Genomic DNA, 57,671 nt, shown 5'->3' on the forward strand with positions numbered 1-57,671 from the left:
GCCGACGAGTGAGGTGTGACGGCGGACCGAAGGCGACCGCCATCACCGGGCTAGGGGAACTCGGCGTGCAGTACGCGCTGCTGTGGGGCTCCGAGTGATTCGGCCCGCGTCGGCGGCTCTGTGGGACAGCGAATCGGCCTCGGCGCGAAGGACGCGAAGGGTCGGCCGTCGACCATCCGCCGCCCAGTCACCACGGGAGGATCAGGCCGCCGCGGGCGCGGGCCGACCGCGATGCAGACCCTTGTAGTCGTAGTAGCGGGTGATGACCGCCCCGAGAACGAGCCCGATGACGAGCCCGGCCAGCGTCATCCAGAAGCCTCGCGTCAGCCCGGCCGGTCCGCTGGAGTCGAAATACAGGATGGACCGGACGGCGAGGAACACCTGGTGCATCGGCTCGAAATGGGCCAGCCAGCCGAAGTATTTGGGCGTCGCCTCGATCGGCACCGTGCCGCCCGAGGAGGGCAGGCCGAGCACGATGAACAGGATCAGGTTCACCAGCAGTCCCGCCGAGCCGATGGCCGCGAGGATGGACAGGCCGGTGATGCCGACCGCGATGATCGCGAACGCGCTGTAGAGGAACAGCGTCAGCGGATCGTCGATCGGCATGCCGAGCGCCCTGGCCACCAGCATGTAGATCAACGAGACGACGCTGCCCATGAGAATCATCACGCCCCACTTGATCAGCAGTGTCTTGAACCGGGAGATCGGAGTGGGCGGGAAGTGCACGTACCACGGCCCGTACTCGGTGGGCACGAAGCCGAGGTTGGCGTCCACCATGGTGTGGATCGTCATCGAACCGATCACGCCCGCGAGCAGCAGCAACAGCGCGTAGAAGAACGCGGTGAGACCCTGACCGGTGTTGCTCGGCAGCGGACGGTACTCCTCGACGATCAGTTGCAGCGGGCTGGCCAGCGCGATGCGGGTGGCGCCGCTGAGCTCGGGCGCCTGCCCGCCTTCCGGCGCGGTGAGCTGGGCCTGCACCTGCCGGGTCAGCTCCTCGCCGACCTGCTTGTTCACCTCGGGGAACGCTCTGTCGCCGACGCGGACGACGATCGAGGAGGCGTAGGTGCCGGCGCGCGGGTTGGTCTGGAGCGTGATGATGGGCTGCTCGATATCGCCGGGCACCACGCTGCCGACGCCGAGAATGCCGAGCCGCTTGCTGAAGTCGCTGGGAATTATGATCGCGCCGTAGACCTTGCCGGACTGCATCTGCCGCTCGGCCTCGCTGATCCCGACGACCCGCAGATCGATCTGGTCGGCGGGTACGGATTTACGCAGCCCGTCGGCCACTTGATCGCCGAAATTCACTCGGCGCTCCTGGCCCGGTGGGCCGAACGTCTCGCCGACATCCTGGTTGACCAGGGCGATCGGGAAGTCGTGCAGGTTCTCCTCTGGATCGACCACATAGGCCAGGTACATGATCCCGAGCAGGGTGGTCAGCAAGGTGAGCACGATCATGGGCGCGCCGACCATGCGCAGTAGCGAACGGCGGTCGAGCCGTCTAGCGTTCGGATCCGTCCCGCCGGTGCTGTCCGTAGTCGCCACGAAGGGACGGTACCGCCGCGGCCGTGGGATTTCGGGTGATCGACACGGTGATTGCTACCGGGATGCGGTGGCCGTGATCGCGATCGAATTTTCACCCGTAGAATGACTGGTGCCCCCAGCCCGCCCGAACAGGGAGCAAACGGTGACCAACGCCGAAGTGCCGGTGCAGAACCTCGCAGCCACCCCCGATGAGGACGAGAACGAGCCACGCGAGGAGTGTGGTGTCTTCGGTGTCTGGGCGCCGAGCGAGGACGTGGCCAAGCTCACGTATTACGGCCTCTATGCGCTGCAACACCGCGGTCAGGAGGCGGCGGGCATCGCGGTCTCGGACGGTCAGCAGATCTTGGTCTTCAAGGATCTCGGGCTGGTCTCGCAGGTGTTCGACGAGCAGACGCTGGCCGCCATGCCCGGCCACATCGCCGTCGGCCACTGTCGTTACTCCACCACCGGCGGTGTGACGTGGGAGAACGCGCAGCCGATCTTCCGCACCACCGCGGTCGGCTCCGGACTCGCGCTGGGACACAACGGCAACCTGGTCAACACCGCCGAATTGGCAAGCCGGGCACGGGAACTCGGACTGATCGGCAACCCGGTCTCCGGCGGCCGCCCGCAGCCGGTCGGCGCGACCTCGGACTCGGACGTGATGACCGCGCTGCTGGCGCACGCCGCCGCGGACTCCAGCATCGAGCAGGCGGCCATGAAGCTGCTTCCGACGCTGAAGGGCGCGTTCTGCCTGACCTTCATGGACGAACACACCTTGTACGCGGCGCGCGACCCGCACGGCGTGCGTCCGCTGTGCCTCGGCAGGCTCGAGCGTGGCTGGGTCGTTGCCAGTGAGACGGCGGCCCTGGACATCGTCGGCGCGGCCTTCGTGCGCGAGATCGAACCGGGCGAACTGCTGGCGATCGACGCCGAGGGCGTTCGCTCCATGCGCTTCGCCAACCCCGAGCCCAAGGGCTGCGTCTTCGAGTACGTGTACCTGGCCAGGCCCGACTCCACCATCGCGGGCCGCTCGGTGCACGCCACCCGTGTCGAGATCGGCCGCAGGCTGGCCAAGGAGCATCCGGTCGAGGCCGACCTGGTGATCCCGGTGCCGGAATCGGGCACCCCGGCCGCCGTCGGTTACGCGCAGGGCTCCGGCGTGCCCTACGGGCAGGGCCTGATGAAGAACGCCTACGTCGGCCGTACCTTCATCCAGCCGAGCCAGACGATTCGTCAGCTCGGCATCCGGCTGAAGCTGAACCCGCTGCGCGAGGTGATCCGCGGCAAGCGGCTCATCGTGGTGGACGACTCGATCGTGCGCGGCAACACCCAGCGCGCCCTGGTGCGGATGCTGCGCGAGGCGGGCGCGGTGGAGATCCACGTCCGGATCGCCTCGCCGCCGGTGAAGTGGCCCTGCTTCTACGGCATCGACTTCGCCTCGCGCGCGGAGCTGATCGCCAACGGCGCGGGCGCCGACGACAGCTACGACGACATGGTCGAGAACGTGCGCCGCTCGATCGGCGCCGACACTCTCGGCTACATCTCCACCGAAGGCATGATCGCCGCCACCGAGCAGCCGCGCACCCGCCTGTGCGCCGCCTGCTTCGACGGCGACTACCCGATCCCGCTGCCCCAGGAAGCCTCGATCGGCAAGAACCTGCTCGAGGGGATGCTGACTGGTCAGCCGGAATCGGTGCTGCTGGGTGAGAACGCCAACGCGAGCGCCCTGAGCAGGCCCTGACACCCCGCCTGCGACGGGCTCGACTTCGCAGACCTTTCGTACGGTTCGCAGCGGTTGCGACCTCTGCGAGGCGTGCGAAACCTCTGCGGGGAACGCCCGGTTCGATTGCGCAGTGACGGTAGGCGAGCCCGCGCGGTCTGTCGTGAATCCCAACGCCGGGCCTCGCAGGCCTTCCGCACGGTTCGCAGCGCCTGCAACCGCGGTGAAGCGTCGGAAGACTCTGCGAGGACTGTGGCGGTTGCTGATTTCAGCGCGTGGTTTGGTGAACAGCCGAAATGGGTACCGGCACAACGGTGTCCGTGGGTGTGACGTGGCCTGCTCGAGACGCTGCGATCTCGATCTTTCCGCGCACCTGGACATATGACCGGGCGATGCCGGTGCGGCCGTGCATGGTTCGCAACGGGCGATGACAGCCCGGTGATTTTTCTTTGAAAACGCAATGTGCCGGAAATGGTTCGTGGGTACGGTCGCCAGCTATATCGAAAGTTCACCGCGTCCGGACCGGGCCTGTGATCCAGGTATCGCGGTGCGGCGCGCTCGAAGAAGTGGGGCCGGATGATGAGGGTTTCGAGGACGCCGGGCGGGCGTAGGCGAGCGAAAGGCATTGCGGCGGTTGGGCTCGTTGCGCTGGTCGCGTCGGTGCTCGCGGGTTGCGGATCCGGACGGACGGGCGAGGGCGGTGACGGCGACGGGTTGATCGTCGGCACCACCGACAAGATCTTCTCGCTGGATCCGGCCGCCGCCTACGACAACGGATCGCTGGTCGCGGAGACGCAGATCTACCAGTACCTGCTGAATTTCGCGCCCGGCGACCCCACCCCGAAACCGGACGCCGCCGAGAAGTGCGAGTTCACCACGCCGACGGTCTACACCTGCACCTTGCAGGCGGGATTGAAGTTCGCCAACGGAAATCCGTTGACCGCCAACAGCGTCAAGTTCTCCTTCGACCGCATGCTCGGCATCAACGACCCGAACGGTCCCGCCTCGCTGCTCGGCAATCTGGAGAAGACCGATGTGGTCGACGAGCGCACCGTCGCCTTCACGCTGAAGGTCGCCAACGACCAGACCTTCCCGGCCATCCTGCCCACGCAGGCCGGGCCGATCGTGGACGAGCGCGTGTTCCCCGCCGACAAGGTGATGGCCGACGAGGACGTTGTTCGCGCCAAGGGCTACTCCGGCCCGTACACGATCACCAGCTACGACAAGAACAAACTCGTCGAGTACCAGGCGTATCCGGAGTACCGCGGCATCCTCGGCACCCCGAAAACGCCGCGCATCTCGGCGAAGTACTACGCGACCACCGACAACCTGAAGCTCGACCTGCAGAGCGGCGCGATCGACGCGGGCTACCGCTCGCTGACGCCGACCGACATCGAGGGGCTGCGCGCCAGCGACAAGGTCAAGGTGCTCGACGGTCCCGGCGGTGAGTTGCGCTACATCGTCTTCAACATGAACACCATGCCCGGCGGTACGCCGGAGCAGAAGCTGGCGGTGCGCAAGTCGATCGCGTCGTCGCTGGACCGGGTCGCGCTCGCTCGCGACGTATACAAGGACACCTACGTGCCCGCGTATTCGTCCGTCCCGCAGGGCATTCCGGGCGCGGCGGAACCGTTCAAGGAGATCTACGGCGCCGGTCCGAACAAGGACGCTGCCGCGAAATTCCTCGCCGACGCGGGCGTCGCGACGCCGGTGGAGCTCAACCTCCAGTACAACCCCGACCACTACGGCTCCAGCAGCGCGGAGGAATACAAGGCGATCAAGACGCAGCTGGAGGCCACGGGCCTGTTCCGGGTGAACCTGCAATCCACGGAATGGGTTAGCTACCAAAGGGAACGGGCGCGCGACGCCTACCCGCTGTACCAGTTCGGTTGGTTCCCCGACTTCCCGGACCCGGACAACTACCTCTCGCCGTTCTTCGGCCCCAACAACTTCCTCCAGTCCCACTTCGAAGACCCCGGCATCACCGCGCAATTGGTCGGTGAGGCGACCCAGCCGGACAAGGACCGCAGGCTCCAGCAGATCCAGCAGGTGCAGCGCGACCTGGCGCAGAACTTCCTGCCGATCGTTCCGCTGTTGTCCGGCAAGCAGATCGGCGTGGCGGGCAAGGACGTCCAGGGCATGGAGCAGACGCTGGACCTGTCGTTCAAGTTCCGCTACACGGTCCTGAGCAAGTGAAGTCGGAGGGGACCGGGCCCGCGGCGATCGCGCCGCGGGCCCGGCGATTCGCGCTGCCCCGGCGGGCGGCGGGCGGGGATTCGCGCGGGCTCGCCCTCGCCAGATACCTGGGCGTACGGCTGCTGCTCATCCCGGTGACGGCCTGGATCCTGGTGACCGCCGTGTTCTTCATGATGCGGGTGATCGGCGATCCGATCGAAGCCGCGCTCGGCGGGCGGCTGCCACCGGACCAGATCGAACAGCGGCGCGAGGCGGCCGGGCTGAACCGGCCGATCCTGGTGCAGTACTGGGAATACCTGTCCGGCCTCGCGCGCGGCGACTTCGGGCAGACCCAGGACCACCGGATGGTCGCCGACATCATCGCCACCCGCGGTGCGGCAACCTTGGAACTGGTGTGCTGGGCGCTGCTTGTCGCCTTCGCCATCGGCGTCCCGCTCGGCAGATACGCTGCAACTCACCGGGATTCGGCGAGCGACGCCGCGCTGCGGCTGTTCGCCATCCTGGCCTACGCCGCGCCGGTGTTCTTTGTCGGACTGTTGCTCAAGCTGTTGTTCGCGGTGCGGCTCGGCTGGTTGCCGGTCTCCGGGCGGGCCAGCGCCGACGTCGAATTGCGGCTACAGCACGTTTCGCCGAAGACCAACATCATGGTGGTCGACGCGATCCTCTACGGCGACAACGCCTATCTGCTCGATGTGCTGAAACACGCTGTGCTGCCTGCTATCGCGCTCGGCCTGCTGACGGCGGGGGTGTTCCTGCGGCTGGTCCGGATCAACCTCATCCAGACCTTGCGCAGCGACTACGTCGACGCGGCACGGGCGCGCGGGCTGTCCGCGCGGGTGGTGACCGGCCGACATGCCGTGCGCAACGCCATGATTCCGATCGTCACCGTGATGGGCATGTACATCGCCATGATGCTGGGCGGCGCGGTGCTCACCGAGATGACCTTCGAGTGGAAGGGTCTCGGCTTCGAGCTCGCGGAATACCTCAAGGCTCGCGACTTCATGGCGGTGCAGGGCATCGTCGCGTTCATCGCGCTCGTCGTCGCGGTGATGAGTTTCGTGGTGGATGCCCTTGTCGCACTGATCGATCCGAGGGTGAGGTTCTGATGACCGCACCGGAATTGGTGACCGAACCCAGCGCGGCGCTCGCACCGAATCGCCGGGGCCGGTTCGGCCTGCGGCTGTTCTCGATGACCGCGGGCATGCAGCGCGTCACGCTGATCCTCGGCCTGCTGTTGATCGCCGGGTTCCTCTTCGTCGCGCTGTTCGCACCGCTGCTCGCGCCCTACGGGCTGGCCCAGACCACCGAGAACGGTGTGGGTTTCGGCCAGTACCAACCGCCTTCGGCGCAGCACTGGTTCGGCACCACCGTCGCGCAGGAGGACGTGTTCTCCCGGGTGCTCTACGGTGCGCGGACGGCGCTGTGGGTGATCGTGGTGTCGCTGGTGCTCTCGCTCTTCGTCGGTGTGCCGCTCGGGCTGGTCTCCGGGTATGTGGGGCGTTGGCCGGACCGGGTGCTGGTGACCGTCATGGACGCGCTGTACGCGTTTCCGACCCTGCTGCTGGCGATCGTGGTGTCCATCGTGGTCTCCGGCGGCGAGTCCAGCGGGTTCGGTGGCGTGCTCTCCGCGGCCGTGGCGATCACGACCATCTTCGTGCCGCAGTACTTCCGGGTGGTGCGCAACGCCACCGTCGCGGTGAAGCAGGAGCCGTACGTGGACGCCGCGCGGGTCACCGGCGCGTCCACGGCGCGAATCCTGTTCCGGCACATACTCGCCAACGTCACCCAGTCGCTGCCGGTGATCGTCACGCTCAACGGCGCCGAGGCGATCCTGACCCTGGCCGGGCTCGGCTTCCTCGGCTTCGGCATCGAGTCCACCCAGGCGGCGGAATGGGGATTCGACCTGAACAAGTCGCTGGCGGCGGTGTCCAACGGAATCTGGTGGACAGCGGTCTTTCCCGGCACCGCCATCGTGCTCGTCGTGCTCGGGATGACGCTGGTCGGCGAGAGCTTGAACGAGGTGCTCAACCCGCTGCTACGCACCCGGCGCACCGCGGCGCCGGTCGCGGTGGGGAGTGATGTGGTGGTCGGCGCGACCGGAGAGCCGGAGATGCCGGTCGCAGAGGTCGAACCGGACGTCGACCTGTCCGGAACCGGAGCCGAATCATCGCCGGACGGCGAGCCTCCGGAAACGAACGACGGTGGCGGGTCTGCGTTGGAGGGTGTTTCGGCGGTGCCGGGCGGCGGTGCTGGATCTGCACCGGACAGCGATCCGATGGCGGCGGATGAGGATGCCGGATTTGCGCGGGAGGGTGTTTCGGCGGTGCGGCGCGGTGGTGCCGGACACGCGCCGGACGGTGCTCCGGTGGCGGCGGATAAGGGTGCCGGGTTTGCGCGAGAGGGTGTTTCGGCGGTGCCGGGCGGCGGTGCTGGATCCGCGCCAGACAGCGATTCGGTGGAGTCGGATGGCGGTGCCGGACACGCGCTGGACGGTGCTCCGGTGGCGGCGGATGAGGGTGCCGGGTTTGCGGGGGAGGGTGTTTCGGCGGTGCCGGGCGGCGGTGCTGGATCCGCGCCGGACAGCGATTCGGTGGAGTCGGAGGGCGGCGCCGGACACGCGCCGGACGGCGATCCGCTGGAGTCGGATGAGGGTGCCGGAGCTGCCCCGGGCGGCTATCCGGTGAAGCCGAAGGGCGGCGCCGAACCGGATGTGGGAGACAACGTTTCGAGTAGACGGGAGGGCGGTCATGCCTGACGTAGCCGAGGAGCGGCGGCCCGCGCTGGCGATCGAGGCACTGTCGGTCACTTTCGCCACCGATGCGGGCCCGGTGCACGCGGTGACCGACGTGTCCTACGAGGTCTTCCCCGGCGAGGTGCTCGCCATCGTGGGGGAGTCCGGCTCGGGCAAGTCGGTGAGTTCGCGGACGGCGATGGGGCTGCTTCCGTCCACCGCGCGGGTCAGGGGCATGGTGACGCTCGGCACGCGGCAGGTCACCGGGATGTCCGAACGGCAGCTCACCGCGCTGCGCGGCGGCGCGATCTCCATGGTGTTCCAGGAACCGGGGCTGGCGCTGGATCCGCTGTTCACCGTCGGTTTCCAGATCGCCGAGGCGCTGCGGGCGCACAACGACCTGTCGCGCAAGGCGGCCAAGGAGCGCGCCGTGGAACTGCTGCGGCTGGTGGGTCTGCCCGATCCCGAGCACCGCGTCGACTACTACCCGCACCAACTATCGGGCGGCCAGAAACAGCGCGTGGTGATCGCCATCGCGATCGCCTGCGAGCCCAAGGTCATCATCGCCGACGAGCCGACCACCGCGCTCGACGTCACCGTGCAGGCCGAGATCCTGAACCTGCTGCGCGACCTGCGCGATCGCATCGGCAGTGCGATCGTCCTCATCACCCACAACATGGGCGTGGTGGCGGACCTCGCCGACCGCGTCGTCGTGATGCGCGACGGCCGGGTCGTCGAACAGGCCCCCGTCGAGGACCTGTTCGCCCGCCCCAAGGCGGACTACACCCGCGCCCTCCTCGCGGCGGTCCCGCACCTGGGCGCACGGCGCGCGAAAAGCGCTGAGCCGCAGGTCGGCACGGAGTCGCACCCTGCGGCAACGGCCACAGCCACTGGCCACGCCGCACCCCCTGAAACCGGCACGCCCGCCCTCGAGGCCGCCGCCGCCGGGGTGGCCGCTGGCGCCGGAACTGCTGCGGATGTCGGTACCGCTGTGGATGCCGGGGCGGTCGCAGGGGCCGTGGACACCTCGGCTCCCGGGGACGCCCGCACCGCCGAGGGTGCCGGACCCGCGGGGCCTGCTGGAACCGCCGAGCCCGCTGGGCCCGATGCGGCGGATGCCGGGGATGTTCTCGGCGTCGGAGGTGCCAGGACTGCCGCAGTCGCCGAGACCGCACGTGTCACTGCGGCCGCTGAGACCGTCGGGGGTATCGCTGCCGGGACTGATGTGGGTACCGGGACCGGTGCGTACGGCGCCCGTGGGGTGAGTGGTGCGGGCGGTGCGGCCCGCGGGGTCGGAGGTGCGGCCGCCGCGGATCGGGCCGCCGGCGTCGGCGAGCGGGTGCCGGTGCTGGAGGTGTGCGATCTAGTCGTGGAGTTCCCCGGGCCGTTCGGGCGCCCACGGTTCCGGGCGGTGGACGGGGTGAGCCTGAGCATCGCGGCGGGCGAGACGGTGGGGCTCGTGGGGGAGTCGGGGTCGGGGAAGTCGACCATCGGGCGATGCGTCGCGGCGTTGCAGCGGCCGACCTCGGGTGCGGTGCGGGTGCGTGGTCAGGACATCGCGGGTCTCTCGCAGCGGCGGTTGCGGCCGATTCGGCGGCGGTTCGGGTTCGTGTTCCAGGATCCGGCCAGCTCGCTGAATCCCCGGATGACCGTGGGCGATTGCGTCGCGGAACCGATGATCGTGCACAAGGTCGGCAAGTCCGAGGCGATCCGCGCCAAGGTGCGCTCGCTGCTCGACGACGTCCGCCTGCCCGCGGGCGCGGAACGTCGCTATCCGCACGAACTGTCCGGTGGCCAACGCCAGCGGGCCAGCCTCGCCCGTGCGCTCGCGCTGGATCCAGACCTGCTCGTCGCCGATGAACCGACCAGTGCGCTGGACGTCTCGGTGCAGGCCGCCGTCCTGGAGCTGTTCGCCCAACTCCAGCGCGAATGCGGCTGGGCATGCCTGTTCATCAGCCACGACCTCGCCGTCGTCGACCAACTGGCCGACCGCATCGTGGTGCTGCGCGACGGCGCGGTGGTCGAACAGGGCGACCGGGACGCGATCCTGCGCGACCCCCGCGAGGAGTACACCCGCCGCTTGGTGGCCGCGGTCCCGGTACCGGACCCGGTCGAACAACGCCGACGTCGCGCAGAGGCCGCGACCCTGTTCGCCCAAGAGCCCAAGACGTGAGCGAACGGTCACCGAAGCCGCACCGCGCGCAACCGCTCGCCCGAGCCCTGGCGGTTTCGACCTTGTTGCCGGTCCGTTCGATGATCGGCAGGCAGGTGCGCAGCGTGAGTTGTGCGTTGTCGAGGTCGCGGTGAGCACGCGCGGGCCGCGGTGCGCCGCGCGCTCTCGATTCGATCCGAACGCTCGCCCGTTTTCCCGCGAACCGGGCAGAATGATCAGCAGTGAACAGGATCGAGACGTGACAACTGATTTCGCGAGAATCCGGGTAACTCGTCGGGTACGCCCAGAACTCGACCCCCCACCCAACCGCCGGCCCGGCATCACAACCACCCCGGCACCGACGACCGGCAATAAACGCGGAGAGGCGGATGAGCTAGCGTGAGCAGGCATCTATCCGCCGATTCGGTTTGGAGCTTTCCCCGAAAATGACTGAACAGACCCCCACTGGTGGTGCCTCGTACGCCGCGGCAGGCGTGGACATCGAGGCAGGTGACCGCGCAGTCGAGTTGTTCGGGCCATTGGCGAAGAAGGCCACCCGTCCCGAGGTGCAGGGTGGGCTGGGCGGCTTCGCCGGATTGTTCGCGCTCAAGGGCGGCTACCGTGAGCCGCTGCTTGCCGCCTCCACCGACGGCGTAGGCACCAAGATCGCGGTCGCGCAGGCGATGGACAAGCACGACACCGTCGGCCTCGACCTGGTCGCGATGGTCGTCGACGACCTGGTCGTCTGCGGCGCCGAGCCCCTGTTTCTGCAGGACTACATCGCGATCGGCAAGGTCGTCCCGGAGAAGGTCGCCGAGCTGGTCTCCGGCATCGCCGAGGGCTGCGTGCGCGCGGGCTGCGCGCTGCTCGGCGGCGAGACCGCGGAACACCCGGGTCTGATGGATCCCGACGACTACGACCTGTCCGCGACCGGCGTCGGCGTTGTCGAGGCCGACGCGGTGCTCGGCCCGGATCGGGTGCGTCCCGGCGACGTGGTGATCGCGATGGGTTCGTCGGGTCTGCACTCCAACGGCTACAGCCTGGCGCGCAAGGTGCTGCTCGACATCGACCGGATGTCGCTGACCGGACACGTGGAGGAGTTCGGCCGCACTCTCGGCGAGGAGCTGCTCGAGCCGACCCGCATCTACGCCAAGGACTGCCTCGCGCTGGTCGCCGAGACCGATGTGCGCACCTTCTCGCACGTGACCGGTGGTGGACTCGCGGCGAACCTGGCGCGCGTCATCCCGGCGGGCATGGTGGCCGAGCTGGACCGCGGCACCTGGAATCCGGCGCCGGTGTTCAAGATGATCGCCCAGCGCGGCCGCGTCGAACGTGCCGAGATGGAGAAGACGTTCAACATGGGCGTCGGCATGGTCGCCGTCGTCGCTCCGGAAGACGTCGACCGCGCGCTCGCGGTGCTCACCGCCCGGCACATCGAGTGCTGGACCCTCGGCACCGTGAAGAAGGCCAAGGAATCCGACGCCGCCCGCGCCGTGTTGCTCGGCGAGCACCCGCGCTTCTGATCACTTCGTCGGCGGCCGATCACTTCGGAGATCGGCCGCCGAAGCACTTCCGCGTGCTGGTTCGCACCTGCAATCCGCGGAGCTGAGACGTGGTGGCAGCGGGTGTCCGCTCCCTGCGGCAGGCCTGGCACAGCCCTCGCAACCGGCGCGAGTCTCATCGGTCGGCGAAGAGCCCGCTCACACGACATCAGCGTCCCGCATCCGTGGATGCGGGACGCTGATCTCGTTGTACGGCAAGCCTCTAAGGCGATGTCCCTGTCTCGGTGGCAACGTTCGAAGGGGGAGGCCCGGTCGGCCTCCCCCTTCGTCACGCATGATCCGAGTCAGCGGCGCCAGTCGTCGTAGTCGTCGTCCTCGTCCCACCGGGACGAGGGCACGTCCGCGTCGTGCTCATCGGACAGCACACCACCACTGCGTTGGCTGGTAGGGCTTCCCGAGAGCTCACGCTGAAGGCTCGCGAAGTCGGTCGGCGCTGAGCTGTACTTCAGCTCGCGTGCGACCTTGGTCTGCTTTGCCTTAGCCCGGCCACGGCCCATGGCTGACCCCCTCGCGTCACTGCGGGGCGGCCTGGGGTTTGTTGGCGGCCCCGTTCGAATTAATACTCTTCCTGACAGACACTTTAGCGTGTGTCCGGCGGTCGCGCTTCCAGGAGTGGGGGAAGAACTCCCGAACGGACCCCGTTTGCCCGGTTGTCGCCGTGTGTCCTGGCTCTTAGAGTACGCCGGGAATTGTCCGGATCACCCCGACTCGAGCACCGCCGCCGAGCACCGGTTGGGCCGCCAATTCGGTGTGCGCCTCGGTCCAGTCGACGCCCATCCGTTGCAGAATCGCCAGCGTCAGGGGCATCCGCGCGCGGTCGTGCCCGTCGTCGATCTTGTACGCGAAAGCCCTGCCGTCGGGCAACGCGCCCGCGTGCACACCGTCGGCCCCGATCTTGCAGACCAGCCCCGGGGTAGCCGCCATGGCCAGCAAATCGGGCGCGTTCGTGCCCGAAATCACTCGGGGGTGGGCGCGGATGGCGTCGGCGACTCGGCGCGGCGGGGTGCCGGGCTCGGCGGTGGCCATGGTCGCGAAGGCGCGGGCCAGGTTCATCAGCGAGACCGGGATGATGGGCAGGCCGCAGCCGTCGATGCCGAGATCGGTCTCCGGTTCGCCGGTGAGCTCGGTGACGTTCGCGATGACCGCCCGCTGCAACGGGTGCGTCTCGTCGAGGTAGCCCTCGGTCGGCCAGCCGTTGATGGCGCAGGTCGCCAGCATCGCGGCGTGCTTGCCGGAGCAGTTCATGTAGATCCGGCGCGGTTCGTCGCCGGTCAGCGCGGCGGCGCGGGCCCGCTCCTCGAACGGCAGGTCGGGCGGGCACTCCAGCGCCTTCTCGGGAAAGCCGAACCGGTCGAGCAGCCGCTGGACAAGGGCGACGTGGTCGGGCTCACCGAAGTGCGACGCGGTGGCGATGGCCAGCTCGGCCTCGTCGACCGGCTCGAAACCGTTGCGCAGCAGCGTGATCGCCTGCATCGGCTTGTTGGTCGAGCGCGGGAAGATCGGCACGTGCACCTCGCCGAGCTGGTGCGTCGGCTCGCCGTGGGCATCGAGGATCACCACGGATCCCCGGTGCACGCATTCGCGGAATCCGGAGCGGACGACCTCGACGAGTTCGATACTCATGCCCGCGCCTCGCTCACGCTCGTCTCCGGCAGGTCCGCTGCGCGCCGACACATGACTCGCTCGCTCATCGCGCCCCCTCCGTCGACAGTTCGCCGCGGCGTTCGGCGGCGCGGGCGGCGTTGGCGTAGCGGCGGGCGTGCCGATCGATCTGCATCCGAATGTCGTCGGAGATGGAGGACTCGTGCTCGAGCAGCATGGCGAGCCGGTCCATGTCGTCGCCGGTGAACACGTCGCGCACCGTGATGCCGTGCTCGGGAACGTGCACCACCTCGACCGGATCACCGCCGCCGATCGTGCCCTCGGTGAGAACGCGCAGGTAGGCGCCGGTGTCGCTGCGCAGCGTGAAGCGCTTCACCCACTGCGCCTCGCCGGACCAGTGCTGGAAGGTGGCGCATGGGACGCGCGGCGCGCTCACCTCGAGCAGGGTGTCGCCGATCGCCCAGCGGGCGCCGATCACCGCGTCGCTCACCGCCAAACCGCTGATGCGCAGGTTCTCGCCGAACCAGCCCGCGGGCAGCTCCCTGCCGAGTTCGTCGCCCCAGCGCCGCGCGTCGTGCTCGGCGTAGGCGTAGACCGCCTGGTGCACGCCGCCGTGATGCTTGGTGTCGCAGACGTGATCGCCGTCCAAGCCGAGGGCCCGCACGCCGACGCGACCGGTGACGGGTCGCTTGTCGATGGCGGTGCGACCGACCCTGGTCGGCACCTCCAGATCGGCATGCACCACGCAGACCGCGAGCACGCGGGCGGAGTCATCGCTGCGCATCGGCGCCGCTCCCTTCGTCGAGTGGGTGGGGATCGCGAGGCTCGGCGTCGAGCGAGTTCGGGCGGATCACCGTCCGCGCAGCCGGTCGACGGCGAGACGGCCGGCCTGCGGCGCGTCCTCGGCGGGGACCGAATCGGGATCGATGGAGGCGGCGGACGGCCCCGCGACCAGCGCGGTGTCGACCGGGATCGCGCGCTTGATCAAGGCGAGCGCGATCGGTCCCAGCTCGTAGTGGTCGACGACGGTGCCGAGCCTGCCGACGGCGCGACCACCCGCGGTGACGTCCGTGCCGGGCGTCGGCCGCTCGTCGGCGGAGCCGTCCAGGTGCAGCAGCACCAGGTGGCGCGGCGGTTTGCCCAGGTTGTGCACTCGCGCAACGGTTTCCTGGCCGCGGTAGCAGCCCTTGTCCAGGTGCACGGCGCCGTGTTCGTCGGGACCGCCGATCCAGCGGGCCTCGTGCGGGATGGTGCGTTCGTCGGTGTCGAGGCCGATGCGCGGACGCAGCGCGGTCACCCGCAGCGCCTCGAAGGCCCACATGCCCGCCGGTTCGGCGCCCGCTTCGGTGAGCTTGCCCCACCATTCGGTCAGCCGCTCGCGGGGAATCACCAGGTCGAAGGAGTCGGCGGTCGGCCACGGCATGCGGCGCAGGAAACCGCCGCCGGGCAGCGGGACGGCCGCGTAGATGTCGGGCAGTTCGGCAACGCCGAGGGCGGCGGTCAGGTCGCGCGCACGCGGACCGAGCAGGCTCAGCACCGCGTGATCGGTGGCCTCGCGCGGCTGGGCGTCGGCCCAGAACACCATCTTGCGCAGGAAGTCGAGCAGGGCGGGGCCGTGGTCGGCCTCGGTGTCGATCCAGACCGTGCCGTCCAAATCGGTGAGCACGAAGTGGTGCTGCACTCGACCGTTGAGATCGAGATCCAGATTCTCCGCGGAGTGCCCGTCGGCCAGGTTCGCCACGTGCTGGCTGGAGATGGTGTGCAGCCAGGTCAGGCGCTCGGCGCCGGTGATGGACAGGACGAAGCGGTGCGAGCGATCGATGATCGCGACGCGTTCGGCGGCGGCCCGCTGCTCCCCGAACGGATTGCCGTAGTGCCACGCCACGGCGGCATCCTGGGTGCCGGGCGGACCCGCGACGGCGCCCGTAACGGAAAGGACAGGGCTGGGTGCATCGACCACGGACACGTCTTCCACTGTAGTGGCACAGCCGGACGGCGGTCCGCGCGCGGCCGAAGCGCGCACCGGCGGCATGGCCACAACGTGGGTCCGCGACGCGCGAGCCCTCGGGTTTCGCGGCGTGGCAAACATAGGCAAGGGCAGCACATACCGCCTACGCTCGTCGCATGGTAGATCGGGTTCTTGTCACTCTCGACGGCGTCGTCCAGGACGCGGACGCGCCGTTGCTGTACGCCGACGACATCGGGGTGCTGCGCGGCGACGGTGTCTTCGAAACGGTGCTCGTGCGCGGTGGAAGCACGTGTGCGCTCGAATTCCACCTCGGCAGGCTACGCCGCTCGGCGCAGGCGCTGGAACTACCGGAACCCGAACTCAGCCGTTGGCGCGAGGCCGTCGAGACCGCGGCGAAGGAGTGGGGCACCGAGGACGAGGGGATCATGCGGCTGGTGCTGACCCGCGGTCGCGACAGCGAGCTGTCCGGCGCGCGCTCCAGCGTCAAGTCGGGCGATCTCGCCGCGGCGGTTCCGGTGCCGACCTCCTACGTGCTGGTGATGCCGGTGCCCGAGCGGGTGACGAAGGCGCGCACCGAGGGCGTCTCGGTGGTGACGCTGCCGCGCGGTATCTCCATCGATCTGGCCCAGGCCGCGCCGTGGCAGCTGCTCGGCGCGAAAACCCTGTCCTACGCGACGAATATGGCCGCGCTGCGGTTCGCGCACCGGATGGGCGCCGACGACGTGATCTTCACGAGCACCGAGAACCGGGTGCTGGAGGGGCCGCGCTCCACGGTGGTGATCGCGCGCGACAAGAAGCTGATCACGCCGCCCGCGAAGAACGGTGTGCTGCCCGGCGTCACCCAGCGCGCGCTGTTCGCCGAGGCGGAGAAGGCGGGCTGGACGTGCAGCTACGAGTTGCTCTTCACCGCGGATTTGCTGACCTGCGACAGCATCTGGATGCTCTCCAGCATCAGCCTTGCGGCGCGGGTGAATTCGCTGGACGGTTTGCGAATGTCCGCGCCGGACAACGCGCAGGAGGTCATCGACCTGGTCGATCGCGGCATCGATCGGGCGGGAGCCATCGGCGATTGGTGAGGTGACGTCCGCCTCTTCGGGGCGGACAACCTTCGCCTACCGAGGCGCCGTGTCCTAACGCACGTTGATTGCCGGACCCCGGCACGTAGCATTTACTACGACATGTCGTAGACATTGCTGGAGGGTCGGATGAGTGTGCTGGACATCTCGCGTTGGCAGTTCGGTATCACGACCGTCTACCACTTCGTGTTCGTCCCGCTGACCATCGGGCTCGCCCCGCTCGTCGCGGGCATGCAGACCGCGTGGGTGATCACCGGCAAGGATCACTGGTACCGGCTGACGAAGTTCTTCGGCAAGCTGTTCCTGATCAACTTCGCGCTCGGCGTCGCCACCGGCATCGTGCAGGAATTCCAGTTCGGCATGAACTGGAGCGAATACTCCCGCTTCGTCGGCGACGTGTTCGGCGCGCCGCTCGCGCTGGAAGCCCTCGTCGCCTTCTTCCTCGAATCGACCTTCATCGGTCTGTGGATCTTCGGCTGGACGCGGCTGCCGAAACTCTTGCACCTCGGCGCGATCTGGATGGTCGCGATCGGCGTGAACGCCTCGGCCTATTTCATCGTCGCCGCCAACTCGTTCATGCAGCACCCGGTCGGTGCGAGGTACAACCCGGAACGCGGGCGCGCGGAGCTCACCAGCATCTGGGAGGTGCTCACCAACAACACGACGCTGGCGGCCTTCCCGCACGTGGTCGCCGGCTCGTTCCTCACCGCGGGCACTTTCGTCGCGGGCATCGCGGGCTGGTGGATGGTGCGCAACGCGCGCAGCGGCGACCCGGCGAAGGCGGCCGAGGCGCGCACCATGTGGCGTTCGGGCGGGCGCGCGGGCATGTGGGTGATCGTGGTCTCGGGTCTCGCGCTGGTGCTCAGCGGCGACATCCAGGGCAAGCTGATGTTCGAGCAGCAGCCGATGAAGATGGCCTCGGCGGAATCGTTGTGCCACACCGCGACCGATCCGGATTTCTCGGTGCTCACCGTCGGCACGCACAACAACTGCGACAGCGTCACCCACGTCATCGAGGTGCCGTACGTGCTGCCGTACCTGGCCAAGGGCGAGTTCAGCGACGTCACCCTCGACGGTGTGCAGGATCTCCAGAAGGCCTACATCGAGAAGTACGGTCCCGGCGACTACCGGCCCAACCTCTTCGTCACCTACTGGTCGTTCCGCGCGATGATCGGCCTCGCCGCGGGCTCGCTGCTGCTCGTGCTCGCCGGACTGTGGCTCACCAGGCGCGGGCGGGTGCCGGACCAGCGGTGGTACTCGTGGCTGAGTCTGCTTGCCATTCCCACGCCGTTCCTCGCCAACAGCGCGGGCTGGGTCTTCACCGAAATGGGCCGCCAGCCTTGGGTCGTTGTGCCGAACCCGACCGGTGACCCCAACTTGCGGATGACGGTGCAGCAGGGCGTCTCGGACCACTCGGCGGGCACCGTGATCACCTCGTTGGTGGTGTTCACCCTGCTCTACGGCGTGCTCGCGGTGGTGTGGTTCTACCTGATGCGGCGGTACGTGATCGCCGGTCCTGAGCAGCCGCACGCGCGGGAACCTGAGGGCCCGGACGACACGGGCGGTCCCGGCGACCGCAAGGGCGCCGAAGAACCTGCCGTCGAACAGCTTTCGTTCGCGTACTGAGGAGACCGACGATGAATTTGCAAGAGTTCTGGTTCGTTCTGATCGGCGTCCTGTTCACCGGCTACTTCGTGCTGGAGGGCTTCGACTTCGGCGTCGGCATGCTGATGCCGATCCTCGGCAAGGGCAGCGACACCCGGCGTCGCGTGGTGCTCAACACCATCGGCCCGGTGTGGGACGGCAACGAGGTGTGGCTGATCACCGCGGCGGGCGCGATGTTCGCGGCCTTCCCCGAGTGGTACGCGAGCCTCTTCTCCGGGTTCTACTTCGTGCTGCTGCTGATCCTGATCGCGCTGATCCTGCGCATCTGCGCCATCGAATACCGCGCGAAGATCGACGATCCGGTCTGGCGGGCCCGCTGCGACATCGGTATCGGCATCGGTTCCTGGGTCCCTGCGCTCGCGTGGGGCTGGGTGTTCGCCAACATCGTGCGCGGGGTGCCGCTGAACGAGAAGAAGCAGATCGTCGGCACGGTGGCGGACCTGTTCAGCCCCTACGCGCTGCTCGGCGCGCTGACCACCGGCCTGCTGTTCCTGCTGCACGGCGCGATCTTCGTCAACCTCAAGACCGGCGGCGAGGTCCGGGCCGACTCGGTGCGTATCGCGCGGCTGCTGCTCGCGCCGACCGCGCTCGTCGTCGGCGGTTTCGGACTCTGGACGCAGCTGGCCTACGGTGCCGACTGGACCTGGATCGCGTTGGGCGTGGCGGCTTTCGGGCTCCTGGTCGCGGCGGTGGCGGTATTCGCCGAACGCGACGGATGGGCGTTCACCGGAACCACCTTCGCCATCGCGGCCGCCACGGTGCTGCTGTTCGGCTCGCTGTTCCCGAACGTGTTGCCCTCCACCATCGATGACGCCTTCCACCTCACCATCGACAACGCGTCGTCCACGCCGTACACGCTGAAGGTGATGAGCTGGGCGGCGGTGATCGTCACGCCGGTGGTGCTCGGCTACCAAGCGTGGACCTACTGGGTCTTCCGCAAACGCCTGACGGTGGACCACATTCCGGCGCACATCGGTCTGCCGCCGAGGCAGGGCAAGGACTGATCGGCCATGGCACGTCCGCCCGTCGACCCGCGCCTGTGGCGGTACGCCCGCTCGGCACGCCGGTATCTGGTGCTGAGTGTCGGGTTGTCCGTGGTGATCACGGTGTCGATCGTGGTCACCGCGGTGACATTGGCTCGGGTGCTCGCCGGGGTCATCACAGATCCCGGTGCGCGCGGGTTCGGCTCGTGGACAACCGAACTCGCGGTGCTGGTCGTATCCGTCGGTGCGCGGGTGGCGGCGAGTTGGGTGCAGGCCAGGGTGGCGCATCGGGCCGGTGCCGGGGTGGTCGCGGAGCTCGAGACGGCGGTGTTGGCGGCCGGCGCGCGACTATCGCCGCGCGAATTGGAGAGTCGGAGAACAGAGCTCGCTGTTGTGGTCGGGACCGGTCTCTCGGGGCTGCGCGGCTATCTCAGCGGGTACCTGCCCGCGCTGTTGCTCGCGGTGCTGGTGCCGCCGATCGTGTTGGCGGTCATCGCGATACACGATCCGGTGTCCGGTGGGATCGCGGTGGTCACGTTGCCGCTCATTCCGATCTTCATGGTGCTGATCGGGTTGCTGACGCAGGGGCGGGCGGCGGCGACGCTGGAGGCGACGACTCGACTTTCGGACCAGTTGCTGGATTTGTTCGCCGGGATGCCGACGTTGCGCGCGTTGGGGAGGGAAGGCGGCGCGGCACAGTCGGACGCGGGTTCGCCCCCGGAGCCGGGCGCGGATGCGGCGGCTCGCAGTTCGGCGCGTGCGCGGCAGGACGAGAGATCGGCGCGGCGGGATGCCGAGCCGGAGGGCGCGCGCCGGGCAGGCGACGGGCGAGCTCGGACGATGGAGCATCGCGTCCGCGAACTCGGCGACGCGCTGCGATCGCGCACCATGCGGGCGCTGCGGATCGCGTTCCTGTCCTCGATGGTGCTGGAGCTGCTCGCGACGCTGAGCGTGGCATTGATCGCGGTATCCATCGGTCTGCGCCTGGTCTACGGCGGAATGAGCCTGTACGACGGGTTGGTCGCGCTGATTCTCGCGCCCGAGGTGTACTTGCCGCTGCGGATGGTGGGGGAGCGGTTCCACGCGGCACAGGACGGGATGGCGGCGGCGGACAAGGCATTCGCGATCCTGGAGCCGGACGAGGCGCCCGACCTGGGTGGCGGTGCCGGACGCTCGGTGGTCGAAAGCGCTGAGCTGTTCGCGGCATCCGAGACCGAGTCTCCCGGCCGCATCGAGCTTCGCGAACTCGGTGTTCGGGCGCGGGACGGGTTGGCGCCGGATGGGCTTTCCGCGGTGTTGCTTCCGGGCGCGGTGACCGTGCTGACCGGGCCCAATGGGAGCGGCAAGTCGACGGCGTTCCTCGCGATGCTCGGTCTGGTGCGGCCGGAGGACGGGTGTGTACTGGTCGACGGAACCGATGTGCGCGAGCTGGACGCCGAGGCGTGGTGGGCGCGGGTGGCCTGGCTGCCGCAGCGGCCGGTGCTGGTGCCAGGGACGTTGCGGGAGAACCTGGAACTGCTCGGCGCGCGGGCGGCCGACGATTCGGATCGCCGGGCGGTCCTCGAAGCCGCTTGCGCCGCTACCGGATTCGACGCCGTGCTGGACGAGTTGCCGCATCGCTGGGACACCGTCGTCGGCGCCGGCGGCACCGGCCTGTCCCTCGGCCAGCGCCAGCGCCTCGCCCTGACCAGGGTGCTCGCCGCCGACCGCCCCATCCTCCTGCTCGACGAACCGACCGCCCACCTCGACGCCGCGAGCGAATCCGCCGTCCTCGCCGCCCTCCACGCCAAAGCCCGCGACGGAGCCACGGTCGTCGTCATCGGCCACCGCGCCACCGTCCTGGCCGCCGCCGATCACGTTGTGCCCGTACGTGCCTCGGTCTTCGACGGGGTGAGTGGATCATGAGCGCGCACGGCATGGAGCACACGATCGCCGCTCGACTGCGCCGGGTGACTGGTCCGCCTCAACCGGTGGCTCTCTGGCGCGGCAGTGCCCGCGCTGAGTGGTGGCAAGCCGGGGCCCAGCTCGGAGCCGTTCGATGCGAACATGCCCGCGCTGAGCGGTCGGGCGTTGGCTCGGGGTCGTCCGGTGCGGGAGCGCCTGCGCTGTGCAGCGGCAAGGCGCGGTGGCGGTGGAATGTCGGCTCGCAGCCGTTCGATGCGGAAGTGGCCGCGCTGAGAGGTGGCACGGCGCAGCGGCGGTCGGGCGGCGGTCGCCGGCGCGTGCGGGCTTCGGAGTGTGGGGGTAGCGGGTCATGAGGGCGAAGGACCAGCGTGCTGCGGATGGCTTTGCCGATCCCCGTGTGAGCACGAAAGACACCAGGCCTGCGGGTGGGTCGATCTCTGGCGACTTCCGCAGGATGTGGAGTCTGCTGGAGCTTTCCCCGTGGCGGGTCGCGGTGGCGGTCGGTTGGGGCGTGCTGGCGCTCGGGAGTGGGCTCGGGCTGGCGGCATTGGCGGCGTGGTTGATCGCGCGGGCGTGGCAGATGCCGCCGGTGCTGGATTTGAGCGTCGCGGTGGTTTCGGTGCGGGCGCTCGGTATTTCGCGCGGACTGTGCCGGTATCTGGAAAGGCTTGCGACGCACGATGTCGCGCTGCGGTCGATGACCACCGCGCGCACGAGCGTCTACCGCACGCTGGCCGGCTCGGATGTGTGGTTGCGCCGGGCGCGCGGCACCAACGCGGAGCCGCGGAGCGCGGCGCGGTTGCGGCGCGGTGATCTGCTGGTCCGGATCGGCAGCGATATCGACGATCTCGGCGCGGTCGTGGTGCGGGCGCTGGTGCCGATCGTGGTCGCCATCGTGTTGGCGTTCGCCGCGATCGGGCTGCTCGCCACGATTTCTGTCGCGGCGGCGGTGATTCTCGCCGTGGCGCTCGGGGTTTCGGGCATTCTCGCGCCCTGGCTCTCGGCGCGGGCCGCGCGGGAAGCCGAGACCGCGGTGCGCGCCGACCGCGCCGAATTCACCGCGCAAGCGCTCACCGTGCTGGACCACGCGGCCGAACTGCGCGTCGCCGGACGACTGGACGCGGCGCTGGCGGCGGCGAAGAAGGCGGGCGAACGGGCGGTCGCCGCCGAGGACAAGGCCGCGTCGCACACCGCGTCGGCCGCCGCGGCGACCCCGCTCGCCATCGGGGCCAGCGTGCTCGGCGCCCTGCTCATCGGCATCGCGATCTACGGCCCGACCGGCGGCGCGCCCGGCGCCATGACGCCCATGGCGCTCACCATCCTGGTGCTGCTGCCGCTCTCGGCATTCGAAGCGGTCGGGCCTCTACCGGCCGCCGCGCAGGCCATCACGACCGCGCGGGCCGCGCTGCGCAGGCTCTCCGCCGCCGAGGCCGCCGACCCGCGCCGAGAATCCGGAGTGCGCGAACTGCCCGAGCTGCCTGCCGGTCGCCGCATCGCCGTCGTCGGTCCGAGCGGTGCGGGCAAGACCACGCTGCTCATGTCGTGGGCCGGGCTGTTCGACACTCCTCGGCCCGACACCACGTTCTTCGCCGAGGACGCCCACCTGTTCGGCACAAGCGTCCTGGAGAACCTGCGGGTCGCTCGCGGCGACATCACCGAAGCCGAGGCCGAGAAGGCGCTGCGCGCGGTCGGTTTGGGCGACTGGCTGGATTCGCTCGCGGACGGTATCCGCACCGAGCTGGTCGGCGGGGCGGCCGCGGTCTCCGGCGGACAGCGCCGCCGCCTCCTGCTGGCCCGCGCGCTGCTCGCACCGGCCCGTGTCCTGCTGCTCGACGAGCCGACCGAACACCTCGAGGCCGAGGACGGCGCCGACCTGCTGCGCGCCCTGCTCGATCCCGCGAGCGGACTGGTCGATGCGGATCGCACAGTGGTGGTCGTCACACATCAGCTGCCGGATGGACATCGGGCCGACGCGGTCGTCCACGTCGACGCGTCAGCCCAGGTCACGGTCGAATATCGGGCCGATTCCGCCCCGCGCGAAAATCCGTTGCCGACCTGCCGATCCTTCGCTAGTTTCGTCAGTACACGGGAAGGAGGTGGTTCGAAGAATGAGTAATTCCAGGACACGTGAGGTGGCTGTCCGCTAGCGCCACCGCTGCAGGTGGTATCCGCCCGCGCGAGGCGCCGAGCGAATACCAGGCAGTCACCCGACCCCCGAGCCCCCGGTCTTGTCCGACCGGGACCCGCGCAGGTTCCGAACCCGCCGGGTACGGCTCGGGGGTCGTTCCATTTCCGCAGCCCTGCTTGCGCGGTGCCGCTAGGGTGGGCCGATGTCCGTCGAGCCACTCCCAGACTGGGTGATTCCACCCCGCGGCGGCTACACCGTCGAGGCATTCCTGAACCTGCGCGGGCTTCCGAAACACACCGAATTGATCGACGCCGGTTTGGTCTTCGCGAGCCCGCGAACCAAATGGCACAGCCGCGTCGTCTCGTTCCTCCGCAGGGAGCTGGACCTGCAAGCCCCTCGGCAGCTACGTGCGGAACGCGAAATGGCCGTGCACTTGGCGAAGCGTCAAATGCCCGAACCGGATGTTCTTGTAGTGACCGCCGAGGCTTTCGAACGCGAGGAACCGTCGAATTACTACTTCGCCGCAGACGTAATCCTGGCTGTCGAAGTAATGTCACCCGGCACCGAAGAGCGCGACCGCGAGACCAAGCCGCCGAAGTACGCCAGAGCGGGCATCCCGCACCACTGGCGGGTCGAGCGCGACGAAAACGACTCGGCCACGGTCTACGCATACGAGATCCGCCCCGCTACCGAGTGCTATGTCCCCATCGGCATCTTCCATGACCGGCTGAAGGTCAGCGTGCCTTTCCCGATCGACATCGACCTGACGACCATCGGGCAACGGGGCTGATCAGTCCGCTCGACGGGCGCGGAACACGGTGCAAGCGCTGCTACCCGATGTAGCGCTGGAGGCGGGCGGAGAGGCGGGGTTCGAGGGGGCCGTCGGCGACGATGCGCTCCTCGACGTAGGCGAGGTCGCCGCCTTCGATGATGCCGTAGAGCCGCTTGGCTCCGCCGACGACGACGCCGGACTGGCTGCGGATCACCACGTCGGTGGCCAACTCCCAGGAGGACTGGGTGAGCGCGGTGCCGTAGAAGAGTTCGACGATGCCGGAGCTGTGCGTCAGCAGCAGCTCGATGACCTCGTCGTTGCCGTCGATGCCGACCCGCCAGAAACCGCTTTCGCGGAGATCGGGTCCGCCGTAGCTGCCGTCTTCCTCGATGACCCAGGAGCGGGAGTCCCAGGAGAGGTAGTCGCCGCCGTCGTGCGAGACGACGATCTGCTGGCCGAAGCGGTAGTCCCCGCGCTCGGGGTCGTTGCCCTCGCCTTCGCCGCGCCACACGCCGACCATGGGCAGCAGGGCCAGCATGGCGGCGCTCAGATCGGGACCGAGCCGCAGGTTCGCGGTGTCCTCGGGCAGCGGAAGGTCCGGCAGCACCGGAATGTTGCGGGCGCCGGTCGATTTGGCGCGTTCGGCGGCCTCGGCCACGGCCTGGTCGCCGCTGCGCCGCTGCCCTTCGGCGGGAGCGCTGCCGTTCATCTGTTCACTCGCTCGCTCGGCCGGATCGGAACCTTCGCTCGCGAGGTCACTCATGCCTGCGTCTCGCTGGCGCTCGACTCCGGCATGCGTGACGCACGCTGGCACATGATTCGCTCGCTTCGCTCACTCATGATTCGGTGAACAGCCGGTAGAAGACGTACAGACCGAACCAGCCGATCAGCACGGACACCAGGACCAGCAGAATTTCGAAGAAGAGGACCACGTCTCGGAGTCTAACGAGCGCGACTTCCGGGCAACACAACGGCCCCGGAGCTTCCGCGGGGGGAAGCGCCGGGGCCGTTGGGGTTCGACGTGCCTTACTTGGCGACCGCGACGTCCACGGCGTGGATGCCCGCGCCCTCGGGACGGACCTCGGCCGAGCCGTTGCCCGCGGCGGACAGCGCGCGCACGGTCCACGAGCCCGGAGCCGCGAAGAAGCGGAAGTCACCGGTGCCGGAGGCGACGACCTCGGCCGTGAAGTCACCGTTGCCGTCGAGCAGACGCACGAACGCGCCGCCGACCGGCTGACCGTCGGTGCTCAGGACGCGGCCGGTGATGACCGTCTCCTTCTCCACGTCGACGCCTGCGGGGATGGCCTGACCCTGGGTAGGTGCTGCACACATATTGATTACGCTCCCAACTCGATCGGTGCACCGACGAGAGAGCCGTACTCGGTCCAGCTCCCGTCGTAGTTCTTGACGTTCTGGTGGCCGAGCAGCTCCTGCAGCACGAACCAGGTGTGCGAGGAACGCTCGCCGATGCGGCAGTAGGCGATGGTGTCCTTCTCGCCGTCCAGACCGGCTTCTTTGTAGATCTCGGCGAGCTCGGCGTCGGACTTGAAGGTGCCGTCCTCGTTGGCCGCCTTGCTCCACGGCACGTTGATGGCGCCCGGGATGTGGCCGGGACGCTGGCTCTGCTCCTGCGGCAGGTGCGCGGGAGCGAGGATCTTGCCGGAGAACTCGTCGGGCGAACGCACGTCGACCAGGTTCTTGGTGCCGATGGCCGCGATGACCTCGTCGCGGAACGCGCGGATCGACAGGTCGGGCGCCGACGCCTTGTACTGGGTGGCGGGACGGTTCACGGCCTCGGTGGACAGCGGACGACCGTCCAGCTCCCACTTCTTCCGGCCGCCGTCGAGCAGCTTGACGTTGTTGTGGCCGTACAGCTTGAAGTACCAGTAGGCGTACGCGGCGAACCAGTTGTTGTTGCCGCCGTAGAGGATGACCTCGTCGTCGTTCGAGATGCCGCGCGCCGAGAGCAGATCGGAGAACTGCTCCTGGTTCACGAAGTCACGACGAACCTGATCCTGCAGGTCCTTCTTCCAATCGAGCCGGACGGCGCCCTCGATGTGACCGCCGTCGTAGGCGGAGGTGTCCTCATCGACCTCGACGAAGACGACGCCGGGGGCGTTGAGGTTCTCTTCGGCCCAGTCAACGGAGACCAGGACATCGGAGCGAGCCATTGTGTTCCTTTCAGATATGACTTGCAGGGTCAGTTCGGTGCCGAGACCGCGGCGGGAGCGTCAGGCCCGGAGGCGGAAGCCTGCGTAACCACGGAGGGCCCGCGGACGGCGCCGTGGACCTTGTTCCGGCGAAGGCGGGCCACCAGCGGATAGATCTGGCAGCCCAGGCAGATCCCGAACGCCGCGTTCAGGAACGCCGCGAACAGGGCGAAGCCGGCGAACACCGCGCCGACGACTGTGGAGCCGAGCGCGAAGCCCAGCAGGCTGACGGCCGCGAACACGAAGCCGAGCAGCTGCGCGAATCGCAGCGGCGGCGTCGGCTCGGTCTCGCTGACGGGAGCGAGGCGCGGCGCGAGGAACGTGGCGAAGATCCGGCCGTACGGGTGCTTGCGCGGACCGGCGGCCGCGCCGATCGCGAAGACGACCGCCTGCAGCGCGATCAGGACCGCGGCGGCGACGGGCGAGACAGCCGCGGCCAGCAGCACTAGGACGAGGACGGCGGTGGTCATCCAGGCCGCGAAGCGCGGACCGCGCACGTCGACGCGGTCGATCGCGAGGGGAATGGCTTGGTCTTCGGAAGTGTTCCGGGTTTCGGTGGACATTGTGCGTACTCCTGCGCTGAATGCGTTGATTGGCTGGAAAGTTGCCAGTTCGCCGGGGGATCGTGAGATCACTCGCGCGGCGGGCAGCGGTCGGCGTCAGGAAAGACTGGGAAGCCGACCGATCAGCGGCACAGGCAGCAACAACCACCGAGCCGACACAGATCAACTGTGCGACGTCGAGTGAGCATCAGCTCGTGGTTGGCTTGCACGAGAGGCAGTTTACCCAATTGGGACGGAGAATTGGACCCGGGGTACGTCACAGTCGCCATCCGACGGCGTCAGGACTGGTTTTGCCCCGTCAAGGGGGCCAACGCGGAGCGGAGATCGCCCGCCTTGGGCACGCCCGAAATGCGGAAGCGCTCCTTGCCCTCGACGTCGAAGACGAACGTCGTCGGCAGCGACAGCACGTTCAGCTCCTTGGCCAGCGCGGGTTCGGCGTCGATGTCGACCTCGATGTCCTGCGGCGGGCGCGGGGTCTCCGCCAGATCAGTCGCGACTCCGGCAACCACCCGGCGAACCGCGTCGCACGGTCCGCACCAGTCGGCGGAGAAGTGCACCACCGCGGGACCCGAGCCGGTGACGCCCACCGCGGCGAGCAGGTCGGCGCGTGCGGAGCCCGTTTCGTTGGGAGCGGCCGCCCGCAACTTGCCGTGCCTGCCGCGCAGCGCCAGCCCGACGGCGAGCGCGATGATCAGAACGACAGCGAGCAGTGTGATTTCGGTCATGGTCTCTGCAGCCGGTCCAGGTCGATCGTCACGTTCTCTCCCTTGCCCTCGACCAAGATCTGCCCGCCAAGCGCGAACACCTTGGTCGGGCGCACGCCGAAGGGCAGGTCCTTCGTATCGATAGTGCGCGTGAAGCGCGCGAGGACGGCGGGACGGTCGGCTTCGGGGACGACGGCCGTGGTGGTCAGGTCGGTGTCGCTGCTGCGGTAGAAGCCGGTGGCGACGATCTTGACCTGGTCGCCGTCGAGCGTCAGCTCGGCTTGCACCGCGACCTTGTCACCGTTCTGCGCGCCGGACTTGCCGGGCTGGGCGGTGCTGCCCGGCAGCGTGCCGGTGAGCACCAGCGCGCCCTCGGTCGTCATGCCGGTGCCGCCCGAGCCGCCCGTTCCGTCCGATTTGTCCGCGGGGCGCGAATGCACTTGCAGATCGGGGATATTGAAGAGGCGACCGAGTTCGACCGGTTCGATGCGCATCGCCGCCTGCACCTTCTCCACCGGCACCTTGCGGACGTTGCCGTCGGCCAGGTCGCTCATGCTCGCGTGCACGCCGGTGAGCGTCGCGTCCACCGAGATCTCGCCGGGAATGTCGGGGCGGACGACGGCCGCGCGGATCACCATGCTCTGGTACCGGCCGTCGAGGGCCTGGCCGAGGAACGGGAAGCCGTGGATGGTCACCTCGGGGTCGGCGCTGAGATCGGCTCCCTCGCGCAGGGTGCGCGAGACGCGGTACTCGGAGTACGCGGCGGCGCCGAAATCGACGACGACCGCCAAACCCGCGAGACACAGCAGTCCGATGATCAGCTTGCGCATGCCATGAACAGTAATGCGATGGCGTCTCGCGGGTCGCGACGGTCTCACCGGTCACCCGGATGGCGAGGTCATCGGGGTCGACGCGCTAATCTTGCACTCGATTACCTATGAATTAGCGATGTGGCTTTCGGCAACGCTGCTGTTGCCCCGGCGCTACGAGATGGGAGGAGGGCTTGTGGAGCTGCTCCTGCTGACCTCCGACCCCAACCCCGAGTCGGTGTTGCCGTCGCTCGCGCTGCTCGCGCACAACGTGCGGCCCGCCCCGACCGAGGTGGCGTCGCTGTTGGAGGCGGGTACCGCCGATGTCGCGCTGGTCGACGCCCGCACCGATCTCGCCGCCGCGCGCGGACTCTGCCGTCTGCTCGGCAGCACCGGCTCGTCGGTACCGGTCGTCGCGGTGCTCACCGAGGGCGGCCTCGTCGCGGTGAACGCGGACTGGGGTCTGGACGACATCCTGCTGCCCGGCACCGGCCCCGCCGAACTCGACGCTCGGCTGCGCCTGCTCGTCGGCCGCAACGGCGGCGTGGCGAGCCCCGAGAACACGGGCAAGATCACCCTCGGCGAGCTCGTCATCGATGAGGGCACCTACACCGCCCGGCTGCGCGGCCGCCCACTCGACCTCACGTACAAGGAGTTCGAGCTCCTCAAGTACCTCGCCCAGCACGCGGGCCGGGTGTTCACCCGCGCCCAGCTGCTGCAAGAGGTGTGGGGCTACGACTTCTTCGGCGGTACCCGCACCGTCGACGTGCACGTCCGCCGCCTGCGCGCCAAGCTCGGCAGCGAATACGAATCGCTGATCGGCACGGTCCGCAACGTCGGCTACAAGGCGGTCCGCCCCGCCCGCACCGCCGCCAAGGGCGAGCCCGTCACCTTCTCCGACGACGATTCCGAAGGCGACGACTCCACCCTGACGCCCGTCAACGGTTCGGTGCCGTAAGGCCGAGGCCGACCCGACCACCATTTCTCTCCCGTCGATAGAGAAATGGATTCGACGGTAGTCGAATGGCTGCTCGACACGCGCCGAGAACCACCATTCGACTCCCGTCGATTCGGGCATTTCGTGACGCGGTGACAGCCGGTCGATGGCGCGGACCATGAGGTGACACCGCGCGGGTCGGCGCCCCCCGGAATACTGCGGCTTCCGTCGAGTGGCGGGCGGTGGGCTGCGTCGGCCGACCCGCCCCGGAATGCCGCGGCCGCTCAGGGCGCTGACAGACTTCGGAGGGCGGTGTCGAGTTGGCGCCGCGCGCGGTGGTGTCCTCGGTGACGCCGGATGGGAGAGGGGTAGGTCGTGGTCGATCTGCGATGGGCCGACGAGCTGGACGCCGGTGACGCGCGGGCGGTGCGGGAGTTGCTCGGGCGGGCCACCTCCGTCGATGGCGTGGCGCCCGTTTCCGAGCAGGCCGTGCTTTCGTTGAGCGAGCGGGGTGCGGCGCGGCATCTGGTCGCCGAGCGTGCGGGCGTGATCGTCGGGTACGCCAATCTCGTTGCGGCGCATGGTGATCACCCAGCTATGGCGGAGGTGGCCGTGGATCCGGAGGCGCGCGGGGGAGGCGTCGGAACCGAACTCGTGCGCGCCGCGCTGGCGGAAGGCGGGGCGGGGACGCGGGTGTGGGCGCACGGCGATCGACCCGCTGCCAAGGCGGTCGCTGCGCGGCTGGGCCTGGTGACCGCGCGCGAGTTGTGGCAGATGCGGCGCCCGCTGGCAACGCCGGAGCTACCCGAGCTGACGGTGCCGGACGGAATCGTTCTGCGCACCTATTCGGGCCCCGCCGACGACGCCGAACTGCTGCGCGTCAACAACGCCGCCTTCAGCTGGCATCCCGAGCAGGGCGGCTGGACCGAGCGCGAAATCGACGTGCGCCGAGCCGAGCCGTGGTTCGACCCGAAAGGCCTGTTCATCGCCACCGCAGCCGACGACCCCTCGCGCATCCTCGGCTTCCACTGGACCAAGGTGCACCACGAGGAGAACCCCCCGGTCGGCGAGGTCTACATCGTCGGCATCGATCCCGCGGCCCAAGGCCGCGGTCTGGGCCGCCTGCTCACCCTCGCGGGTCTGCACCACCTGCGCGACCGCGCTCTCCCGGAAGTCCTGCTGTACACGGAAGCCGACAACACCGCCGCCGTCCACACGTACACCCGCCTCGGGTTCACCACCGCCCACGTCGACGTCGCTTACGCCGCGGAACAGTGAGGTCGGCACATCGGCCCCCGCACCCAGCTTCCGGCGGACTCGTACAGGCTCCCGTCGACCGGCCGACGCCGAACCGGATCGGACCTGACCGTCCGGGCCCGCGCGCACCCGATGCGATCGGCTCGCCCCGGGACGGGCAGCCGAGTCGATGGCCCTGCTCGCGCGGCAAGAGGACCGGCATCATCACCGGGAACCGGCCATGGGTCGAAAACCGACAGCGGCACCAACGAGACATGGCGCGAAAGTGACCTGCCGGGGCCGACCAGTAAAGCTGCGGCAAATGTCACACAAAACAGACCCAATCGCGAAGGGCTGTTCACCTTGCGTTCACTCAGCTTGGTCCAACTGTCAACCGGGCGACTTTACGTTACTTAAGGGCAGTGCAGCCGCTGCCTGGTGCGCAAGTTCCCCGCGAACGGCACCACGAAACCCGCCCGGGCCGGTGAGGGACCGGGCGTGTCGGACGCGATTCCCGGAGGAATAGTGAATCTCAAGCGCAGCAGCGCCCTGGTCGGTGTGCTGGCCGCCGTCGCCATGCCCCTCGTCGCCTGTGGCAGCGATGACAACACCACCGGCGACGCGAGCAACGCCGCCAATTCCAACGTCGCCTGCGGCGGCAAGGAGTCGCTGAAGGCCAGCGGCGCCTCCTCGCAGAAGAACGCCATGGAGCGCTTCATCGCCGCCTACGAGGCGAACTGCGACGGCTACACCCTGAACTACACCTCCAGCGGCTCCGGCGCGGGCGTCAACGAGTTCATCGGCGGCCAGACCGACTTCGGTGGCTCCGACTCGCCGCTCAGCTCGAAGAAGGAAGAGCCCGCCAAGGCTCAGGAGCGCTGCGGCGCCCCGGCGTGGAACCTGCCGACCGTCTTCGGCCCGATCGCCATCACCTACAACATCGACGGCGTGACCGACCTGGTGCTCGACGGCCCGACCGCCGCCAAGGTGTTCAACGGCGCCGTCACCACCTGGGACGCCCCCGAGATCAAGGCGCTCAACCCGAACGCCAAGCTCCCCTCGGAGAAGATCGCCGTGATCTTCCGCTCCGACGAGTCGGGCACCACCGACAACTTCCAGCTCTACCTGGACGCCGCCGCCGACGGCGCGTGGGGCAAGGGCGCCGGCAAGACCTTCAACGGCGGTGTCGGCGAGGGCGCCAAGGGCAACGAGGGCACCTCGGCCGCGATCAAGAGCACCAAGAACTCGATCACCTACAACGAGTGGTCCTTCGCCAAGTCGCAGAACCTCTCCGTCGCGCAGATCGTCACCTCCGCGGGCAAGGACCCGGTGAAGCTGTCGGTCGAGACCGCGGGCAAGGCCATCGACGGCGTGAAGATCAAGGGCGAGGGCAACGACCTGGTCCTCGACACCAGCTCGTTCTACAAGCCGACCGTGGCGGGCTCCTACCCGATCATGATGGCGACCTACGAGATCGTGTGCTCGAAGTACAGCGACCCGGCGACGGGCGAAGCCGTCAAGGCGTTCCTGACCTCCGCTGTCACCAACGGCCAGAACGGCCTGGAGGAGAACGGGTACATCCCGATCCCCGAGCAGTTCAAGACCCGCCTGACCACCGCGATCAACGCCATCTCCTGATCGCAGAACAGTCATGACCGTGCACCCTGAGGTGACCGCCCCGGGCTCGTCGGATTCGACGGGCCCGTCGGCGGCTGGAGATACTGCGCAGATGCCGAGTGATACGAACACCGAGCCGGCCCCGGTGAAGAGCCGTCCGCCCCACAGCCAGCGCGCCGAGGTGGTTTTCCGCTCGCTCGCGACGGCCGCGGGCGCGATCATCGTCGCTTCCATCGCGTTGATCGCGTTGTTCCTACTGATTCGCGCGGTGCCTTCGCTCAGGGCCGACCAGGTGAACTTCTTCACCAGCACGGAGTTCAGCACCAGCAATGCGGACAACCTGCGGTTCGGCATCCGTGACCTGCTCATGGTCACGGTGTTGAGCTCGATCTTCGCGCTGGTGATCGCGGTGCCGATCGGTGTCGGCATCGCACTGTTCCTGACCCACTACGCGCCGAAAGGGTTGGCCCGTCCGTTCGCGATGCTGGTCGACCTGCTCGCCGCGGTGCCGTCGATCGTCTTCGGCCTGTGGGGATTTCTGGTGCTGGCGCCGGAGCTGGAGCCGGTGCAGCGCTTCCTGAACGAGAACCTCGGCTGGTTCTTCCTGTTCTCCGACGGCAATGTCTCGATCTCCGGCGGCGGCACGATCTTCACCGCGGGCGTCGTGCTCGCGGTGATGATCCTGCCGATCATCACCTCGGTCTCGCGTGAGGTCTTCAACCTGACGCCGGTCTCGCACATCGAGGCCGCGCAGGCGCTCGGCGCGACCAAGTGGGAGGTCGTGCGGATGACGGTGCTGCCCTACGGGCGCAGCGGCGTGATCGCGGGCTCGATGCTCGGCCTCGGTCGCGCGCTCGGCGAGACCATCGCGGTGCTCGTCGTGCTGCGTACCTCGGCACAGGCGGGCGGCTGGTCGCTGTTCGACGGCGGCTACACCTTCGCCTCCAAGATCGCTTCGGCGGCATCGGAATTCAGTTCGCCGCTGCCGACCGGTGCCTACATCGCGGCGGGCTTCGTGCTGTTCGCGCTGACCTTCGTGGTCAACGCGCTGGCCCGGCTCGCGGCAGGCGGAAAGGTGAACGGCTGATGGCAACGCTGACGAAGTTCGACCAGCCGGTGAAGGCTCCGACCTTCCGGCACGTGAGCACCTCGCGGCGGCTGAAGAACCACCTCGCCACCGGTCTGGTGACCGCCTGCTTCGCCATCGCGCTCGTGCCGCTGTGCTGGGTGCTGTGGATGGTGATCAGCAAGGGCATCGGCGCGATCCTGTCCGTCACGTGGTGGCAGAACTCGCAGAAGGGCATCCTGCCCGACCAGTTCGGCGGCGGTGTCTACCACGCCATCTACGGCACCATCGTGCAATCGGCGGTCGCGGCGATCATCGCCGTGCCGCTCGGCGTCATGGCCGCGGTCTACCTGGTCGAGTACGGCCGCGGCAGGCTCGCCAAGGTCACCACGTTCATGGTCGACATCCTGGCTGGCGTGCCGTCGATCGTCGCGGCGCTGTTCATCTTCGCGCTGTGGATCGCCACGCTCGGCGCGCCCCAGAGCGCCTTCGCGGTGTCGCTGGCGCTGGTGCTGCTGATGTTGCCCGTTGTGGTGCGCAGCACGGAGGAAATGCTGAAGCTGGTGCCGGACGAATTGCGCGAGGCCTCCTACGCCCTCGGCATTCCCAAGTGGAAGACGATCGTGCGGATCGTCATCCCGACCGCCGCGCCCGGCATGATCAGCGGCACCCTGCTCGCGCTCGCCCGCGTCATGGGCGAGACCGCGCCGGTGCTCGTGCTCGTCGGCTACGCGAAGTCGATCAACACCAACCTCTTCGACGGCAACATGGCCTCGCTGCCGCTGCTGATCTACCAAGAGCTGGCCAACCCCGAAGCGGCGGGCCGCGAACGAGTATGGGGCGCGGCGCTCACGCTGATCCTGCTCATCGCGCTGCTGTACCTGGCGGCGGCGGGCGTCAACAAGCTGCTCACGCGGAACCGATAGAAGCGAACGGATATTCAGATGGCCAAGCGCATCGACGTCAAAGACCTGAACATCTACTACGGCAAGTTCCACGCGGTTGCCGATGTCTCGCTCACCGTGTTGCCGCGCAGCGTGACCGCTTTCATCGGCCCGTCCGGCTGCGGTAAGTCCACCGTGCTTCGTTCGCTGAACCGCATGCACGAGGTGACCCCGAGCGCCCGCGTTGAGGGCGCCGTGCTGCTGGACGGCGAGGACATCTACGGCGCCACCGTCGACCCGGTCGGCGTGCGCCGCACCATCGGCATGGTGTTCCAGCGGCCGAACCCCTTCCCCACCATGTCGATTCGCGACAACGTGGTGGCCGGGCTGAAGCTGCAGGGAGTGCGCAACAAGAAGGAGCTCGACGAGGTCGCCGAGCGCTCGCTGCGCGGCGCCAACCTCTGGAACGAGGTCAAGGACCGCCTCGACAAGCCGGGCGGCGGCCTGTCCGGCGGTCAGCAGCAGCGTCTGTGCATCGCCCGCGCCATCGCGGTCTCGCCCGACGTGCTGCTGATGGACGAGCCGTGTTCGGCGCTCGACCCGATCTCCACGCTCGCGATCGAGGACCTGATCACCGAGCTGAAGAAGGAATTCACGATCGTCATCGTCACGCACAACATGCAGCAGGCCGCGCGTGTGAGCGACCAGACCGGCTTCTTCAACCTGGAGGCCCAGGGCAAGCCGGGCAAGCTGATCGAGATCGACGACACCGAGAAGATCTTCTCCAACCCGGGCCAGAAGGCGACGGAGGACTACATCTCCGGTCGCTTCGGGTAATCACTTCGCTCGCACGCCTCGCCTGCTTTTGGCGACTGGCAATCCAAGGCCTGCTCGACATGTCGGGCAGGCCTTGTCTTCAGTTGATCGCCCACGCTCTGGGATCGGCCGAGGTGTGCTCGAGTCATTGTCTCTTCCAGCGCGGTTCGGTAGGCTGCGAAACAAGGGGGGGTCGAATGACGCGACCTCTGGAATCTATTGAAGCGAAAGAGGATTCGTGATGGCAGTACGATTGTTCTCCGGTGCGTTGGTCGGTGTGGCCGCGATCTTGGCCACGACGATGCTTGCCCCGCAGGCTGAGGCTGCGCCAACAGCGCCTTGCGATGCGTATTCCGTTGGCAACACTCATTACGAGGGCACGACGAAGTGGATCTGTTACTCATTCGGCCGGGGCTCGTACGGATGGATCGTCGCCGGATAGTGACAGGGGCCGTCGCGACGTGAGTCGTTGAATCAGGCCGCGAATAGTTTGTGCAGGCGCTCGGCTGGGGCTTCCCAGCCGAGCGTTTTGCGTGGGCGGCCGTTGAGTTCCGCGGCGACGGCATCGCACCGCGCGGTCTCCCCGAACTGGGGCGTTGCGACGACCACTAGGCCCCAAGAGAAAGTGCCGGGGCCGATTTCGTCGTTGTCGGTAGCTACGGTTCGAAGGGGCGGTGGCGGATCGAGCCGCATACAGCTCGGCCCCGGCGTGTTCGCCGGGGCCGAGGAAGTGTTCGCGATCCGCGCGTGCCCTCTGCTGTTGCCCGGCAGCAGTGCGCGTCGGGCGGCGCGTTCAGGCTTCGGCGTCGGGGTCCGCGGGGAGCACGCCGGTGACGAGGAAGATGACCCGGCGGCCGATCTCCACCGCGTGGTCGGCGAAACGCTCGTAGTAGCGGCCGAGCAGGGTGACGTCCACCGCCGCGGCGACGCCGTACTTCCAGTCCCGGTCCATCAGCAGGGTGAACAGGTGGCGATGCAGGTCGTCCATCGCCTCGTCGTCCTGGTTGAGCTGCGCGGCGCGCTCGGGGTCGCGGGTCTCGAGCACTTCCTTGGCGCCCGCGCCCATGTTCACCGCGATGCGGCCCATCTCGGCGAAGTAGCCGTTCACCGATTCCGGCAGCGCGTGGTTCGGGTGGCGCCTGCGGGTGACCTTGGCTACGTGCAGGGCAAGCGCGCCCATCCGGTTCACGTCCTGCACGATCTGGATGGCGCTGACCACCTGGCGCAGGTCACCGGCGACCGGCGCCTGCAGCGCGAGCAGCGCGAACGCCTTCTCCTCGGCGTCGGTGATCATTTCGGCGATCCGGTCGGACTCGGTGATCACCTGCTCCGCGAGCGCGAGATCGGCCTGTAGCAGCGACTGGGTGGCCCGGTCCATGGCCGTACCCGCGAGACCGGCCATCTCGCCCACCAGGTGGGCGAGATCGGCCATTTGCTCGTTGTAGATGACACGCATAACAGCAGACACTAGTTCCCGGCGCTGTCCAAGTCACCAACGGAGGGTGAATGGCCGGTGCCTCGGCGTCCGCGCAGCTACACCGAACGCCCCGGCAGACGTTGTCGATATGCTTCAGGAGCGGGCGAGAGTGACCGGTGTCACCGCTACGCTGGATCGCCTACTTGCAGATTTCGTCGGCCGCGTTGACGTGTTCCAGGTCCGAGGGCAGTGCGGTAGGCGTCGAATCCGTAGAGGCGCTCGTCACGACATTGGTGATCTGATCACCGACCGGCGTCGGTGCCTTGACGGTCACGCCGTTCGCCGAGTCGGCTCCGATGACGACCTCGACGATGCCGCCCAAGTCGTCGGCGGCTTCGATGGTCGCGCCGGGGATCGCGGTGGCCACGGTAGCCGCCGCGGCCTCGAGGCCGGCGCCGTAGCGGACCTTCGTGGTCGCCGAGGTGCCGTTGACGTAGTTGGTGACGTTGTAGATCGAAAAGCCCTGGTTGTCCAGCTTGGTGGCCGCTGTGCGGGCGAGACCGTCGTACCCGGAGCCGTTGGACACCAGCAGCGAGACGGTACCGGGGTCGACCGCCACGTACTTGGGCGGCTCCGGCGCCGCGGAGGTACTGGCCGGCGCATCGTCGTGCGCGGTCGGCTTCTCGCCCGGCAACGGCTGATCGTCGCGGATGGCTTTGAAGATGGCCTTGATGTCGGACTCGCGGGGGATTTCGTTGCCGTAGGCCGTGGTGCCCGCGGTCGGGACGGTGATGAAGGTGACCGCGCCCGCGTCGACCTTCTGCAGCGAACGTCCCAGCATCAGCAGGTCGTTGGGTTCGACCGCGTCCACCCACGTGTGCTTGCTGAACGCATCGATGAAGTTCTTCAGCCTGCCTGGATCGAAGAGGACCTTGCTGGACAGTGCGCCGCGCAGCAGCGAGGCCAGGAAGCGCTGCTGCCGGTTGATGCGGTCGTAGTCGCTGCGTTCCTCACCGTAGACGTGCCTGGCGCGCACGTAATTCAGCGCCGTCTCGCCGTTGATGCGCTGTTTGCCCGGCTGCTCCAGGATGGTGCCGAGGACACCGTCGATGAGTGGTTTGGTCGCGCAGACCTCGACGCCATCGATCGTGTCGACCATGGTCTCGAAGCCGGCGAAGTCGATGCCGATGAAGTGATTGATCGAGGCGCCGGTCAGTCGCTGGATCGTGGTGAGGAGGCATTTCGGTCCGCCGAGGTTGTAGACGGCGTTGAGCTTGTCGCCGATCGCGGCGGGGAAGGTCTCGTTGGTGTACTGCTCCTTCTCGTTGTCCCACCCCTTGCACTGCGGCCTTGTCACATCCAGGTCGCGAGGGAAGGACACGACGACAACTCGGTTTCGGGCCTTCGGGATGTGCACGAGCATGGTGGTGTCCGCACGGGATCCCTCGGCGTCGTCCAGGGTGCCCGCGCCCAGTTGACCGTTGACGCCCGCGCGGGTGTCGCTGCCGACGAGCAGATAGTTCTCGTCACCGAGCTGGGCGTTGGAATCGACGATGTCCTCGGAGTTCTCGTCGAGGGCGGAGACCTGGGTGAAGCTGTTGGTGGTCGAACGCACGTAGCTCCAGCCGCCGCCGGTGATCAGCAGCACCAGCACCGCCACCAGCGTGGCGGCCGCCCGGCCCGCGGTCTTCATCCGGCGGTTGCGCCGCTGCTTCGAGGCGGCGAGGCGGGACAGCGGGGGGCTGCCGACGGCCTTGGGCGGCGCCGCGATCTTGGACGCCGACTTGGCGGCGGGGGTCGCGGCGGACTCGGTCGTCGGCCATTTCGTCGTGGCGGGTTCGGGCGTCTGCGGCTCGTCGAGCGGCGGCAGGATGTCCGTGACCTCTTCGGGCTCGGCCGGTTCGGCGACCCGGCGCGGCGGGGCGGAGGGTGAGGCGCCGGTGATGTCGTCGACGACGGCGGACGGAGCGCGTCGCTGTGTCGCTTGCCTGGCCGGTGTCGCCGGTGCCGCTGCTCGGCGCTTCGTGGTCTCGTCGGGCCTGCCCGCCGGTGCGGACCGGGTGGGCGCGGCTTCGGGAGCGCGGCGGGGTGGCTGTGCGGCGTTGCGTAGCGATGCGTCCGGGGCGGGGCGCTGACCATCCGGGCTGCGCTTGGGTCCGTCGCCGCGCTGTGACCCAGCCGGTGTGCCGCGCTGTGGTCCATCGAGCGGTGCGCGCTGAGGGCCTTCGGGGGCGGCGCGCTTGGGTCCATCGGCCCGCTGTGCCCCAGCCGGCGCACCGCGCTGTGCGCCGTCGACCGCGCCGCGCTGATGCCCATCGTGCGCACTGCGCTGTGCCCCATCGTGCGCACTGCGCTGTGGTCCGTCGTGCGCACTGCGCTGTGGTCCGTCGTGCGCACTGCGCTGTGGTCCGTCGTGCGCACTGCGCTGTGGTCCGTCGAGCGCGCCGCGCTGTGGTCCATCGAGCGCCCCGCGCTGAGGCCCTTCCGGCGCCTTGTGTTGCGGAGCCTGGTGCATCCCGCGCTGCGGACCTTCCGGCGCGCGGCGTTGCTGCGGGGCAGGGCTCTCGGGCGCGCGGCGCGGGGACTCGGCGGGACGGGGTGCGGCGGCGTGGGATGGGTGCTCCGGCGCGGTCTCGGCCCGGCGGTTCGGGTGGCCGCCACCGTTGTCGGCGCGGCGCCTGCGGCCGGTGCGCTCGTTGTCGACCTTCTCGACCAGATCCTGGACCGTCAGCGGCGCGGAGCCCGCGTCGGCCGCGGCATCGGCGTGCCGGGAGCGGCGGGACGTGCGTGCGCCATCTCGTTCGGTGTTCTCCGCCGTGGGATAGCGCTCCCACGGGGCGCGACCTCCGGGCCGTGGCGTGCGCCCGTGCCGATCGTCACCCACCAACGAACCTCGCTTTTCGTCTTTGCTGCCCGCCGGCGCCGAGCTCGACCAGCATGACCGATTTCGCCAATGATAACGATTCCGCCACGGCGGGCCAGCCCGGAGCGAAATCGAATTGCCGCAAAGCCGTATCCCAATTCGCTGTTGATCGGTAACCGAATGGTAGCGAAACGAGTGGCGAAACAGCTGGTACTCGGACGATTCCGACGTGTGTCGGTTTGCCCGCGTCAGCGGCGGCGGAGCTGCCCCCGATCAGCCTCCGCTGTGCATCACATCGGCAGCCGTCGGCACCGCCGGATCGTCGGGATCGTCGAGCCAACCGTGCGGCAGCGCGACCTTGCCTGGCGAACCCTGCCGCCCGCGCGGTCCCTCGGCGTCCTTCGGGAACGGCGCGGTCGGGTCGAGCTTGCCGATCAGGTCGCCGAGTTCGGTGAGACTCGACACGGTGGCGAAGGCGCGGCGCAGATCCGCGCCGACCGGGAAGCCCATGAGGTACCAGGCCATGTGCTTGCGCAGATCGCGCATGGCCTTCTCCTCGCCGAGATGGTCGGACAGCAGCGCGCCGTGCCGGTGCAGCACCTCGCCGACGCGGCCGAGATTCGGCGGCTCCGGCAGTGCCTCGCCGCGCAGCGCCGCTTGCAGTTCGGCGAACAGCCACGGCCTGCCGAGGCAGCCGCGCCCGACGACGACGCCGTCGCAGCCGGTCTCGGCCATCATGCGCACCGCGTCGTCGGCGGAGAAGATGTCGCCGTTGCCGAGCACCGGGATGGTGGTCACCGCCTCCTTGAGCCGGGCGATGGCCGACCAATCGGCCTGGCCGGAGTAGCGCTGGGCCGCGGTGCGCGCGTGTAGCGCGACGGCCTTGGCGCCCTCGGCCTCGGCGATGCGGCCCGCGTCCAGGTAGGTGAGGTGCTCGTCGTCGATGCCGATGCGGAACTTGACCGTCACCGGCACGCCCGCCGGTTCGGCGGCGGCGACCATGGCGCGCACGATCTTGCTGAACAGCGCCCGCTTGTACGGCAGCGCCGCGCCACCGCCGAGCCGGGTGACCTTGGGCACCGGGCAGCCGAGATTCATGTCGATGTGATCGGCCCAGCCCTCGCCGACGATGATGCGCACCGCCTCGCCCAGCGTGGCCGGGTCGACGCCGTAGAGCTGCATCGAGCGCGGGTGCTCGTCCTCGTCGAAGGACATCATGTGCAGCGTCTTCTCGTTGCGCTCCACGACAGCGCGCGCGGTGATCATCTCGCACACGTAGATGGAGGTGGAGCTGCCGAACTCGCGACACAGCTTGCGGAAGGCCAGATTGGTGATGCCCGCCATCGGCGCGAGCACCACCGGCGGGTCGACCGGATACGGCCCGATCCGCAGCGTGGTCGGCGCCTCGGTAGTCATCGTCACGCGTTCCAGTGTCTCATCAGGGCGTGCTCGACCCGGCGGCAGCGTGGCGTGACGTGCGCTGATTCACTGGGCGCGCCGTGCCATCGGCGCCGAGCGAGTGGCGCAACCGATCGATGTGGGGCGAGTGGCCCGCGGATCAGCGCCGAGCGAGTGGCGCAATCGATCGATCGGTGTGGGGCGAGTGGCCCGCGGATCAGCGCCGAGCGAGTGGCGCAGTCGATCGGTGTGGGGCGAGTGGCCCGCGGATCAGCGCCGATCGAGTGGCGCAGTCGATCGGTGTGGGGCGAGCGGCCCGCGGATCAGCGCCGATCGAGTAGCGCAGTCGATCGGTGCCGAGCGAGCGGCCCCACGAGTCAGCGCCGAGCGAGCGGCACGTGCTCACTCCCCGCGCAGTCGCCGGTGATAGATCTCCCGCACCGCCTGATCCGGCTGCGAGTACGCCGTGGTCGCGCCAGTGAACTTGGCCACGGCGAGCTGCACGCGGTAGGGCAGCAGCTGGGTGGACTTGATGATCGCCGCCAGCCTGCGCGGCACCGTCACCAGCGGACGGGCCCGCCGCACGGTGTCCACGATCGCCGCCGCGACCTGGTCCGGATCGACGGTGGTGAGCGGCTCGATCCAGTTCGGCATGTTCGCGCCCGCCGAGAGCTCGGTGCGCACGATGCCGGGCAGCACCGCGCTCACCTGCACTCCGTGCTCCTTCAACTCCAGGTGCAGCGCCGAGGTGAAGCCGACCACCGCGTGCTTGGTCGCGCAGTAGGTGGCGAGGCCGGGGAAACCCTGTGTCCCGGCGAGCGAGGCGATATTGATCAGGTGGCCGCTGCCGCGCGCCAGGAAGCGTTCGGTGGCCAGCCTGCTGCCGTGGATGACGCCGCGCAGGTTGACGTCGATGATCCGTTCGGTCATCGCCTCGTCCTCGTCGGCGAACAGTCCGGTCGGCATGATCCCGGCGTTGTTCACCAAGACGTCGAGCGGCCCGAGCTGGGCCTCCACCGCGTCGAGGAAGGCGGCGAAGGACTTGCGATCGGTGACGTTCAGCGGCAGGCCGACGACACGGGCGTCCGGGTCGGCGCCGAGTTCGGCCGCGGTCTTCTCGACCAGCTCGACGTCGACGTCCCCGATCGCAACGGCGGCCTTCGCGGCGAGGAACGCCTCGGCGGTGGCCCGACCGATGCCGCGCGCGCCGCCCGTGATCGCCACGACCTTGCCCGCAAGAACCACGCCCGCAGCCATGTCGGCCTCCCTCGTCGATCTCCTACCTCACGGTAACTTCGGCGGCACCTCGCTCGCGGCCGAATGCGCTCGACGGCTTAGTCTGGGACAGTGGGTCGCGGGGTCATCCCGACGGCCGCTCGCGGGCCCAGCCCGCGGCGATATCGGTAACCCAGCTGTGACGCCCACTGTGACCAGCGGTTATAGCGCCAACGCACCATCAATACGACATCGGAGTACCCATTGCCTGCCGAGGACATCGAATCGGGCGCGTCTCGCGACGAAGACAAGGCCACCACCCCGGAACAGCGTGCGAGCACGTCGGACGTGCGTCTCGACAAGAAGGACGATCCCACCCCCGCCCCGAAGTCCGGCGCCACTGTCTCGATCCCGGTGTCGTCGGTGCTGTGGGGCGCGGCCGTAGCCGTTCTCGCCGTGCTGACCGTGCTGTTCGGCGTGCTGTGGTGGTCGGCCAAGAGCGATCTCGACGAACAAGCTCAGCGCGCCGCCGACGATCGCCGCGCCGAACAGGTCGCCACCGATTACGCGGTCGGCGCGGCGACGGTGAATTATCAGGACATCAACGCGTGGATCGGCAAGCTGAAGGCCAACACCACCCCGCAGCTGGCGAACAAATTCGACGCGACAGCGCCCAAGCTGGAGCAGATTCTGGTTCCGCTGAAGTGGACGTCCACCGCCTCGCCCATTTCCGCGAAGGTCGTTTCCGAGGACAACGGCGTCTACAAGGTGAATGTCTTCGTGAACGTGAGTTCCACGAATGCGCAGAGCCCGGAAGGCGCGCAAACCACGGTCACTTACAACGTCACGCTGGACGAGAACTCCGACTGGAAGATCACCGATGTCGGCGGCACCGACGGCGCATTGCCGTTGAACTGAATACGGGTCGGACAAAAGCAAGCGCCGCCGCCGGAATCATTCCGGCGGCGGCGCTTGCTTTTACGGGTGCGATCAGATCGCGGCGGCACCCGCGAGTTCGCGCTTCTTGGCTTCGCGGGCCAGCATCCGGTCGCGCTGCTCCTCGAACTTCACGACGTCCTTGCTCAGCTTCTCCAGGAAGTTGCCGAGCCGCTCACGGACGGCCTCGCCGCGCGGAGTGAAATCGTCGCGCTCGAAGATGTTCCACTTCTTCAGCACGGGCTCCACGACGTCCTCGAGGTGCTGGCGCAAGTCGTAGATGCCGTGCTTGGCCATCAGCACGCCGTTGCGGCGGAAGTTGGGCATGCCCGCGCCGGGCATCTGGAAGTTCTCCAGGATCAGCGTGATGGCCTCGAGCGTCTGGTCGGGCGCCAGGTCGAGGGCCGCACCGCACATGTTGCGGTAGAAGATCATGTGCAGGTTCTCGTCGGCGGCGACGCGCTGCAGCATGCGGTCGGCGATCGGGTCGTCACAGACCTTGCCGGTGTTGCGGTGCGAGACGCGGGTGGCGAGTTCCTGGAAGGTCACGTACGCCACCGAGTGCAGGAAGCCCGCGTCGGCTTCGGTGGGGGAGGCGAAGCCGTTGGTCATGTGGACCATGCGGGCCTCTTCGAGGGCGACCGGGTCCACGCCGCGGGTGACCACCAGGTAGTCACGCATGACGATGCCGTGCCGGTTCTCCTCGGCGGTCCAGCGCCCCACCCAGGTGCCCCACGCGCCGTCCTGCGAGAAGTTCTCGGCGATCTCACGGTGGTAGGAGGGGAGGTTGTCCTCGGTCAGCAGGTTCGTGATCATGGCCGCCTTGGCGACCTCGCTCAATCGAGACTGCTCCGGGTCCCAGTCGACACCGCCGAGTGCCGCGAAATTGCGGCCCTCGTCCCACGGGACGTAGTCGTGCGGATGCCATTCCTTTGCCAGGGAGAGGTGCCGGTTGACGTTTTGTTCGGCAACCGGCTCCAACTCCGTGAGCAGCTCGAGTTGAGTCAGATCCCTTGCCATGTAATAGCCCTTCATTGAGTGCGTGCACGCTTGCAGGTCGTCCCCCCGGGTAGACCGTGCTGATGCGGCCATACCTTACGGCACCGTAGGTGTGATGCGAAACGCATCCAGCCGACTATCGGCGCCCGGTGATGCACTTCATACGTCGTCGTCGACGCTCCGCGCACCCCCCGAGTGTAAGCCGCGTCGAGCCTGGCGTCCGGTGACAGAAGACACGTCGGCCCGCAGCGTCTGGTCTATCGTCGCGAGGCCTCTGGCGTTAGCGCCGGGTGACACTGTCCTCTTGCGCCGCCGCCCGCGCAGGCGCTATGCGACCGCGGGACGCTGTGCCGCAACCGATCTGCTCGGGCGCCGGCTCCGGCGCCGTCGCGCCGAAGCGCCCGTCCGCGGCGCGGCGCCTTCGCCATGCCTCGGGCGTCGAGGAAAAGTTTTCAGCGGGGTTTACCAAAACTTCAACCGCGCGGCCGCGGCCGCTGTGACCGCGACCACCAGCCACGACGGGGTGAGCGTGGAATTGATCGGCCGCGACGAGAACCTTCTCGCAAGCGGCTCCCGCAAGCGACCGGCCCCGGAAACGCCGCAGGCGCCCGGACGGATCCGGGCGCCTGCGGCGGTGTGCCCCCAGTAGGGCTCGAACCTACGACCTGCGGATTAAAAGTCCGTAGCTCTACCAACTGAGCTATAGGGGCGCGAAGGGAAAGTGTAGTGCGCGGTGTCCGTATCGCCCAACCCGGGCGGGGGTGGGGGGCCGGTGGCCGACCGGGTGTGGGCGGCGCGGCGCGAGGGGGCGCGGGCGGGTGCGGTAACGCGGGAGGCGGGTGCGGCGATGCTGCCGGTAAACATTTGGCACCCAGCTTTGTTCATTCCGTGAAGAACTGGATATCATCCAATCATGTTGGCTTCCAGGGACTTTGGATTTGCAGAGGGTGGGAGACCGAAGCTCGGGGGAGCGCGCGGACGGCGCGGGCGATGGTCGCGCGGACGGCGGACGGGCGCCGAGCCTGCCGGTCGGGTCGGGTGAACGGCGCTGCGACGCTGCCGAATTCGGTAATCCCGGCGACATCCGATTCTGATTGCGTGATGTTTGCTGTAACAGATATCGGAGTCCGGCGGCTATCTGACTCTTCGGTTTGCCGCGTGTCGCAACGCGTTTCCGGGTACGGTGACGCCTTGGTGAATTCCGGAAGAATCGCCGCCACACCCGGCGAACTGGAATTCGGCTTATCGTTGTTGTGCCCGAACGTGTCGCGACCGGTATGGCCGATCGTGGCGAACAAGGAGTCGATGCCGCAGGAGGCTGATCCGAGACGATGTTTGCCCGGGTGCGCACCCCCTGCGGCGCACCCGGGCACGCAAACTATACCAGCTGGTGTGTTTCAGGTTTTTCGCAAGTTTTCGTACCGAAAGTTTGAAACTGGGCGAAAACCCGGTTTGAAGTATTGATAAAACTCATAACTTCGCGCCAAGGGTTCGTTCCTATGGGGGGCACCGATTGGCGGCGAGTAGGCTTCGGAGGCGTTTCGAGCATGGCACGGCAGCAAGAGCGGGCCCGCCGGACACGTGCGGCGATTATCAGGTCCGCCGCCGTTGAGTTCGGGAAGAGCGGCTATGCCGCTGCATCGCTCAACCGCATATTGGAGGGATCGCGCGCGACCAAGGGGGCGATGTACTTCCATTTCGATTCCAAGGAAGATCTGGCCCGCGCGGTTCTGGAGACGGCGGTCGAGCGGTATCGGTCCTCGGCCGAACGCTGGCTCGCCAGAACGGATCTCGGCCCGCTGGACACCTTGCACGGGATGATCGACGAGATGGCGCTGCGGCTCGAGCACGACATCATCGTGCAGGCGGAGTACCGCTTGATCATCGAGCCGGACTTCTATCGCGACGTGCACACCGGCGGCGGTCGAATCCTCGGCCGCGCGACCAGGGTGCTGGCCGTGCGCGCCATCGAGCACGGGCAGCTGCGCGCCGACGCCGACCCGGACCGGTTCACCCGGACGCTGGCGGCCGGTCTCGCGGGGCAGCGCTATCTGCTCGACCTGCTTGGCGGCGCGACCGATCTGCGCTCGCGCTTCCAGGAGGTGCTCGAGGTCGTGATCGATGCGATGTCCACCCCGGAGTGGGGCGCCAAGTTCCGTGTCGACGGGTGGCGCGCGTCCGCACGGCTGGAAGAGCTCGGTCTGGGCCTCTGACCAGCCGATTTGGGAAACTCGGCGAGACTGTCATAAGCTATGCGAGCTCCCAACGGACAGCCGTTGAAAGCCGGTCCGGAGAAATCCGGGACGAGCCCCCTTCGTCTAGCGGCCTAGGACGCCGCCCTTTCAAGGCGGTAGCGCGGGTTCGAATCCCGTAGGGGGTACGGTCTTCGGATCGTTGGTAGCACAGCAAGGCCCTGTGGCGCAGTTGGTTAGCGCGCCGCCCTGTCACGGCGGAGGTCGCGGGTTCGAGTCCCGTCAGGGTCGCAAACAAGCGCCGGAGAAATCCGGCGTTTAGCGTATGGCATTCGGAACGGGTGCCTGCGGCCAGGTAGCTCAGTTGGTACGAGCGTCCGCCTGAAAAGCGGAAGGTCGCCGGTTCGATCCCGGCCCTGGCCACCACAATCCCCTCGCCGGTTGCGGCGGGGGGATTCTTCGTTTCATGGGCGTTCGCCCGGTAGCTCGCTGCTCATCCGGTTCCGGAAACACGGGCCGGGTGGTCGGCGAGGTGGGATGCTGGGGGCATGGCTGAACGGTGGTACTACTGCTTGAAGCACCAGCGTGCCGAGAAGGGACGCCAGTGCTGGTTCCGGGACCGGATGGGCCCGTATCCCGACCAGGCCACGGCCGAACGCGCGCTGGAGATCGTCCGGGCGCGCAACGAGCGCGAGGACGCGCGCGACCGATCCTGGCGCGACGGCGACTGACACCCTTCCTGCGCGACAACGGATTTCGCTCGCCCGAGCAGTGCGACACGCGGCGGCGCGACCGTCGCCGCAGGTCCGCGACTTGATCTTGGTCCGGACGACGGCAGGTCATGCCCTCGACGCCGCGTGCGGCCGCTCAGGTGTCCATCAGGTCGATCGAGTACGGTTTCTCAGAATCGAACGAGTGCTCGGCGGTCCGGCGTGGGCTGCGGGCCGGACCAGGTGAGCAGGGAGGGCGACCCTTGAGGGTTACCGTTGTTGTGCCGACCTACAACGAGCGGGAGAATCTGCCGGTGGCGGTGGAGCGGCTGACGGCGCTTCCGGTGCCCGACCTGCACATCCTCGTCGTCGACGACAACTCGCCGGACGGCACCGGCGAGGTCGCCGACAAGCTGGCCGCCGAGCTGCCGAACGTGGTCGGCGTGCTGCACCGCACCGAGAAGGACGGCCTCGGCCGCGCTTACGTCGCCGGCATCACCCGGGCGCTGGACGAAGGCGCCGACGTGGTGATCCAGATGGACGCCGATCTCTCGCACCCGGTCGAGGTGATTCCGGCCATGCTGGAGAAGCTGCGCGACACCGAAGCGGGCGTGGTGCTCGGCTCGCGGTACGTGCCAGGCGGTTCCACCGCCGAGGAGTGGAAGTGGTACCGCAAGGCGCTCTCGGCTTGGGCGAACTTCTACGTGAACCTGATCCTGCGCCTCGGCGTCAAGGACGCCACCGCGGGCTTCAAGGCATGGAAGGCCGACACGCTGCGCGCCATCGACGTGGCCTCGATCCGCAGCAACGGCTACTCGTTCCAGGTCGAGATGAACTACCGGACGGTCAAGCGCGGCATCGCGATCGCCGAGGTGCCGATCCGGTTCGAGGAGCGCACACTCGGCGCCTCGAAGATGAGCCTGAAGGTGCAGCTGGAGTCGGCGCTGATGCCGTGGAAGCTGCTGTTCGGCCGCTCGGTCTGACTTACGACAACGCAGAGCCCCGCATCCGGACGACGGAGGCGGGGCTCTGGTCTGTTCGGGGCTCACCCGGCCGGGCTCAGCGCTCGATCAGGTGCTTGCGCAGGCCCTCCATGCTGACGACGATGACCGGCACGAGCAGCACGTGCATGATCGACAGCGCCACGGTGGACGCGGTGTCGAAGGTTGCCGCGACGGTGCCCGCGATGGTGGCGAGGGTCAGCACCGAGCCGACCACCGAGGCGACCCGCAGCACGCCCACCCAGCGGTAGGACAGCAGCGCGGCCGCGGTCAGCCCGATCAGCAGCGGGACGGCCGACATGACGATGACACCGCCGGGCGCGACGTCCTGGGTGGTGGTGCCGTCGTCCATGACGAAGGAGCCGCCCGCGGCGGCGCCGATCAGCCAGACGACGAGGTTGACCAGCACGGCCGCCGCGACCGCGCCGAGGACGGCGACCGGGCGGTTGACGGCGGGGATCTGGATGGTGGGTGCGGTGGTGGCGGGTGCGACGGACATGGTTCAGGTCTCCTGAAGCTGTGGATTCGTTGTGAGACCTATCGTGAAACCTCAAGATTTGTTGAGGTCAATCGTTCTGGGGCGCAGCGTGTTCCATCTCACTCCGGCCAGTCGAGCAGCGTCGCGAGAAACAGTCGGCGCACCGCTTCGACCTGCTCGTTCATCGACACCGGGTCCCAGTCGCGCACATCGATGGGCGGCAGGATCGCGACGTCGACCGTCCCGCGCCGCGCGATCATCGAGTTGCGCCAGGAGATCTCGCCCGCATTGCGGATCACCACCGGGATCACCGGGACGCCCGCCTGGTGCGCGATGTGGAAGGCGCCCTTCTTGAACGGGCCGACTTCCGGTGTGTACGAACGGGTTCCCTCGGGCGAGACGGCGATCGACAGCCCGCCGCGCAGCGTCTCGACCACGGGCGCCAGCGCCGCCTTGGCGCGATGGGTGTCCGACCTGTCGATGAAAGTCACGCCGACGAAGCGCATCAGCGGCCCGAACAGCGGATTGCGGGTCAGCTCCTTCTTGCCGATGCCGGTGACACCGCCGCCGAGCACCTTCGGCACGATGATCACGTCGAACTGGCTCTGGTGGTTGAACAGGAACACTGCGGGGCGCGGCGCTCGCGCGTGCTCGGCGCCGGTCACCCGCACACGCACGCCCAGCGCGCGCAGCGTCGCGCCGGTGCCGTACGCCATCAGCGAGTCGGCCATCTTCCTGCGCTGTCCGGTATACGACTTGGCGAGCACACCGAACACCGCGCCGCCGAGCAGTGCGGCGAAACCGGCGATCGTACGCAGGTAGTCCAGCGGCCGCGGCGCCCTGCGCGGCCGGAAGGCCAGCGACGGCCAAGCGTTGTCGGACGCCATCGCGCCGAGCTTGCGTTCGGGGTTGACCGCGACCGGGTGGCCGACGAGCGCGAGCAGCGGTAGGTCGGCGACGCCGTCGGCGTAGGCGTAGCTGCGGCTCAGATCGATGCCGTTGGCCGAGGCGAACGTGCGCACGGCGTCGGCTTTGCCGTGTCGCCACAGGGTCTTTCCCGCGGTGTAGCCGGTGAGCACGCCGTCGCTGGTGGCCATCTCGGTGCACAGCACGTGCTGGACGCCGAGCGCGGTGGCGGCGGGCGCGACCTGGAACCTGGTCAGCGAACTGGTCAGGACAACGGTGTGCCCGGCCGCCTCGTGGGTCCGGATCAATTGCCACGCTTCGGGATACAGATGGCCGTAGACGGCGCGGCGGAAAAGCTGGACGCCGAGGTCGTCGAGCTCGTCCTCGGTCCGCCCGGCCAGCGCCTGGGCGGCCTGCTGGAGGAAGCGGCTGTACTCGCCGTCGGTGAGTCCGTTGCGGATGCTGCCGAGCAGCGTCGCGGACAGACCACGCGCGCCGCCGCCGAACGCCCTGCGATACAGCGGCGCGCGGGGGAACCCGTCCACGACGGTGCCGCCGAAGTCGAACACCGCGGCGATCTCGGGGCCCTGCGGCCCGGATCGGATGGCGGACAACATCGCGCGGAGATCGGCGGGCGAATCCCCGGGTCCGCCTCGATCTTCGGCGGCCGGGCGCGGGGCTGCGGCCTGGCTCATCGGGTCCCCAGCCCCGGAATATTGGACGGGTCGAGGGCAGCGGCCTGCGCGATACGCGCCCCGATGCCACGCAGGCGATCGGCGAATTCGGTACGACGCGCGATCAATTCGGTGCGGTCCTTGGCCGAGGTGCTGGAGACCGGCCGCAGCAGTCCGTGGTTGTCGGCCAGTTTCAGCGCGCTGCCGAACAGCTCGGTGGACACCGATTCCGGGCTGTGCAGGCGCTGCTGGAGCAGCATCTGCCTGCCGACCGACACGCATTCGTCGAGGAATTCCTTGCGGTCGATCGCGGCGCCGGGATCGCGCGCGGCCAGCCGCTCGGCGACGACGAGCTGCGCGTCGAAGAACGAGCGCAGCACGCGGTGGGCCATCATGAACCCGGAGGCGGTGAGCTTCCCGAGGATGTCGGAGCCGAGGGTGTCCTTGCGGCTGCGTCCGTTCCACTCCGGATCGACGAGCAGCATCTCGGCGGTGATCTGCGTGGTGAATTCCGCGCGGTCCGGGAAGAAGAACTCGAACTTCAGCAGATCGCGCAGCCGGAACGCCTCGTCCCATCCGGTCCGAAGCTGGTCGGGCGCACCGGAATCCACCGCGGCGAGGATCGACAATTCCAGGATCGCCCGGTTCACGAACCAGTGCACGGCGCTGTTGCGGTAGAACGCGGCCTCCAGGTGCGCGCCGCTCTCGATCGAGTACACCGGCTCCAGACCACCGCGATAGACGGTCACCACCTTGGCCAGCGAAAGCTGTTCCAGCACAACGGCCAGACTGGTTTCCTCGCGCAACGCGTCGAGTTCACCGCTCGGCAGGTCGCGCTTCTCGATGTAGCCGAGTACCGGCGCGAGCAGGGCGCACACCTCGCCGAGGGTCAGCGCCCGCTCGTCGACGCCGAGCAGGGCCAGGGTGACCAGCGAGTTGACGGTGATCGGCGTGACCGCGTTGATCCCGACGGCGATCTCGAAGGCCAGGCGCTGCACGGCCTTTCGCTCCCGCTCCAGCGTCTCCGGATCGGTGTCGGCGATCGGCTCGGCGACCGACTCGGTGTGGTGCAAGGGAATCGAGACGCGCGGCGGGGTGAGCGGGTCGCCGTGCGCGGCCAGCCGGTCGCGGGCCGAGAGCGGCGCGCCGAAGCGGACGTAGACGCGGCCCGCCGAATGCTGCTGGCTGCGGATGTAGCGCGCCAGCCAGGTCAGTCCCTCCGGTTTCTTTGTCCCGCCCGCCTGTTCGGTGGCGATGGCGCCGAGTTCGTTGAGTCGCTCGTAGGTGATCGAGACCGGAACGAGCATCACGTCGTCGACGCGGTCGGCGCGCACCGCGGCGGCGAGGAAGTTGAGCAGGCCGTAGCGCGGCGGGCGCAGTTTGCCGGTGCGGGTGCGCCCGCCCTCGAAGTACCACTCCAGGTTGAAGCGTTTGGCGACCAGGTAGGCGAAGTACTCCTCGACCACCGCCTTGTAGACCTCGTCGTCGCCGAAGCTGCGCCGGATGAACACCGTGCCGGTGCGCCGCGCGATCGGGCCGAGCGGCCAGAACCGCAGATTGGCGCCGCCGATCACGTGGTTGGGCGGGAAGTCGTTGCGGGCCAGCACGTCACCGAGCACGAACGCGTCGACGTAGGAACGGTGCGAGGGCAGGAAGACCAGCGGATAGCGGCGATTGAGCGCGCGCAGCGCGGCGAGGCCGGACTCCTCGGTGTCGACCTTCCATGTCGAGGCGTGCACCGGGCGCATGGCCTGGGTGAACAGATCCGAGACCGTCCGGCTCTGCGCGGCGACCAGTTCGTTGAGCGCTTTCTCCGCGCGGCGGTACACCTCCTGCGGATCCGCGCCGATCTGGTCGGCGATCAGTTCCAGCCTGCGCAGGAAGTCGGGGGAGTCGAGGATCTCCTCGGCCACCAGCCGGGGCACCTTGTATCTGTCGCCGATGATGGAACGCTCCGCGCGTTCCAGCGCGACCACCGCGGCGCGCAGGATGGCGCGGGCGAACGGCTCGGCCGTACCCGCCGCGTGCAGCGCGGAGGCCTCGGGGTTGTTGGCGCGCAACTCGCTCAGCAACGCGGGTTGCCCGGTCAGGATGACGTGCCGGTCCGGCGATTTGCGCACCAGCTTGCGCTGGGCCATCCAGTGCGGTTTGCGGGGATTGGTCAGCATCGCGAGATCGGCGAAGGTCATCCGGCGGACGCCGTCGCGCTCGGGCGGCAGCCACAGCACCCGGATCGGCACGACAAGCGGGTCGTCGCGGCGACCGATCAGCCGGTCCGCGATCGCGCCCGCGTCCAGGTCGAGCTGGGTGATCGGCGCGTCGGTGCCGATCTCCTTGGCGATGCCGCCGTCGCCGAGCCAGGCGCCGACCAGTTGGCGCTCGACACCGGAGGTGGCGTCCACCAGTGCCACCACCGAATGGGGCGCGGTAGCTGACTTCGTCGGCGAGCCGCCGCGGTGCTCGATCATCGATGTTCTTCCCTCCGCAGGTGACGCTTCCTTCATTCAAGCCTGCCGCGCCGCTGTGCGCAGGCACTCCGCGCGGCGAGTTCGATTCCGGTGCGGTGAACGCGGACGGTGGGCGGCCCTCGAACGCGGGCGCGGCGAGCGGGAAGTGGCGGTTGCGGGGAGCAGGCGGCGGGGCGTTCGACGGTCGTTGCGGCCGGATAACCGGTGTCGCCCTGGGCATTTGCCCAATTCAGAGATCGTGTGGCCGCGAGCACACTTTCGCGCTGCGCAGGTAATGCTAACCTTACCTCCTTGAGTTAGGTCAGGGTAACCTTTGGAGGATCGTTGTCGACCACGGACGAGCGCTTGCGCGTTGAGTATGTGACCGATCCGGCGGCAGCGATGTCACGGCTGGCGGCGGCGGATCGATTCGGCGAGTACGTGATGTACGAACGTCCGGGGGAGTGGGTGTTCGCGGCCGATCCGATCGGCAGCATCGAACTCGACGTGCGCGAACTGCGCGTCACCTGGGAGGGAAAGACCACCACCACGAGCTGGACGGGCACGCCCGCGCGGGCTCTGGACGAGGCACTCGGCCTGCTGCCGCTGGACGGCCGCCGCGCCTACGGCTGGATCGGGTTCGAGTTCTGCGCGTGGGCGTTGGACGCGACCGCGCACCTGGACGAGCGGACGCCCTTGGCGCACCTGATGATTCCGCGCATCGAAGTGCGCGTGGACGAATCTGGTATCCGCGTCTCGGGCGCGACGCCGAGTGAGACCGGTGACATCCACGATCTCATCGCCGAAGCGCAGGGCAGCGAGCTGCCGACGCCGCACCCGGCCGACATCCGGGTGGACCCGACCGGCTACCGCGAGCGGGTCGCGGAGGCGGTCGAGGAAATCCGTTCCGGCCGTTACCAGAAGGTCATCCTGTCCAGGAAGGTCGAGCTGCCGTTCGCGGTCGACGTGCCTGCCACCTACCGGCTCGGCCGGGCGAACAACACGCCCGCCCGCTCTTTCCTGCTGCGGCTGGGCGGTCTCGAAGCCGCGGGCTTCAGCCCCGAGCTGGTCGCCTCCGTCGACGACGAGCGGGTGGTCACCACCGAGCCGCTTGCGGGCACCCGCGCCTTCGGGCTCGGCGAGGACATCGACATGGCGGCCCGCGCCGACCTGGTCAGCGACCCGAAAGAGATCGTGGAGCACGCCATTTCGGTGCAGACCTCGTTCGCCGAGATCAGCGCGGTCGCCGATCCCGGTACGCCCGTGGTGTCCGACTTCATGGCGGTGCGCGAGCGCGGCAGCGTGCAGCACCTGGCCTCCACCGTGCGCGGCAGGCTGGCCGCCGACCGCTCCAGCTGGGACGCGCTCGAGGTGCTCTTCCCCTCGGTCACGGCGTCCGGCATCCCCAAGCGCGAGGGCGTCGACTCGGTCTTCCGCCTGGACGGTGCGCCGCGCGGGCTGTACTCCGGTGCGGTGGTGACGATCTCGCCGACCGGCGCGATGGAGGCCACGCTGGTGCTGCGCGCGGTTTACCAGACGACCGAGGGCGCGTGGCTGCGCGCGGGCGCGGGCATCGTCGGACAGTCGCGCCCCGAGCGGGAATTCGAGGAGACCTGCGAAAAGCTCGGCAGCGTAGCGCCGTACGTGGTCAAGGCGTAGCGCACACGGCAAGCCGAGCGCACGCCGATGTGCGCCGAGACGAACGGGTCGTCCACCATTCGGTGGGCGACCCGTCGTCGTTGATCGGCCTGTGCGCCCGGTGTACCGACTGAAGGTGGCCTTCATCGTGGTGGGCCGACTGATGGTGACCTTTGGTCGGGTTGCGTGTCCAACCTTTTGTGGACGGCACTGGGGCACAGAGGAGCCGACAACAGGCATGTCGAGCCGTGCGGCCGAATTACCGCGCCCGCAGCGCCTTCTTGTCGATCTTGCCGACCGCGGTGATCGGCAATTTGTCCGCCTGCCGCAGCACATCGGGCAACTTGTAGGTGGCGAGGCCGCGATCGGTCAGGAAGGTCTTGATCTCGGCCAAGGTCGGCATCGCGCCGTCGACGACCAGCACCGCGCAGACCTTCTCGCCGAGCGCCGCGTCCGGCAGTCCGACGGCGGCGGCGTGCCGGACGGCCGGATGGGCGAGCAGATGCTCTTCGAGCTCGTCGCAGGAGATGTTCTCGCCGCCGCGGTTGATCACGTCCTTGATCCGGCCGGATACCACCAGGTGGCCGGACGGCAGGCGGCGGACCAGGTCACCGCTGCGGTAGTAGCCGTCGGGGGTGAAGGCACGGGCGTTGTGCTCGGGCGCGCGGTAGTAACCGCGAATCGTGTAGGGGCCCTTGGTGAGCAGCTCGCCCTCCTCGCCCGGTGCGACGTCGTTGCCTTCACCGTCGACCACCCGCACCTCGTCGGCGGGGGAGAGCGGCCTGCCCTGCGTGGTGTGCAGCAGCTCGGCGGGATCGTCGAGCCGGGTGTAGTTGAGCAGACCCTCTGCCATGCCGAACACCTGCTGCAAGGTGGCGCCGAGCGCGGGGGTGACCTCGACGGCGTTCACCTCGGCCAGACGCGCGCCGCCGACCTGCAGCAGGCGCAGCGAGGCGAGGTCGGCGTCCTCCCATTCGGTTGCCGCGCACCACAACTGGGCCAGCGGCGGCACCACGGCGGTGACCGTGACCCGGTGCTTCTCGATGGCGGCGAAGGCGTTCTCGGGGCTGGGATCGGTGACGAACGCGACCGCGCCGCCGACGCTCACGGTGCCGAGGATGCCTGGGCAGGCCAGCGGGAAGTTGTGCGCGGCGGGCAGTGTCGCCAGGTAGACGTCGTCGGCGGTGAGCTCGCACACCGCGGCGCTCGCGGTGGCGTTGTAGGCGTAATCGTCGTGCGTGCGGGCGATCAGCTTCGGCAGGCCGGTGGTGCCGCCGGAGACCAGCATCAGCGCGATGTCGCTCGGGTCGACCTCCGGTAGTGAGTCACCCTCGCGGGGCACCGAATTCAGATCGGTGAACGCACCGGGCTCGCCGAGTACGAGGACATGGCGCAGGCTCGCCACGGACTCCTGCACCGTCGCGGCCAGTTCCCGGTAGTCGAAATCGCCGTGCTTGTCGACGATGACGTATCCCACTGCCTCGGAAAGCGCCGCGAGATGCTCGATCTCGGCCCTGCGGTGCGCGGGCAGCGTCAGCACCGGGATGATGCCCGCGCGCAGCAGACCGAAAAGCACCGTCATGAACTCGGGCACGTTGGGCAGCTGCACGACGACGCGGTCGCCCGGCGCGATGCCGAGCGCGAGCAGGCCGTGCGCCATCCGATCGGCTTCGGCGTCCACCTCCGCGTAGCTGCGCGCGCCCGCGTCGGTGATCAGCGCGGTGCGGTCCGGCTCCCGACGCGCGGTCTCGCGCAGCAGATCGCCGAGCGCGCGACCGGTCCAGTAGCCTGCGGCGCGGTAGTTCTCGGCCGCGTCGGCGGGGAACGGGACGTAGCCCTCTCGGTGGGTGCTGGATGTGGTGGTCACGGGCTGCCTCACAAAGTCGGGACGGGTGATTCTCGGACCTAGTAATTAGGGTCTCTTTATGTAGGTTAGGCAACCCTATCTCAGTGCGATACGCTTGCGCCGAGCAGTCTCGATCCGCCGGATGCGGCGGCGACCAAGGAGTACAGCGGCACATGCAGCCAGCACAGCGACCGGGGGACGGAGCGGGGAACGCCGCGCACGCGGTGATCGGCCGGGACGAGATCCGCGCCGCGATCGCCGGGCAACTCGGCATCGATATCGACGCGATCGCCGACGAGGACGATCTGATCCAGCTGGGCCTGGATTCCATCCGGACCATGAAGCTGGCCGGTGGCTGGCGCAAGCGCGGTGCGGACGTCAACTTCGCCCAGCTGGCCGCGACGCCGACCGTCGCGGAATGGTCCCGGCTGCTCGGTGCGGGTGCTGAAACCGAAGGCGCACCTGACGAGTCGCAAGCCGCGCCGGTCGAATCCGCCACCGCCACCGACGAATCCGAGCCCTTCCCGCTGGCGACCATGCAGCACGCCTACTGGATCGGCCGCTCCGACGAACAGGACCTCGGCGGCGTCGCCGCGCACTTGTACGTCGAATTCGATGGCTCCGCGGTCGATCCCGAGCGGCTCGAGCGCGCCGTCGCGGCCTTGGTCGCCGCGCACCCGATGCTGCGCACCAGGGTGCTGCCGGACGGAACCCAGCAGACCATGCCCGCGCCGGGTCGCCCGGTGTTCTCCGTCGTCGACCTGCGCGGGGAGTCCGCCGAAGCGGCGGAAGCCGAGCTGGAACGCCTGCGGGACAGCAAGACCCATCAGCGCCTCGATATCGAGGCCGGGCAGGTGCTCGACGTGACGCTCAGCCTGCTGCCCGCCGACCGCACCCGCCTGCACCTCGACGTCGACATGCTCGCCGGCGACGCCATGAGCTACCGCGTCCTGATCTCCGACCTGGCCGAGCTCTATCACGGCGGGTCGCTGCCCGCCGAGACCTACAGCTACCGCCGATACCGCACCGAACGCCAGATCGACGCGGCCGCGCGGGAGCGCGACAAGCAGTGGTGGCAGGAACGGCTGCCGCGCCTGCCCGGTTCGCCCGAGCTGCCGACCATTCCGGTCAGCGAGCGCGTCGACCCGCATCGGACCGTCCGCTACAACCACTGGCTCGAGCCGGAGGCCAAGCAGCGGCTGCTCGACGCCGCGCACGCGCGCGGCATCACCCCGGCCATGGCGCTGGCGGCGGTGTTCGCCGAGACCATCGGCGGTTGGTCCGCGCAGAGCCGATTCCTGTTGAATGTGCCGCTGTTCCACCGCGAGCCGGTGCATCCCGACATCGACCGCGTCATCGGCGATTTCACGTCGTCGATCATGCTCGAGGTGGACGTCAGCGCGAACATGACGGTCGCCGATCGGGCGCGGGCGTTGCAGCGTTCGATGCACGAAAGCGGCGCGCATACCGCCTATTCCGGCCTCGAGGTGCTGCGCGACCTTGGCCGCCACCGCGGCGAGCCGGTGCTCGCGCCGATCGTCTACACCAGCGCGCTCAATCTCGGCGAACTGTTCGCCGATTCGGTGACCGAGACTTTCGGCGAGCCGGTCTGGATCATCTCGCAGGGCCCGCAGGTGCTGTTGGACGCGCAGGTCACCGAGGTGCGCGGCGGTCTGCTGCTGAACTGGGACGTGCGCGAATCCGCCTTCCCCGACGGCGTGATCGAGGCGATGTTCACCAGCTACACCGACGCCATCACCCGGCTCGGCGCGGGCGAAGCGGGATGGAACGCCGAAGCGGCGGTGCGTCTTCCGCTCGCGCAGGCCACCGTGCGCGCGCAGGTGAACGCCACCGACGGACCGGTGACCGGCCGCGCGCTGCACGAGGGGTTCTTCCAGCACGCCGCCGCGACGCCCGACGCGCCAGCGGTGCTGTGGCAGACCGACGGCGTCGACGGCGGGTGGAGCTACGGCGAACTGGCCGCGCAGGCGCTGGCCGTGGCCGGTGCGCTGCGGGATCAGGGTGTGCGGCAAGGCGATACGGTCGCGGTGCAGTTGCCGAAGGGCCCGGATCAGATCCTCGCGGTGCTCGGCGTGCTCGCCTCGGGCGCGACCTACGTGC

At 68.6% G+C, this 57,671-nt stretch carries 43 protein-coding genes, 4 tRNA genes and 1 pseudogene (1 of these 48 running past the window's edge); 27 read left to right on the forward strand and 21 right to left on the reverse strand.

Annotated features, from left to right (window positions below; all coding sequences use genetic code 11):
- Positions 1-201 precede the first annotated feature (201 nt).
- On the reverse strand, positions 202-1,473 hold the full coding sequence (locus NAM01S_RS26805) for a YhgE/Pip domain-containing protein (protein ID WP_067790383.1): 1,272 nt from the start codon (positions 1,471-1,473) through the stop codon (positions 202-204).
- A gap of 214 nt (positions 1,474-1,687) precedes the next feature.
- On the opposite strand from NAM01S_RS26805, the gene purF reads away from it, so the two are divergent.
- The 6 genes and pseudogenes from purF (at position 1,688) to purM (ending at position 11,849) form a co-directional block, all read left to right on the forward strand.
- Entirely contained in the window at positions 1,688-3,268 is a 1,581-nt protein-coding gene (gene purF, locus NAM01S_RS26810; protein WP_067790386.1) for an amidophosphoribosyltransferase, read from the forward strand.
- A gap of 558 nt (positions 3,269-3,826) precedes the next feature.
- Complete coding sequence (locus NAM01S_RS26815) at positions 3,827-5,443, forward strand: ABC transporter substrate-binding protein (RefSeq protein WP_084483345.1); 1,617 nt, start codon at positions 3,827-3,829, stop codon at positions 5,441-5,443.
- Positions 5,444-5,550: 107 nt separating this feature from the next.
- Positions 5,551-6,549 carry an ABC transporter permease gene (locus NAM01S_RS26820; RefSeq protein ID WP_301316162.1) on the forward strand — a complete coding sequence of 333 codons (999 nt, stop codon included), beginning with the start codon at positions 5,551-5,553 and terminating at the stop codon, positions 6,547-6,549.
- Between the two features lie 83 nt (positions 6,550-6,632).
- Positions 6,633-7,493, forward strand: a pseudogene (locus tag NAM01S_RS35350) (ABC transporter permease); the annotation flags it as partial.
- A gap of 697 nt (positions 7,494-8,190) precedes the next feature.
- On the forward strand, positions 8,191-10,347 hold the full coding sequence (locus tag NAM01S_RS36785; RefSeq protein ID WP_253798620.1) for a dipeptide ABC transporter ATP-binding protein: 2,157 nt from the start codon (positions 8,191-8,193) through the stop codon (positions 10,345-10,347).
- 425 nt (positions 10,348-10,772) lie between these two features.
- Complete coding sequence (purM, locus tag NAM01S_RS26840) at positions 10,773-11,849, forward strand: phosphoribosylformylglycinamidine cyclo-ligase (RefSeq protein ID WP_067790394.1); 1,077 nt, start codon at positions 10,773-10,775, stop codon at positions 11,847-11,849.
- 323 nt (positions 11,850-12,172) lie between these two features.
- On the opposite strand, the gene NAM01S_RS26845 is transcribed toward purM, so the two are convergent.
- The 4 genes from NAM01S_RS26845 to ygfZ all read right to left on the reverse strand — a co-directional run bounded on the left by NAM01S_RS26845 (position 12,173) and on the right by ygfZ (position 15,456).
- The gene (locus NAM01S_RS26845; protein ID WP_067790397.1) at positions 12,173-12,385 is read right to left on the reverse strand and encodes a DUF3073 domain-containing protein; all 213 of its coding nucleotides are present in this window, start codon (positions 12,383-12,385) and stop codon (positions 12,173-12,175) included.
- 175 nt (positions 12,386-12,560) lie between these two features.
- Positions 12,561-13,511, reverse strand: coding sequence for an asparaginase (locus NAM01S_RS26850; protein WP_067790400.1), 951 nt, complete (start codon positions 13,509-13,511; stop codon positions 12,561-12,563).
- A 64-nt stretch (positions 13,512-13,575) separates the two neighbouring features.
- Positions 13,576-14,274, reverse strand: a complete 699-nt coding sequence (locus NAM01S_RS26855; protein ID WP_067790402.1) for an MOSC domain-containing protein — start codon at positions 14,272-14,274, stop codon at positions 13,576-13,578.
- A gap of 66 nt (positions 14,275-14,340) precedes the next feature.
- Positions 14,341-15,456, reverse strand: coding sequence for a CAF17-like 4Fe-4S cluster assembly/insertion protein YgfZ (ygfZ, locus tag NAM01S_RS26860; RefSeq protein ID WP_253798623.1), 1,116 nt, complete (start codon positions 15,454-15,456; stop codon positions 14,341-14,343).
- Positions 15,457-15,614: 158 nt separating this feature from the next.
- Here ygfZ and NAM01S_RS26865 point away from each other — a divergent pair, with 158 nt between their 5' ends.
- From NAM01S_RS26865 to NAM01S_RS26890, 6 genes are all read left to right on the forward strand, one after another.
- Positions 15,615-16,535: an aminodeoxychorismate lyase gene (locus NAM01S_RS26865; RefSeq protein ID WP_067790403.1), complete on the forward strand. Its 921-nt coding sequence runs from the start codon at positions 15,615-15,617 to the stop codon at positions 16,533-16,535.
- Between the two features lie 129 nt (positions 16,536-16,664).
- Complete coding sequence (locus NAM01S_RS26870) at positions 16,665-18,161, forward strand: cytochrome ubiquinol oxidase subunit I (RefSeq protein ID WP_067790406.1); 1,497 nt, start codon at positions 16,665-16,667, stop codon at positions 18,159-18,161.
- Between the two features lie 11 nt (positions 18,162-18,172).
- Entirely contained in the window at positions 18,173-19,204 is a 1,032-nt protein-coding gene (gene cydB / locus NAM01S_RS26875) for a cytochrome d ubiquinol oxidase subunit II (RefSeq protein ID WP_067790408.1), read from the forward strand.
- Between the two features lie 6 nt (positions 19,205-19,210).
- Entirely contained in the window at positions 19,211-21,088 is a 1,878-nt protein-coding gene (locus NAM01S_RS35355; protein WP_067790411.1) for an ABC transporter ATP-binding protein/permease, read from the forward strand.
- A 454-nt stretch (positions 21,089-21,542) separates the two neighbouring features.
- Positions 21,543-23,204 (forward strand): ATP-binding cassette domain-containing protein, encoded by a 1,662-nt coding sequence (locus NAM01S_RS26885; protein ID WP_067790414.1) that lies wholly within the window; start codon positions 21,543-21,545, stop codon positions 23,202-23,204.
- A 214-nt stretch (positions 23,205-23,418) separates the two neighbouring features.
- Positions 23,419-24,006 (forward strand): Uma2 family endonuclease, encoded by a 588-nt coding sequence (locus NAM01S_RS26890; RefSeq protein ID WP_067790417.1) that lies wholly within the window; start codon positions 23,419-23,421, stop codon positions 24,004-24,006.
- Positions 24,007-24,046: 40 nt separating this feature from the next.
- Here the strand turns inward: NAM01S_RS26890 and NAM01S_RS26895 are convergent, their stop codons facing one another.
- From NAM01S_RS26895 to NAM01S_RS26920, 6 genes are all read right to left on the reverse strand, one after another.
- Positions 24,047-24,751 (reverse strand): heme-binding beta-barrel domain-containing protein, encoded by a 705-nt coding sequence (locus tag NAM01S_RS26895; protein WP_067790420.1) that lies wholly within the window; start codon positions 24,749-24,751, stop codon positions 24,047-24,049.
- Positions 24,752-25,014: 263 nt separating this feature from the next.
- A complete protein-coding gene (locus tag NAM01S_RS26900) occupies positions 25,015-25,320 on the reverse strand; it encodes a DUF1416 domain-containing protein (RefSeq protein ID WP_067790422.1) in 306 nt (101 codons plus the stop codon).
- 5 nt (positions 25,321-25,325) lie between these two features.
- A complete protein-coding gene (locus NAM01S_RS26905; RefSeq protein WP_067790425.1) occupies positions 25,326-26,159 on the reverse strand; it encodes a sulfurtransferase in 834 nt (277 codons plus the stop codon).
- Positions 26,160-26,188: 29 nt separating this feature from the next.
- On the reverse strand, positions 26,189-26,761 hold the full coding sequence (locus NAM01S_RS26910; protein ID WP_084483335.1) for a DUF4395 domain-containing protein: 573 nt from the start codon (positions 26,759-26,761) through the stop codon (positions 26,189-26,191).
- Between the two features lie 278 nt (positions 26,762-27,039).
- The gene (locus NAM01S_RS26915) at positions 27,040-27,486 is read right to left on the reverse strand and encodes a thioredoxin family protein (protein WP_067790428.1); all 447 of its coding nucleotides are present in this window, start codon (positions 27,484-27,486) and stop codon (positions 27,040-27,042) included.
- On the reverse strand, positions 27,483-28,295 hold the full coding sequence (locus tag NAM01S_RS26920) for an LmeA family phospholipid-binding protein (RefSeq protein WP_067790430.1): 813 nt from the start codon (positions 28,293-28,295) through the stop codon (positions 27,483-27,485). Before NAM01S_RS26920 ends, NAM01S_RS26915 begins: the two co-directional genes overlap by 4 nt.
- A gap of 175 nt (positions 28,296-28,470) precedes the next feature.
- On the opposite strand from NAM01S_RS26920, the gene NAM01S_RS26925 reads away from it, so the two are divergent.
- The 6 genes from NAM01S_RS26925 to pstB all read left to right on the forward strand — a co-directional run bounded on the left by NAM01S_RS26925 (position 28,471) and on the right by pstB (position 34,851).
- Positions 28,471-29,232 carry a winged helix-turn-helix transcriptional regulator gene (locus NAM01S_RS26925; protein WP_067790574.1) on the forward strand — a complete coding sequence of 254 codons (762 nt, stop codon included), beginning with the start codon at positions 28,471-28,473 and terminating at the stop codon, positions 29,230-29,232.
- A 363-nt stretch (positions 29,233-29,595) separates the two neighbouring features.
- On the forward strand, positions 29,596-30,489 hold the full coding sequence (gene mshD / locus NAM01S_RS26930) for a mycothiol synthase (protein WP_174554869.1): 894 nt from the start codon (positions 29,596-29,598) through the stop codon (positions 30,487-30,489).
- A gap of 483 nt (positions 30,490-30,972) precedes the next feature.
- On the forward strand, positions 30,973-32,085 hold the full coding sequence (gene pstS / locus NAM01S_RS26935; RefSeq protein ID WP_157107924.1) for a phosphate ABC transporter substrate-binding protein PstS: 1,113 nt from the start codon (positions 30,973-30,975) through the stop codon (positions 32,083-32,085).
- A 91-nt stretch (positions 32,086-32,176) separates the two neighbouring features.
- Positions 32,177-33,151, forward strand: a complete 975-nt coding sequence (pstC, locus tag NAM01S_RS26940) for a phosphate ABC transporter permease subunit PstC (RefSeq protein WP_097247867.1) — start codon at positions 32,177-32,179, stop codon at positions 33,149-33,151.
- Positions 33,151-34,056 (forward strand): phosphate ABC transporter permease PstA, encoded by a 906-nt coding sequence (pstA, locus tag NAM01S_RS26945; protein ID WP_174554867.1) that lies wholly within the window; start codon positions 33,151-33,153, stop codon positions 34,054-34,056. Before pstC ends, pstA begins: the two co-directional genes overlap by 1 nt.
- An 18-nt stretch (positions 34,057-34,074) precedes the next feature.
- Positions 34,075-34,851, forward strand: a complete 777-nt coding sequence (gene pstB / locus NAM01S_RS26950; RefSeq protein ID WP_067790438.1) for a phosphate ABC transporter ATP-binding protein PstB — start codon at positions 34,075-34,077, stop codon at positions 34,849-34,851.
- Positions 34,852-35,623: 772 nt separating this feature from the next.
- On the opposite strand, the gene phoU is transcribed toward pstB, so the two are convergent.
- From phoU to NAM01S_RS26970, 4 genes are all read right to left on the reverse strand, one after another.
- The gene (gene phoU / locus NAM01S_RS26955; RefSeq protein WP_067790441.1) at positions 35,624-36,286 is read right to left on the reverse strand and encodes a phosphate signaling complex protein PhoU; all 663 of its coding nucleotides are present in this window, start codon (positions 36,284-36,286) and stop codon (positions 35,624-35,626) included.
- A gap of 160 nt (positions 36,287-36,446) precedes the next feature.
- Positions 36,447-39,131, reverse strand: coding sequence for an LCP family protein (locus tag NAM01S_RS26960; protein ID WP_253798626.1), 2,685 nt, complete (start codon positions 39,129-39,131; stop codon positions 36,447-36,449).
- Positions 39,132-39,383: 252 nt separating this feature from the next.
- On the reverse strand, positions 39,384-40,526 hold the full coding sequence (dusB, locus tag NAM01S_RS26965) for a tRNA dihydrouridine synthase DusB (protein WP_067790445.1): 1,143 nt from the start codon (positions 40,524-40,526) through the stop codon (positions 39,384-39,386).
- Between the two features lie 384 nt (positions 40,527-40,910).
- Entirely contained in the window at positions 40,911-41,753 is an 843-nt protein-coding gene (locus NAM01S_RS26970) for an SDR family oxidoreductase (protein ID WP_084483348.1), read from the reverse strand.
- A gap of 234 nt (positions 41,754-41,987) precedes the next feature.
- On the opposite strand from NAM01S_RS26970, the gene NAM01S_RS26975 reads away from it, so the two are divergent.
- Entirely contained in the window at positions 41,988-42,641 is a 654-nt protein-coding gene (locus NAM01S_RS26975) for a hypothetical protein (protein ID WP_084483337.1), read from the forward strand.
- A gap of 72 nt (positions 42,642-42,713) precedes the next feature.
- Here the strand turns inward: NAM01S_RS26975 and NAM01S_RS26980 are convergent, their stop codons facing one another.
- On the reverse strand, positions 42,714-43,679 hold the full coding sequence (locus NAM01S_RS26980; RefSeq protein WP_067790586.1) for an acyl-ACP desaturase: 966 nt from the start codon (positions 43,677-43,679) through the stop codon (positions 42,714-42,716).
- A 616-nt stretch (positions 43,680-44,295) separates the two neighbouring features.
- Positions 44,296-44,368, reverse strand: a tRNA-Lys gene (locus NAM01S_RS26985).
- An 837-nt stretch (positions 44,369-45,205) separates the two neighbouring features.
- Here NAM01S_RS26985 and NAM01S_RS26990 point away from each other — a divergent pair.
- From NAM01S_RS26990 to NAM01S_RS27015, 6 genes are all read left to right on the forward strand, one after another.
- A complete protein-coding gene (locus NAM01S_RS26990) occupies positions 45,206-45,871 on the forward strand; it encodes a TetR family transcriptional regulator (protein ID WP_067790451.1) in 666 nt (221 codons plus the stop codon).
- A gap of 94 nt (positions 45,872-45,965) precedes the next feature.
- A tRNA-Glu gene (locus tag NAM01S_RS26995) sits at positions 45,966-46,038 on the forward strand.
- A 29-nt stretch (positions 46,039-46,067) separates the two neighbouring features.
- Positions 46,068-46,141, forward strand: a tRNA-Asp gene (locus tag NAM01S_RS27000).
- Between the two features lie 58 nt (positions 46,142-46,199).
- Positions 46,200-46,276: transfer RNA gene (locus NAM01S_RS27005), tRNA-Phe, on the forward strand.
- Between the two features lie 122 nt (positions 46,277-46,398).
- A complete protein-coding gene (locus tag NAM01S_RS27010; protein WP_067790454.1) occupies positions 46,399-46,581 on the forward strand; it encodes a hypothetical protein in 183 nt (60 codons plus the stop codon).
- Positions 46,582-46,823: 242 nt separating this feature from the next.
- The gene (locus tag NAM01S_RS27015) at positions 46,824-47,543 is read left to right on the forward strand and encodes a polyprenol monophosphomannose synthase (protein ID WP_255284338.1); all 720 of its coding nucleotides are present in this window, start codon (positions 46,824-46,826) and stop codon (positions 47,541-47,543) included.
- A gap of 76 nt (positions 47,544-47,619) precedes the next feature.
- Here the strand turns inward: NAM01S_RS27015 and NAM01S_RS27020 are convergent, their stop codons facing one another.
- From NAM01S_RS27020 to NAM01S_RS27030, 3 genes are all read right to left on the reverse strand, one after another.
- Positions 47,620-48,060: a DUF6069 family protein gene (locus NAM01S_RS27020; RefSeq protein ID WP_067790460.1), complete on the reverse strand. Its 441-nt coding sequence runs from the start codon at positions 48,058-48,060 to the stop codon at positions 47,620-47,622.
- Positions 48,061-48,158: 98 nt separating this feature from the next.
- Positions 48,159-49,640, reverse strand: a complete 1,482-nt coding sequence (locus NAM01S_RS27025) for an HAD-IB family hydrolase (protein WP_084483338.1) — start codon at positions 49,638-49,640, stop codon at positions 48,159-48,161.
- Positions 49,637-52,087 carry a glycerol-3-phosphate 1-O-acyltransferase gene (locus NAM01S_RS27030; protein ID WP_067790463.1) on the reverse strand — a complete coding sequence of 817 codons (2,451 nt, stop codon included), beginning with the start codon at positions 52,085-52,087 and terminating at the stop codon, positions 49,637-49,639. The genes NAM01S_RS27025 and NAM01S_RS27030 overlap by 4 nt, the downstream gene beginning before the upstream one ends.
- A 324-nt stretch (positions 52,088-52,411) precedes the next feature.
- Here NAM01S_RS27030 and nbtS point away from each other — a divergent pair, with 324 nt between their 5' ends.
- Complete coding sequence (gene nbtS, locus NAM01S_RS27035; RefSeq protein ID WP_067790466.1) at positions 52,412-53,725, forward strand: nocobactin biosynthesis salicylate synthase NbtS; 1,314 nt, start codon at positions 52,412-52,414, stop codon at positions 53,723-53,725.
- A gap of 238 nt (positions 53,726-53,963) precedes the next feature.
- On the opposite strand, the gene NAM01S_RS27040 is transcribed toward nbtS, so the two are convergent.
- Positions 53,964-55,571, reverse strand: a complete 1,608-nt coding sequence (locus tag NAM01S_RS27040; RefSeq protein ID WP_067790469.1) for a (2,3-dihydroxybenzoyl)adenylate synthase — start codon at positions 55,569-55,571, stop codon at positions 53,964-53,966.
- Positions 55,572-55,723: 152 nt separating this feature from the next.
- On the opposite strand from NAM01S_RS27040, the gene NAM01S_RS27045 reads away from it, so the two are divergent.
- On the forward strand, positions 55,724-57,671 hold the 5' portion of the coding sequence (locus NAM01S_RS27045) for a non-ribosomal peptide synthetase (protein ID WP_067790472.1). 1,577 nt of this gene lie beyond the right edge of the window; only the first 1,948 of its 3,525 coding nucleotides appear in the window; it begins with the start codon at positions 55,724-55,726; the stop codon falls past the right edge of the window.

The sequence above is a fragment of the Nocardia amikacinitolerans NBRC 108937 genome (assembly GCF_001612615.1).
GTDB classification, from domain to species: Bacteria; Actinomycetota; Actinomycetes; order Mycobacteriales; family Mycobacteriaceae; genus Nocardia; species Nocardia amikacinitolerans.

What these genes read in the sequence shown, in the direction of transcription:
- NAM01S_RS26805 (WP_067790383.1), bottom strand. Translation starts at nt 1,473, where the DNA reads ATGGTCGGCGCGCCCATGATCGTGCTCACCTTGCTGACCACCCTGCTC.
- NAM01S_RS26815 (WP_084483345.1), top strand. Translation starts at nt 3,827, where the DNA reads ATGAGGGTTTCGAGGACGCCGGGCGGGCGTAGGCGAGCGAAAGGCATT.
- NAM01S_RS36785 (WP_253798620.1), top strand. Translation starts at nt 8,191, where the DNA reads ATGCCTGACGTAGCCGAGGAGCGGCGGCCCGCGCTGGCGATCGAGGCA.
- purM (WP_067790394.1), top strand. Translation starts at nt 10,773, where the DNA reads ATGACTGAACAGACCCCCACTGGTGGTGCCTCGTACGCCGCGGCAGGC.
- NAM01S_RS26845 (WP_067790397.1), bottom strand. Translation starts at nt 12,385, where the DNA reads ATGGGCCGTGGCCGGGCTAAGGCAAAGCAGACCAAGGTCGCACGCGAG.
- NAM01S_RS26850 (WP_067790400.1), bottom strand. Translation starts at nt 13,511, where the DNA reads ATGAGTATCGAACTCGTCGAGGTCGTCCGCTCCGGATTCCGCGAATGC.
- NAM01S_RS26855 (WP_067790402.1), bottom strand. Translation starts at nt 14,274, where the DNA reads ATGCGCAGCGATGACTCCGCCCGCGTGCTCGCGGTCTGCGTGGTGCAT.
- NAM01S_RS26865 (WP_067790403.1), top strand. Translation starts at nt 15,615, where the DNA reads ATGGTAGATCGGGTTCTTGTCACTCTCGACGGCGTCGTCCAGGACGCG.
- NAM01S_RS26870 (WP_067790406.1), top strand. Translation starts at nt 16,665, where the DNA reads ATGAGTGTGCTGGACATCTCGCGTTGGCAGTTCGGTATCACGACCGTC.
- cydB (WP_067790408.1), top strand. Translation starts at nt 18,173, where the DNA reads ATGAATTTGCAAGAGTTCTGGTTCGTTCTGATCGGCGTCCTGTTCACC.
- NAM01S_RS35355 (WP_067790411.1), top strand. Translation starts at nt 19,211, where the DNA reads ATGGCACGTCCGCCCGTCGACCCGCGCCTGTGGCGGTACGCCCGCTCG.
- NAM01S_RS26885 (WP_067790414.1), top strand. Translation starts at nt 21,543, where the DNA reads ATGTGGAGTCTGCTGGAGCTTTCCCCGTGGCGGGTCGCGGTGGCGGTC.
- NAM01S_RS26890 (WP_067790417.1), top strand. Translation starts at nt 23,419, where the DNA reads ATGTCCGTCGAGCCACTCCCAGACTGGGTGATTCCACCCCGCGGCGGC.
- NAM01S_RS26895 (WP_067790420.1), bottom strand. Translation starts at nt 24,751, where the DNA reads ATGAGTGACCTCGCGAGCGAAGGTTCCGATCCGGCCGAGCGAGCGAGT.
- NAM01S_RS26900 (WP_067790422.1), bottom strand. Translation starts at nt 25,320, where the DNA reads ATGTGTGCAGCACCTACCCAGGGTCAGGCCATCCCCGCAGGCGTCGAC.
- NAM01S_RS26905 (WP_067790425.1), bottom strand. Translation starts at nt 26,159, where the DNA reads ATGGCTCGCTCCGATGTCCTGGTCTCCGTTGACTGGGCCGAAGAGAAC.
- NAM01S_RS26910 (WP_084483335.1), bottom strand. Translation starts at nt 26,761, where the DNA reads ATGTCCACCGAAACCCGGAACACTTCCGAAGACCAAGCCATTCCCCTC.
- NAM01S_RS26915 (WP_067790428.1), bottom strand. Translation starts at nt 27,486, where the DNA reads ATGACCGAAATCACACTGCTCGCTGTCGTTCTGATCATCGCGCTCGCC.
- NAM01S_RS26920 (WP_067790430.1), bottom strand. Translation starts at nt 28,295, where the DNA reads ATGCGCAAGCTGATCATCGGACTGCTGTGTCTCGCGGGTTTGGCGGTC.
- pstC (WP_097247867.1), top strand. Translation starts at nt 32,177, where the DNA reads ATGCCGAGTGATACGAACACCGAGCCGGCCCCGGTGAAGAGCCGTCCG.
- pstA (WP_174554867.1), top strand. Translation starts at nt 33,151, where the DNA reads ATGGCAACGCTGACGAAGTTCGACCAGCCGGTGAAGGCTCCGACCTTC.
- pstB (WP_067790438.1), top strand. Translation starts at nt 34,075, where the DNA reads ATGGCCAAGCGCATCGACGTCAAAGACCTGAACATCTACTACGGCAAG.
- phoU (WP_067790441.1), bottom strand. Translation starts at nt 36,286, where the DNA reads ATGCGTGTCATCTACAACGAGCAAATGGCCGATCTCGCCCACCTGGTG.
- dusB (WP_067790445.1), bottom strand. Translation starts at nt 40,526, where the DNA reads ATGACTACCGAGGCGCCGACCACGCTGCGGATCGGGCCGTATCCGGTC.
- NAM01S_RS26980 (WP_067790586.1), bottom strand. Translation starts at nt 43,679, where the DNA reads ATGGCAAGGGATCTGACTCAACTCGAGCTGCTCACGGAGTTGGAGCCG.
- NAM01S_RS26990 (WP_067790451.1), top strand. Translation starts at nt 45,206, where the DNA reads ATGGCACGGCAGCAAGAGCGGGCCCGCCGGACACGTGCGGCGATTATC.
- NAM01S_RS27010 (WP_067790454.1), top strand. Translation starts at nt 46,399, where the DNA reads ATGGCTGAACGGTGGTACTACTGCTTGAAGCACCAGCGTGCCGAGAAG.
- NAM01S_RS27020 (WP_067790460.1), bottom strand. Translation starts at nt 48,060, where the DNA reads ATGTCCGTCGCACCCGCCACCACCGCACCCACCATCCAGATCCCCGCC.
- NAM01S_RS27025 (WP_084483338.1), bottom strand. Translation starts at nt 49,640, where the DNA reads ATGAGCCAGGCCGCAGCCCCGCGCCCGGCCGCCGAAGATCGAGGCGGA.
- NAM01S_RS27030 (WP_067790463.1), bottom strand. Translation starts at nt 52,087, where the DNA reads ATGATCGAGCACCGCGGCGGCTCGCCGACGAAGTCAGCTACCGCGCCC.